Here is a 55651-nt window from a genome sequence, read left to right as displayed (position 1 = left end):
CGAACTCATCATCGCCGCGATCGTGTTATGGCTGCGCACCGGCTTACAGGACACGCCCTAGTAGACCGTCGGCCTACTAGTCGTAGATGCCCGTGACCCACCACCTCCCCTGCCTGCTGATCATCAGCATCGCCGCGGCGTCGTTGGTGAGCACCTGCAACCTGCTGCCGGCGGCATCGGCGCCCGGAGCCCACCACCGCTGCTGCAGTGGCCACGGTCCCGCCCATCCCGTGACGGTGCCGGGCTCACCGTCGTCGACCACCACCGACCGCGGGGGCGCGGACAGCAGGTCGGGCGCGGTGAGCCGCACCGGCTCGCCCGCTGCATCCAGCAACTGGGCAGGCAGCGGTTGCGGGGGCACCGTGGCCGGTGAGGGGGCCGGCAGCCGCCCCGGCCAGGGTGGCGGCGGCTCGTGATCCATGGCGGGGCGCGGCGACCGGCGCGGAGCCGGGACCCGGCGGCGCCGGTTGGTGGACGGCCCGCGACCCGGTGCCATCGGATCGGCGGCGGAGATGCGCCCGGTGGCCGCGAGCACGTCGTCGGGCCAGCCGGCAGGCGCGACGGGCTTGGTGGACACCAGCGCGACATCGGCCAGTGCGCCATCGGTGCCCTTCGCCGCCTTCACGACCCGTGGCCTGCGCACCGGGTTCGCTGCCGGTGCCACCTCCCGGTCACCCCGATCGTCGCCCCACGGCACCAGCCGCACCCTCTCGGCCGGATCGCGCCCGCCCACCAGCACCGCCGTGACCACCGACTCCGGCCCGAGCAGCGCCTGCACCCGCACCAGCGCCCGCCCGGCCCGCTCGTCGGCCTCCCCGATCTCGCCCCAGAGCCCGAGCTGCAGCGCGCCCGCGGCGACCGTCTCCTCCGGCACCAACCACAGCAGCGCCACCGCTCCCGGCCCGCCTGCGGTCGCCGTCGAGCGGGAGCGGGCCGTGAGCCAGGCGTCGAGCTGCCAGCGGACCCGGTCGACCGTGCCGGCCGGGGTGAGCGGCTCGGCGCAGCGCCAGATCCGGTACAGCACCTCGCCGGAGACGGTGCGGGCCCCGACACCGAGCCGGGTGCAGGACAGGCCGTGCCCGGCGAGCGTGCGGTGCAGCCGTTCGGCGAGACCGCGGGCGGCGAAGGCCGCGGCGTCGACTCGATCGACGGGTGGATCGAGCTCGACCTCGGCGGTGAGCTCCTCCGGCGGGTGGCGCCGCACCGGAGGCCGGGGGTCGAGGCCCCTTGCGAGCCGGTGGGCGAGCACGGCATCGGCCCCGAACCGGGACGCGACATCCTGCGCGTCGAGGCCACCGAACGCGCCCAGGCTGCGCAGCCCGAGCCTGCGCAGCAGCCCGATCAGCTCCGACCGGTCGACCCCTGGCTCGCGATCGAGCTCCTCCACCTCCAGCCCGGAGAGGAAGGCCCGCGTGTCGCCCGGCCCGACGGCCACTCCCCTGCGCGCCGCGATGACGGCCGCGAACAGCCCGTCGGCCACCCCGACCTGGCTCTCCGCGCCGGTGCGCGCGGCGACCTGGTCGACCAGCCGTTCGGCGGCCCGCAGCTCACCACCGAAGTAGCCCGCCGGGCCCCTGGCCGGCAGCGCGACCAGCCCCGGCCGGACCACCTCCACCCCGGGCGCCAGCTCCTCGACGGCCACCACCACCGGTTCGAACGCGCGAGCATCGCGATCGGCGTCGGGAGCGAGCACCGCGAGATCCGGGCAGCGAGCCTGCGCCTCCCGACGGCGCAGGCCGCGGCGCACCCCCTGGGCCCTGGCCACCGCCGAGCAGGCGAGCACCCGGTTGGCCCCGATGACCGCTGCGGGCTGCTCGGCGGGCACGTGTGCGGCCGCGGCGGCCGCTGTGACCGGCCAGTCGGGCAGCCACAACGCGAGCACCCGGACCGGACCGGCGCCGCTCGTGCCCTCGCTCATCCCCCCGCTCATCCTGCCGCCCGGATCGGCACCGGTCGAATCTCCCAGGGCTCGGCGACCGGCGCGACCCGGCCACCCGATGCGGGCAGGAGCATCCCGGCGCTGCGGGCCCGCGCGATCCCCCCGCGCCCGCGCACGAGCACCCGGGCCCGCCGGGCCCGCAACCTCCCCACCCCCGCGCCCAGCCCGCCCCACCGCGCATCGGTGCAGCTCAGCTCGGTGTCAGCGCCGGGCCACGGCCCGAGCGACACCAGCACCGCGCCGCGTTGCCGGGCGCGCGCGGCCAGCCGCTGCCGATCGGCGGCGCGCACCCCCGCGCGCACCGCATCGGCGACCACGACCACGTCCATCCCATCCAGCAGCGCGACGAGCACGGCGAGCAGATCGCGGCCGGGCTCCGGGACCAGCGCCAGCCGCTCCAACCGCACTCCCGCCTCGACGGCGGCGAGCAGCCCCAGCGCCGGACGGCCGACGACACCCGCCCACGCCCCGCCGGTGGACGCCTCGGCGAGCAGCGCGAACATCAGCGATGTGGCACCGACCGCATCGGGGAGCGCCACCGTGGATCCCCGCCGCAGCCCGCCCGACGGCAGCAAGGCGGCCAGCGGGGCCGCGACCGGGAGCACCTGGTCGTCGGAGGCCGCCACGGCGTCCTGCGGCCGGACGCCCGCGGCGCGGTCCTCCATGCCGCGCAGCAACCCGCGCGCCAGCTCCAACCTGCTGGCCGCATCCCCTCGAGGCACACGGTGGCCCGAGCGATCGGGAACCGGGCGATCGGGAACAGCGACATCGGCCACGGGCATGCCTCCCCGGCATTCGCGCCGCGGGGAAGTCGGCGAAGTCGAACGTGTGTTCGAACAATAGCGCGGGTCCCGAGGTGCTTCAAGCCCCACTTCGAGGGATCCGCCAGGATGGCCCCCATGCGCCGCGTCGGCTCCGTGATCCGCCTCCGCCCCGAACACGAGGACACCTACCGCCGCCTGCACGCCGCCGTCTGGCCGGACGTGCTGGCGCAGATCGCCAGCAGCAACATCGGCAACTACTCGATCTTCCTGCGCGACGGGCTGCTCTTCAGCTACTTCGAGTACACCGGCACCGACCTCGACGCCGACATGGCCGCCATGGCCGCGGATCCGCGCACCCGCGAATGGTGGGCGCTCACCGATCCCTGCCAACAGCCGGTGGACTCCGCGGCGCCCGGCGAATGGTGGGCATCACTCGAAGAGGTGTTCCACACCGAATGAGTGACGTCGCGTCACACTCGCTGTAGCGCACACCGCGCCGAAGAACAAGTCTGGGACTGGACCGTTCGGCCTATCAAAATGCGCCACATGGTCCAGCTCGGCACTGCCGTCACCGTGCTCGTCCCCGCGCATGACGAAGCGCAGGCGCTCCCCGCCGCCATCGCCTCGCTGCGCGCACAGACCCTGCCGCCGGATCGCCTGCTCGTGATCGCCGACAACTGCACCGACGCCACCGCCACCGTGGCCGCCCGGCTGGGTGCCGAGGTCGTCACGACCGTCGGCAACACCGCGCGCAAGGCGGGCGCGCTCAACCAGGTGCTCGACGTCGTGCTGCCCACCCTGCCGGCGGGCGACCTCGTGCTCGTGATGGACGCCGACTCCGCGATCGCACCCGACTTCCTCGCAGCCGCGGTCCGGACGCTGCGCGAACGCCCCGCCGCGGGAGCCGTCGGTGGCGTGTTCGAGGGCCGACCCGGCGGCGGGCTCGTCGGCGCGCTGCAGCGCAACGAGTACGCGCGTTACGGCCGCGAGGTGGCCCGCCGCAACGGCCGCGCGGTGGTGCTGACCGGCACGGCCACGCTGTTCCGGGCCGAGGTGCTGCGCGAGGTGGCCGCGGCGCGCGGAGCCCGGCTGCCCGGACGTCCCGGAACCGTCTACGACCTGGCAGCGCTCACCGAGGACAACGAGATCACGCTCGCGATCAAGACGCTGGGCTACGGGGCGGCATCGCCACGTGAGTGCCGCGTGATCACCGAGCTGATGCCGACGTGGCGGGCGCTGTGGCACCAGCGGCTGCGCTGGCAGCGCGGCGCGCTGGAGAACCTCCGTGCCTACGGCCTGACCCCCGTCACGCTCCCGTACATCGGCAAGCAGGTCGCGATGTACCTCGGCATCGCCGCCGTGGCGCTGTTCGTGCTCGCCACGCTCCTGTTCGCCACGCACGGCGAGCTCGGGGTGCCCCGCGGGTTCTGGCTCGCGATCACCGCGGTGTTCGTGCTGGAACGGGTGATCACCGTGCGCCGCAGCGGCTGGCGGGCGATGGCGCTGGCCGCACCGGTGGTCGTCGAGTTCGCCTACGACCTGTTCCAGCAGGCCGTCTTCCTCCGGGCCGCGTCCGACGCGCTCGCCGGGCGCAGCGAGCACTGGCACCACCACCCGGCGGCGCTGCTCACCGGACCGGGCTGAGGTGTACGGCAAGTGCGGATCCACCTCGCTCGCCGCCATGCCGGCCGGAGCGATCGCGTTCGGTGGCATGGACGTGCTCTGGTACGTCGTGGCCGGCTGCACCCTGCTGGCCGCCCTGCTGGCGGTGATCAGGCTGTGGCCGCGCCGGGAGCGGTAGCTCGCTTCGCCAGCCGGTGCTCCAGCCCCCTGCGCACCATCGGCCACTCGGTGGGCAGTACCGAGAAGACGACGGTGTCGCGCATCGACCCGTCCGGCATCCGCATGTGGTTGCGCAGCACGCCGTCCTGCTTGGCACCCAACCGGGCGATGGCCTCCCTGCTCTGGTGGTTCATCCAGTGCGTGCGGAACTCGACCGCCACGCAGCCGAGCACCTCGAACGCGTGCTCGAGCAGCAGCAGCTTGCTCTCGGGGTTGGTGCCGCTGCCGTGGGCGCTGCGCGCGTTCCAGGTGGAGCCGATCTCCACGCGCGGCAGCGTGGCGTCGATGTTCATGTACGTGGTCATGCCGATGATCGCTCCGGTGTCGGCCCGCCGCGTCGTGAACGGCAGCATCGAACCGGCGTCCTGCAGCCCGAGCCTGCGGTCGATGTCGGCCCGCATCCCGTCCGGCGTGGCGACGGTCGTGTACCAGAGGTTCCACATCTCACCGTCCCGCGCGGCGGCGACCAGGCCGTCGTGGTGGTCGTGGCGCAGCGGCTCCAGGATCACGTGGTGGCCGGTCAACGTCACCGGTTCGATCTTCGTCACGGGGCCCATCCTAGGAAACCGGTGACGGGGCCGGGCCGAATTTGCTGAAGGCGTGCGGGGCCCGGCGAGGGCCGTCGGGTGCGGTTCCCGGTAGGTCCCCGCTGGCAGGCTGCCTTCGCGCGGCGATGGCAGGAAAGCCACTTTGCTGCAACCTCGTTGCGGGAAAGTGGCTTTCCTGCAACGAGGCGGGGGCGGTGGGCAGCTCAGTGCGCGAAGTGCCGCGTGCCCGTCATGTACATCGGGATCCCGGCCGCCGCGGCAGCGGCGATGGTCTCCTTGTCGTTCACCGATCCACCGGGCTGGACCACCGCGACGACCCCGGCGTCGAGGAGCACCTGCAGGCCGTCGGGGAACGGGAAGAACGCATCCGACGCGGCCACCGCGCCGCGGACCCGCTCACCACCGCGCGTGACCGCCAGCCGCGCCGCGTCGACGCGGTTGACCTGTCCCATCCCGACACCGACGGCCGCCCCGCCGGCAGCGATCAGGATGGCGTTGGACTTCACCGCGCGGCACGCCCGCCACGCGAACGCGAGATCGGCGAGCACCTCCGCGGCGACCGGCTCGCCCGTGGCGAGCGTCCAGTTGGCGGGGTCGTCGCCGGGGGCGTCGATCGCGTCGCGCTGCTGCAGCAGCAGCCCGCCCGAGATCGGCCGCAGCTCCGCACCGCCACGCACGACGGGCCCGGCCAGGCGCAGCACCCGCACGTTCTTCTTGCGGGTGAGGACCTCGAGCGCACCGTCGGCGTAGGACGGGGCGAGCACGACCTCGGTGAACACGTCGGCGATCTGCTCCGCCATCGCGACGCTGACCTCGGCGTTGGCCGCGATCACGCCACCGAACGCGCTGACCGGGTCGGTGGCGTGCGCCTTGCGGTGGGCATCGGCGATGTCGGTGCCGACGGCGATGCCGCACGGGTTGGCGTGCTTGATGATCGCGACGGTCGGGACGTCGCCGTGGTCGTGGGCGGCGCGCCAGGCGGCGTCGGAGTCGACGTAGTTGTTGTACGACATGGCCTTGCCGTGCAGCTGCTCGGCAGCGGCGAGGCCACCGGCACCTGAGGCGTAGAGCGCCGCCGCCTGGTGCGGGTTCTCGCCGTAGCGCAGCACCGCGCTGCGGTCCCAGGACGCCCCGACCCACGACGGGAACGGGCTGTCGCCGGGCTCAGGTGCGAGAACGCTGCCCATCCAGGACGCGACGGCCACGTCGTAGGAGGCGGTGTGGCGGAACGCCGCCGCCGCGAGCAGCCTGCGGTCCTCGAGCGCGAACCCGCCGTTCTTCACCTGCTCGAGCACCCACTCGTAGCGAGCGGGGTCGACGACCACGGCCACGCTGTCGTGGTTCTTCGCCGATGCCCGCACCATCGCCGGGCCACCGATGTCGATCTGCTCGACGCACTCGTCGGGCGTGGCGCCCGACGCGACCGTGGCCGTGAACGGGTACAGGTTCGACACCAGCAGGTCGAACGCCGCGATGCCCAGCTCCTCGAGCTGCGCGAGGTGCTCGGGCTTGCGCGTGTCGGCCAGCAGGCCGGCGTGCACGCGCGGGTGCAGCGTCTTGACCCTGCCGTCGAGGCACTCCGGGAACCCGGTGAGCTGCTCGACGGGGGTGACGGGGACGCCCGCGTCGGCGATGCGCTGCGCGGTGGAACCGGTGGACACGATCTCCACACCCAGCGCGTGCAGCCCCGTGGCCAGATCCAGCAGCCCCGCCTTGTCGTAGACGCTGATCAGGGCCCGACGCACGGGTCGGCGCTGCTCGGCACTCACGGAATGGTCACCTCTCGTCCGGTCACGGTGGCCCCTTGCCGGGCCAGCGCGGCGACGGTGCCCACGAGCAACCGCCGCTCCTCGATCTTGATGCGTTCGTGCAGCGTGTCGACGGTGTCGCCGGGCTCGACCACGACGGCGCCCTGCGCCAGCACGGGACCGGTGTCGACACCTTCGTCCACGAGGTGGACGGTGGCGCCGGTGACCTTCACGCCGTAGGCCAGCGCGTCGGCGGGCCCGTGTGCGCCGGGGAACGACGGCAGCAGCGCCGGATGGGTGTTGATCACCGGACAGCCGACGCCCGCGAGGAAACCGGGCCCGAGGATCTTCATGAACCCCGCGCTCACCACCAGGTCAGGGCGGTGCTCCGCCACCGCCTTCGCGAGCGCGGCGTCCCAATCGGCACGGTCGGTGTGGTCGCGCACCCGCACGGTGAACGTCGGGACACCCGCCCGTTCGGCCCGGGCGAGGCCCTCGATGCCGATGCGGTCGGCGGCCACGGCCACGACGTGTGCGGGGTAGTCGCCCACTGCGGCGTCGAGCAGCGCCTGCAGCAGCGTGCCGGATCCGGAGACCATGACCACAACCCGCGCAGGAGCGGTGATCTCCACCCGGTAGGGCGGGCGCGACGGCGCGGACAAGCGGGCTCCTCGTCGAACGGGTGCGGGGACCCGCCCAGCGTAGGCGGCGGCCCAGGTCACACCACGTGCGGACCCCGCGCCACGACGTCAGGGCTGCTGCTCGGTGGGTTGCGGGTCGTCGGGCTGCGGGTCGTCGGGCTCCGCCGCTGCCGTTGCCGATTCCGCTGCCGCTTCCGCCTCCGCTGCCGCATCGGCCGCCGCGCGCTCCGCCTTCTCGCGCTCCCGCAGGGCCACCAGCTCGGCGACGGTGCGCGGCTTCGCGGGCAGGGGCTCCGGGGTGGGCTCGGGCTCCACCGTCGCCTCGACCTCGGCGTCCGGTGCATCCGGCTCGGCCACCGGCTGCACCTCCGCACCCCTCGCCGGAATCCGGACGGGCACGGCCCGCTTCGGCTCATCGACCTCGGGGACGGCCTCGGGGACGCCGGCTGCCGCCGCAGCGACGGCCTCCGGCGCGACCTCGGGCACCCGGTCCGGAACGGGATCGGGAGCAGGAACGGGCTCGACCTCCACCTCACCCCGCCGGGGGGTGGCGGCGACGACGAGCGCCGGGACCCCGACGAGCAGCAGCACGGCGGGCAGGAGCACCTCGGCGGGGATCCGGATCGGGTCGAACGGGCCCGCCGCCAACCGGCCACCCGCCAGCACGGCCAGCACCGCGACGGCCAGCGCGGTCAGCCCGATGGCGACGGCCGCTGCGGGGAACCGCGCCGGCCCCTCGACGGCCCGCCGGCACGTCAGCCCGCCCAGCACCCCGGCCGCGACGGGCAGCAGCAGCGTCGCGAGCGTCCACGTCGGTGGCACGGAGGTGGGGAGGGCGGCGAGCAGCGGGAAGTGGGACGGGGTGCCGGGGAAGGCGGCGAACGGCGAGGCCGTGGCCGCGCCGACCCCGACCCCGGGGCCCAGCGCCCAGCTCGCCCCCGCGACCAGCGCGTTGGGCAGGTAGGCCAGCGCCAGCAGCGTCACACCGAGGGCCGCTCCGAACCCGGGGGCGAGCTCCTTGTACGCGGCGGCGACGGTCGGGGCGCCCAGCACCAGCCCGGCGAGCAGCACCGCGGCGCCCGCGACCAGCAGGCCGAGCAGCGTCACCGCGGCCCCGCGCAACCCCGCGCGGAACCAGTCGGGGACACGAGCCGCGAGATCCGCGGGCAACCCGCACGTGCGCAGCACCCCGACACCCGCGGCGGCGCCTGCGACGAGCCCGCCACCGACCATCGCTGCCCACGGGGCGGCCGCGACCTCGGCGGCCCGCGGCAGCAGCGCGCTGCCCAGCACCGCGACGGCGGCGTGCGCACCGGCGTTGGTGGCGACCACGGCGCCCGCATCGGCGCGGAAGCGGCATCCCAGCCTGCGCACCGACCACCCGGTTCCGACGACGATCACGAGGAACATCAGGATCGTCGGCAGCAACGGCAGGACGCTGAGCGGCTGGCCCTGCAGCACCAGCGGGATCTGGTGCGCAGCGAGCCAGAGCGGGATCGCCGCGGCGAAGGAGCCGTCGACCGACAGCCCACCACCGGCGGAGGCGATCACGAGTGCTGCCACGGGCACGAGCGCCGCGTAGCTGACGATCACCGTGCCCATGGCGCCCGCGAGCAGGATGCGCAGCCGGTCGAGCCCCTCGGCCGGGCCCCTGCCCCGGTTGTTGGCCGCCGCGGCGTCGGCGTCGGGCGTCCCGGGGTCCGGCGCACCAGGATCCGGTGACGCAGGGTCTGGGGTGCCGTCCCCCGGCTCGGACTGGTCTCCGGGGTGGCCGTCGAGGGTTCGGGTCACCCGCCCAGGGTCGCAGTGCGGAGCCCGACAGCCGGGCAGGCACGCCGCGAGAGGTCAGTTCTGCTGGTGCTCGCCGGTGGCGAGGTACTGCGTGGGTGCGACATCGCCGGGAGGCTGCTCGTGGCGCCCCTCGTTGATGATCGGCTGGCCGACGGCAGGTGTCTCCGTGCCCTGCGCCACCCGGAAGTCGGCGGTCGGGCCGGACTCGTTCTGACCGGTCGGCACCGCGCTCGTGGGCTGGGCGTTGGTGGGCTGGTTCTGCTGCCCACCACCCTGCTGCCCAGGGTGGGGCGGTGCGACGTTCTGACCGGAGTGCTGCTGGCCGGTGTTCTGCTGGCCCGGGTTCTGCTGACCCGGGTTCTGGGGCGCCTGCCCGACGGCCGTCGGCGCGTTCTGCGGCATCGGAGTGCCGGGCGCGGCCGGGGTGTCGCCCGCGTACCAGGCCGCCGTCGGCGCCTGTGACGCGTCGATGCTCTGGCTCCAGGCGTGCTGCTGGGGCTGAACGTTCTGGGCCGCCGAGGCGCCCTGTGGGGCCTGCCCGTAGCTGGGCGCCGCACCGAACCCGCCACCCTGCGACGGTCCGAACTGCTGCTGCGGCTGGCCGCCGAACGGCGCGTGCTGCTGGCCGTAGCCGGGCTGGCCGGGGTAGCCCTGCTGGCCGTAGCCCGGCTGCTGGCCGTAGCCCTGCGGGAAGCCGCCGGGCTGGCCGTAGGCGGGCGGCCGGGCCGGACGCGGCGCGGGCGCGGTGATGACGCCCGCATCGAGCAGCAGGGCGCCGATGACCGCGATGGCCTCCAGCACCGCGAGAACCACCGCGATGATGCTGACGACCGATGTGCGGGAGCCGACGATCAACTGCACGAACAGCAGCGCCCCGGTGAGCACCAGCACGGCAGCCGGCCCGAGCACCTTGCCGGCCTTCGGCAGCAGTGCGAGCGCGGCGAGCAGCCCGCCGCCCACGAGTAGCGGTCCGGGCAGCAGCGCTGCGAGCCGGATCTCGGTGAAGAACCCGAGCAGGTAGACCACGAATCCGAGGCCTGCGGTGATCAGCACCAGCAGCCGGACCGGCCCGGGGTTCGGTTCCGGCTTCTCAGCGGCCGCTACGGCCGCCGGACCGGATGTGGATGGTTGCTGCGTCATCTTTTCAGGCTCCCTCCGGCACGAACTCCCGCGGTTCGTGCCAGCCGCTGCGAAACTAGCGCGCCGTTCCCCCCGGCGCCCCGTGGGCCCCGGGGGGAACGTGCGGCCGTCACTCAGCGTGCAGCGCTGATCAGAGTCCGGCGATGATCTCGCGCATGAGAGCGGCCGTCTCGCTCGGCGTCTTGCCGACCTTGACGCCCGCGGCCTCGAGGGCTTCCTTCTTGGCCTGCGCGGTGCCGGCCGATCCGGAGACGATGGCGCCGGCATGGCCCATCGTCTTGCCCTCGGGGGCGGTGAAGCCGGCGACGTAGCCGACGACCGGCTTCGTCACGTTCTCCTTGATGTAGGCCGCCGCCCGCTCCTCGGCGTCGCCACCGATCTCGCCGATCATGACGATCGCGGCGGTCTCGGGGTCGGCCTCGAAGGCCTCCAGCGCGTCGATGTGCGTGGTGCCGATGACGGGGTCGCCACCGATGCCGATCGCGGACGAGAAGCCGATCTCGCGCAGCTCGTACATCATCTGGTAGGTCAGCGTGCCCGACTTCGAGACGAGCCCGATCTTGCCGGGACCCGCGATGTCGGCCGGGATGATGCCGGCGTTCGACTTGCCGGGGCTGATGATGCCGGGGCAGTTCGGGCCGATGATGCGCGTCTTGTTGCCCTTGGCGACGGCGTGCGCCCAGAAGTAGGCGGAGTCGTGCACCGGGACGCCCTCGGTGATGATCACCAGCAGCGGGATCTCGGCGTCGATCGCCTCGATCACGGCGTCCTTGGTGAACTTCGGCGGGACGAACGCGACGCTGACGTCGGCGCCGGTCTCCTTGATGGCCTCCTCGACGGTGCCGAAGACCTTGATGTCCTTGCCGCCGATGGTGACGACGGTACCGGCCTTGCGCGCGTTGACGCCGCCGACGATGTTGGTGCCCGCCGCGAGCATCTTGGTGGCGTGCTTGGTGCCCTCGCCGCCGGTGATGCCCTGGACGATGACCTTGCTGTTCTCGGTGAGGAAGATTGCCATGGTTCAGGCCCCCGCGTGTGCGAGCTCGGCGGCCTTGTCGGCCGCGTTGTCCATCGTGTCCACCTGGGTGACGAGCGGGTGGTTCGCCTCGTCGAGGATCCGGCGGCCCTCGATCACGTTGTTGCCGTCGAGCCGCACGACCAGCGGCTTGGTGGCGGCGTCACCCAGGATCTTCAGCGCCTCGACGATGCCGGTGGCCACCGCGTCGCACGAGGTGATGCCGCCGAAGACGTTGACGAACACCGACTTGACGTCGGCGTCGCCCAGGATGACGTCCAGGCCGTCGGCCATGACCTGCGCCGAGGCGCCGCCGCCGATGTCGAGGAAGTTGGCGGGCTTGACGCCGCCGTGCTTCTCCCCCGCGTAGGCCACGACGTCGAGCGTGCTCATCACGAGGCCCGCGCCGTTGCCGATGATGCCGACCTGGCCGTCGTCGAGCTTGACGTAGTTGAGGCCCTTGGCCTTGGCCTTCGCCTCGAGCGGGTTCTCGGTGCGCTCGTCGACCAGCGCGGCGTGGTCGGGGTGGCGGAAGCCGGCGTTCTCGTCGAGGGTGACCTTGCCGTCGAGCGCGATGATCTTGTCCTGCGGGTCGCGCACCAGCGGGTTGACCTCGACCAGCGTGGCGTCCTCGGAGACGAAGGTCTCCCACAGCTTGACCACCACGTCGGCGGCCTCGTCGAGGATGACGGCCGGGAACTTCGCCTCGGTCACGATCTCGAGGGCCTTGGCCTTGTCGACGCCGATGATCGCGTCGACGGCCACGCGCGCCAGCGCCTCGGGACGCTCGACGGCGAGCTGCTCGATCTCCATGCCGCCCTCGGCCGAGGCCATGGCGAGGAAGGTCCGGTTGGACCGGTCGAGCAGGAAGGAGAAGTAGTACTCCTCCGCGATGTCGCTGGCCGTGGTGACCAGCACCCGGTGCACGATGTGGCCCTTGATGTCCAGGCCGAGGATGTCGGTGGCCTTCTCCTTGGCCTCGTCGGGCGTGTTGGCGAGCTTGACGCCACCCGCCTTGCCCCGGCCACCTGTCTTGACCTGCGCCTTGACGACGACGGCGGTGCCGAGCTCGGCAGCAGCTGCGGCTGCGTCCTCGGGCGTCTCGACGGTCTTGCCCGGCAGTACCGGCACTCCATGCGCGGCGAAGAGGTCCTTCGCCTGGTACTCGTAGAGGTCCACTCGGCTCTCCCTGCCCACTTCGCTGTGCCCGCGGCCGGCCCTGCGCACGTCGTGTGAAGGCTCCGCGGATCCGCTTCCCCAGGGACACTAGCGACGACGGCCGCACCGGCCCTGACCTGCCCCGGTGACCGCTGTCACCCCTGGTCCGACGGCCAGGTCGGCGGGCTCAGGAGAGGCGGGGATGTGAGGCATCACCTACCGTCTTTCCATGGCGCTGGTCCGCGCAGGGCTCGACCGTCTGGCCACGGTTGCCGGGGTGGTCGGCACCGTCGCGTCCGAGCTCGCCGGAGCCGGCGGTTACGCGGCCCGCACGTTCGGCTGCCCGGCCGGGATGCGCGGGCTCACCGTCGAGTGGGCGTGGCTCGCGGCGCACCTGGCCGTGTACCCGGCGGGATTGGTGCGCGAGCAGCTCACCGACTCCGGCGGCTACCGCACCGACCCGCTGCCGCCGGTGCGTCGCAGCCTCGTGGTCACCGACATGGACGCTGCCGGCACCCCGATCCTGCTGGTGCACGGGATCATGGACAACCGCTCGGTGTTCACCGTCTTCCGCAGGGCACTGCGGCGGCGCGGCTTCGGGGTGGTGCACGCGGTGAACTACAGCCTGTTCACCGGTGACGTCCGTGCCGCGGCCCACCAGCTGCGCGGCCACGTCGAGCGGCTGCGCGAGCAGACCGGCCACGACAAGGTCCACATCGTGGGCCACTCGCTCGGCGGGGTGATCGCGCGGTACTACGTGCAACGGATGGGCGGAGCGGCCGCTGTCGACACGCTCGTGACGCTCGGCAGCCCGCACGCCGGCACGTTGTCGGCGTACCTGATGCCCACCCCGCTCGCGCGCCAGCTGCGTCCGGGCTCGGACCTGATGGCGGAACTCGACCGGCCCGCCCCCGGCTGCACCACGCGGTTCCTCGTGGTGTGGAGCCGGATGGACCAGATGGTCGTACCCCAGCGCCGCGCCCGGTTGGACCGTTCGGACCTGGACGTGGAGCATCTGGAGCTACGTGATGTAGGTCACCTTTCGCTCCCGATCGATCCGCGCGTCGTGCGGTGGATCACGTCGGCACTGGCCCGTACGGCTCACGAGCGTCACCCGTTCCGAGCAGGCCATCGAGGAGATTCGGGCCACGCGGACACGCGCTGTAGCGAGTCGACGCCCGCATCCTGACCCGAACCACCCGACTGCCGACACGCCGTCGCCAGATTTGCCCCCTGCGGACGGCCACCGCTACCTTGCCGGGGTTCGTGTCACAACACAGTCACGGTAAGGCAGCGGGACCGGCCCCGATCGGTCCCGTGGTTCCCCAGACCAGCCCCCGCGAACGGGACACGAGCACCACGTCGAGAAGGGCAGGTCTTGGCGCTACACCGCTCCCCAAGCGGCGCCGAGACGGACCACTCCGAGGTCAGGACGACGTACCTCAACGTCGCCGCCGTCTCGGGGGTGCACCGTCTTCCGCCGCCACCCGCAGCGTCGCTGTGCGGCCGGGCCACCGTTGCCGCAGTAGCGGCGGGTGCCGTCGTCGCGGCGGCACAGACGCTGGTCACGCCGCTGATCGGCCACAGCCCGCAGGTGACGATCGGTGCCCTGCTGCCCGTGGCGAACACCACCGACGCCGCCACTGCGGCCGCAGGGGGTGGAACGCCTGCCGCGGCGGCCACGGGGATCGGCGGTGACCAGCCGCTGCCCGACACCCTCGCCGTCGGCGCGCTGGACCCGCTGGCGCAGCTCGACGTCAAGAGCCTCACCAAGGCCGTGGACATCGGCCAGGAGCTCGCCCGCCAGGCGCAGCTCATCCGGTCCGCGCTCGCCGGCGGCGCCTCCGAGGCGCACCCGTTCGGGGACACGATCTACGTCCGACCCACCAGCGGCACGCTCACCTCGGTCTTCGGCGCCCGCTGGGGCGTCCAGCACCTCGGCATCGACATCGCCAACAAGATCGGCACCCCGATCTACGCGCTGAGCGACGGCGTCGTCGAGGAGGCCGGCCCGGCGTCCGGCTTCGGCCTCTGGGTGGTGCTGCGGCACCCGGACGGCACGCGCAGCGTCTACGGGCACATCAACCGCATGTTCGTGAAGCTCGGCGACAAGGTGCAGGCAGGCGAGGAGATCGCCGAGATCGGCAACCGCGGCGAGTCCACCGGGCCGCACCTGCACCTCGAGATCTGGGACGCGGCAGGCAACAAGCTCAACCCGATCCCGTGGCTCGCCCGCCGCGGGATCAACTTCTAGCCGAGCGCTTCCCTACAGCTTCTGCATCGGCACGCCGCCGATGAGCATCAGGCGCACGGTGCCCGCGCTCCCGAAGTCGATGGTGACCGTGGCCCGCACGCCGGCACCGTCGGACGCCGTGACGGTGCCGAGGCCGTACTTGTCGTGATTGACGCGATCGCCGACGTCCAGGCTCAGCGTGGGCCCCATCGAGGCCTTCGGGACGTTCCAGTTGCCGCGGTCGGTGGCGGTGGCGCGGCGGCCGAAGCCGAAGCGGCCCACCGGCGCCGAGCGCTCCGGCTCGGAGCGGCGCCACTCGACGAGCTCGTCGGGCACCTCCGCCAGGAACCGGGATGCCGGGTTGGCGTTGGGCTGCCCGAACGACGAGCGGACCATCGCCCGGGACAGGTACATCCGCTGCTGGGCCCGCGTGATGCCGACGTAGGCCAGCCGCCGCTCCTCGGCCAGCTCGTTCGGATCGCCCATGGCCCGCATGTGCGGGAACACGCCGTCCTCCCAGCCGGTGAGGAACACGACGGGGAACTCCAGCCCCTTCGCCGTGTGCAGCGTCATCAGCGTGACCATGCCGGAGTCGTTGTCCGGGATCGAGTCGGCATCGGCCACCAGCGCGACCCGCTCCAGGAACGCCGCGAGCGAGCCCGGTGCGGGCGATCCGACCTCGACGTCGGAATCGTCGAGATCGGCGACGGCGACATCGCCCGCGAACTCGCGCGCCACCGTGACCAGCTCGGCGAGGTTCTCCAGCCGCGACCCGTCCTGGGGATCCTCGCTCGCCTCCAGCTCCGCCGTGTAACCGGTCTTGGCGTAGATCGCCTCGAGGATCTCGCAGGTCTCCTCGTCGCGCTCCACCATCTCGTTGAGCTCGTCGAGGATGCGCACGAAGCCTGCGATGTTGCGCTGCGAGCGCGTGACCAGACCGGGGAGGCGCTCCGGCTGCTCGGCCGCGACGCGCAGTGCCGCGTTGAACGACATCCGGTGGCGGTCGGCGAACGTGGCCACGACCTCCTCGGCACGATCGCCGATGCCGCGCTTGGGCACGTTGAGGATGCGACGCATGCTGACGGTGTCCTCGGGGTTGGACAGCACCCGCAGGTACGCCAGCGCGTCGCGCACCTCCTTCCGCTCGTAGAAGCGGACCCCGCCCACCACCTTGTACGGCAGCCCGACGCGCATGAAGACGTCCTCGAACACGCGTGACTGCGAGTTGGTGCGGTAGAAGATCGCGACGTCGGAGTTGCGGAACTCGCCGGAGTCGACCAGCCGGTCGATCTCACCCGCGACGAACCCGGCCTCGTCGTGCTCGTTGTCGGCGACGTAGCCGATGGCCTTCTCACCATCGCCCTGCTCGGACCACAGCCGCTTGTCGCGACGGCCGGTGTTGCGCGCGATCACGGCGTTGGCGGCCGACAGGATCGTCTGGGTGGAGCGGTAGTTCTGCTCCAGCAGGATGGTGCGGGCGTTGGGGAAATCCTGCTCGAACTCGGTGATGTTGCGGATGTTGGCACCGCGGAACGCGTAGATCGACTGATCGGAGTCGCCCACGACGCACAGCTCGCCGGGTTCGGAATCCGGCGTTGCCGGGGCCACCAGCTCGCGCACCAGCACGTACTGCGCGTGGTTGGTGTCCTGGTACTCGTCGACCATGACGTGGCGGAACCGGCGCCGGTAGTACTCCGCCACGGCAGGCAGCCGCTGCAGCAGCGACACCGTCTCCATGATCAGGTCGTCGAAGTCGAACGCGTTGGCCGTGTGCAGCCGCGCCTGGTAGACGGCGTAGACCTCGGCGACCTTGCGCTCGTACTCGTTGCTCGCGCGCTCGGCTGCGGCATCGGCGTCGAGCAGCTCGTTCTTGAGGTTGGAGATCTGCGCTGCCACCGCGCGGGGGGCGAACTTCTTGGGATCCAGCTCGAGATCGCGCCCCACCATCCCGACGAGCCGGCGCGTGTCATCGGCGTCGTAGACGGAGAAGGCGCTGCGCACCCCGAGGTGCTTGGCCTCGCGGCGCAGGATGCGCACGCACATCGAGTGGAACGTGGACACCCACATCGCGTTGGCCCGGCGGCCGACGAGCGTGTCGACGCGCTCCTTCATCTCCGCGGCGGCCTTGTTGGTGAACGTGATCGACATGATCTCGCCGGGGTGCACCCCCCGCTCGGCGAGCAGCCAGCCGATGCGGTGGGTGAGCACGCGCGTCTTGCCCGAGCCGGCTCCCGCGACGATCAGCAGCGGCGAGCCGGAGTGCACCACCGCCTCGCGCTGGCGTGGGTTCAGGCCTTCCAGCAGTGCCGCTCCACGTGCGGAGCGGGGCTTGGCGGAGGTCTCGATTGGCAGTTCGAACAAGGCGCTCATCGTGTTCGAAAGACTACCGCCGCCCCCCGACAGCCACTCTTGTGGCACACTGCTCGCGTGCCACTGATCAGCAGCCGATTCTTCTACGGGTACCGGACACCGGTTCCCGTGGCCTGCTGACCAGCCCCCACGACGCCCCGGAGTCCACGGACCCGGGGCGTTTCCGCGTTCAGGGGCCGGAACCTCCCCACGACCAGGAGGAGATCATGAGCATGACCACGGACGACGCCGCCGCCCGCGCGATCCCGGACGCCGACCGGATCCCGGACGCCACCGAGATCCCCGCGCTGCGCGTCGAGATCGACCGGCTCGACGCCGAGATCCTGCGGCTGATCCAGCGCCGCAGCGAGGTGTCGCAGCTGATCGGCCGGGCCCGGATGGCCTCGGGCGGTCCCCGCATCGTGTACAGCCGCGAGATGGCCGTGCTGGCCCGCTTCCAGGACCTCGGCGAGGCCGGGCGCGAGCTCGGGATGATCCTCCTGCGGCTCGGACGGGGCCGGCTGGGCGCGCGCTGACCACCCCCATCGACCGCGGACGTGGCACTCTGGTGTCATGGGTGCGGTTTTCGGGATCATTGCAGCGGTGGTGGCGCTGGTCGGCCTCATCGTCGCGCTGGGCCATGTCGGTTATCTGGCCATGTTGAACAGCGCCGCGAAGCGGCGCGGGATCGCCGGCGCCTCCACGGCCGACTACGTCAAGGGACGCTGGATGGTGGCGGGTGGCACCGCAGCGGCAGCCGCGGTCGGGCTGCTCATCACCACCGGCGACAGCGTCGTGGCCGACATCATCGGGATCCTGGTCGCCGGCGGGGCCGGGGTCGCCGCCAAGGGTGCTCTCGACTCCACGCGCTCACACTTCCGCGGCAACCCGTGAGCCGCCGCCCTCAGACGTAGTGTCGGCGGGGTGTCCACCACTCCCGACGAACCGGTCCGCCGCGCGCTCGTCGTCGTCGCCCATCCCGACGACGTCGACTTCGGCGCCGCCGCCACCGTGGCCTCCTGGGTCCAGGCCGGTATCGAGGTCTCGTACTGCCTCTGCACATCCGGCGACGCGGGCGGCCACGACGACACCCCGCGGTCGGAGATGGGCCCCCTGCGCGAGGCCGAGCAGCACGCCGCCGCAGCCGAGCTCGGCGTCACCGATCTCCGCTTCCTGCACCACCCGGACGGCAGGCTGACGTCGAGCATCGAGCTGCGGCGCGACATCAGCCGCGAGATCCGGCGGGTACGACCACAGCGCGTGCTGACGCAGTCACCCGAGATCTGGTGGGAGCGTCTCGGCGCCTCGCATCCCGATCACCGTGCCGTCGGAGAGGCCGCGGTGGCCGCGGTTTACCCCGATGCGCGTAATCCGTTCGCCCATCCGGAGCTACTCGCGGAGGAGGGTCTCGACGCATGGACAGTTCGCGAACTCTGGATGATGGGTGCGCCGAGCGAACGCGTGAACCACGTGGTGGATGTCACCGCAACAATTGACCGGAAAATCGCGGCCTTGCGGGCCCACAAGTCACAGACCGCTCACATGGACGACCTCGAAGGCCTGATCAGGACCATGAGCGGACAGCTGGCCAGGCGTTTCGAGCTGCCGGACGGCGCATTCGCCGAGATCTTCCAGACCGTTGAGCTGAGATGAGCGGTCGGTAATTCTCGGCGAACGGAAATAGACCGTTCGAGTGAACCACGACGAGTGGGCCGATGCCCCTTGGTGTGTTCGTTGAGCATCCGGTAGACATTTGCCAGTCCGTTCACTCCAAGGGAGGACTAGCAACAGTGGCTCAGATGGCGTCTCACGGTGGTCCGCGTTCGGCCATGGCCGGTGTGGTCACCGTCGCTGACCTCCTGAACCGCAACAGGCAGGTCCAGGCCAGGCCGGTTGCAGAGGGTGACGCCACCACGGTCGTCTCCGTCAACAGCCTGCTGCGCCGCGAGGGGCTCGTCCCCGAGCAGGCCGGCACCGCGACCGAGCAGGACGGCACCGCACGCGCCGGCAGCGGCCGCGTCGTGCGCCGGGGCGCAGTGGTCGCGGGCACGCTGCTCGCCGCGGGTTCCGTCTTCGGAGCCGCGGTCATCACCGACTCCGCGCACAACACGGCCGACAACGCGTTCGACGGCAGCTACCCCGGTCAGGGCCGGCTCGACGGTTCGGCTCCGCAGGGCGCGCTCGCGGGCGGTGTGCTCAACCAGAACACGCTCAACCACGCGCTCGACCCGGGCGCGGCAGCGCCGAAGTCGTGGGTCCCCGTCGCCTTCCCCAGCGCGCTCGGCGGTGTGCCCGCTGCGGGCGCCCAGGGCGACGCAGGCACGAGCGCCACCCCGAACGGCTCCCCGGGTGCCTCCACCCCGGGCGGCGGTGGCACCGGCGCCACGGGCGGCGGTACCAGCGGCACCGGCGGCGGCACCGACAACGGCGGCGGTACCGGCGGCAGCGATCCGTCCGTGCCCGTCGTGACGCCGCCCGCGCCCACCCAGCAGCAGCAGGACGAGCAGCGCAAGGCGCAGCAGGGGCCCGTCGGGAGCGTCGTCAACGACCTCGGCAACGGCGTCGGTGACGGCGTCCAGTCCGTTGGCGACGCGGTGCCCGGCCCGGTCGGCGGGGTCGTGGGCGGCCTCGGTCAGGCGGTCGGCGACGTCGGCACGGGGCTCGGCAACGCTGTCGGCTCCCTGACCAACCCGCTCACGTCGCTGCTGACCGGTGGTGGCAACCAGTCCGACCAGAAGACACAGTCGTCCGCTCCCCGGACCTCCAGCGCCGACTCCTCCGATTCGGGGAGTTCGGCGCAGGGCAGCAACACCGCGAAGCAGGAGTCGACGCCGCAGCAGTCCGGCGGCGGCGGACTGCTCGGCGGCCTCGGCCGCGCCGTGGGTGGGCTGCTCGGCGGCGGCTGACGCCGCCCCTCCCGTCCGGCCGGTGGCGGCTACACCAGCCGCCGGTCGGACGCCCACCTCGAGAGCTCGTAGCGGTTGGACATCTGCGTCTTGCGCAGCACGCTCGACACGTGGGTCTCCACCGTCTTCACCGAGATGAACAGCTCCCCCGCGATCTCCTTGTAGGCGTAGCCACGCGCCAGCAGCCGCAGCACGTCGCGCTCGCGGCGCGTGAGCAGATCGAGCTCCGGATCGCCGGGCGGCGCCGCACCGGGCCGCTCGGAGAACACGTCGAGCACGAAGCCCGCCAGCCGCGGCGAGAACACGGCGTCGCCGGTGTGCACGCGGCGCACGGCGTCACCCAGCTCGCGTCCCGAGATCGTCTTGGTGACGTAGCCGCGCGCCCCCGCCCGGATCACGGCGATGACGTCCTCGGCCGCGTCGGACACCGACAGCGCCAGGAACACCACGTCCGGCAGCTCGGGCCGCAGCTGGCGCAGTACCTCCGCGCCGCCCCCGTCGGGCATGTGGACGTCGAGCAGCACGACGTCGGGCCGCAGGTGCCGGATCGCGGCCACCGCCTCGTCGACAGAGCCCGCCTCGCCCACCACCGTGACGTCCTCGACGTTGCGGTCGAGCTCCGCACGCACGCCCGAGCGGAACAGCGCATGGTCGTCGACGAGGAAGACCTTCACGGGTGCTGCCACATCGCTGGTCGGTTCACTCATGAAGAAGCTGCCTCACTCGTCGACTCCTGCTTGGGGGTGCCGGAAGCGGCCACCGGCATCTGCAGATGCACCTCGGTGCCCTCGCCCGGGGTGCTGCGCAGCCGAACCTTCCCGCCGTGCCTCGTCATCCTGCCGTGCACCGAGTCGGCGAGCCCGTGACGGTCCTCCGGGACGGCCTCGGGATCGAAGCCCTTCCCGCGGTCCCGCACGAAGACGTGCACCTCGTCGGGTTCGGCCTCCACGTAGACGCTGACCTCGCCGACACCGGAGTGCTTGGCCGCGTTGACCATCGCCTCCCTGGCGGCGAGCACGAGCGCGCGCAGGCCGTCGTCGAGCTGGTGATCGCCCACCACCACCGGACGCACGTCGATGGCGTAGGTGTCCTCCACCTCGGCGGCGGCCGTGGTGATCGACTGGGCGAGCCCCTCGTCCAGCGCCGGATCGCTGCGGCGCGAGCCCGCGCGGCCGTACCCGGTGGGCCCGTAGAGCCAGTGGCGCAGCTCGCGCTCCTGGCCGCGGGCGAGCCGCAGCACCTCACGGGGCTGGTCGGACTGCCGTTGGATCAGTGCGAGCGTCTGCAGCACCGAGTCGTGCAGGTGCGCGGCGATCTCGGCGCGCTCGGACTCGACGATGCGCTCGCGGCGCTCCTCGCCGAGGTCGCGCACGAGCTTCAGCCACCACGGCACGGTGATCACCGCGACGCCACCGAGGGTGGCGAGCACGGCGAGCAGCGCGAACTGGACCTGGCCGAGCTGCAGGTTGCCGACCAGGAAGACCACGAGCCCGATCGTGACGAACGCGGCGCCCGCGATCACCCGCCACAGCCCGGAGCGACCGCCCGCCGCGATGCCCGACCGGGCCCCCGACGCCCACTTGCGGCGCTGCGCCTCGTCGGCCTCGCGCCACACCACGGCCGCGCCGACCGCGACCACGCCGAGCGGGCCGACCACCCAGCCAACGATGTTGTCGCCCAGCGCCGCCCCCGTGAGCGCGACGCCGATGCCGAGTGCGGCGAGCCCGTAGGCCTGCTGGCGCTCCGCCCGGCCCAGTGCCCGGGTGGCGTCTCGCTGCTCCTGACGCACGAAGATCCAGAGCAGCCCGTAGGCGAAGGCGCCTGCCATGTTGGTGGCCGACAGGATGACGAACGCCGCACGCACCCACAGCACGTTGACGCCGAGATGATCGGCCACCCCGCCCGCGACGCCCGCGACGACCCGGCCGGAACGGCGCCGGACGAGCGGGGGCGCAGGCGGACGGGCCGGCGCGAGGGATGGCGTACTCACCCCTCCATGGTCACACGCGACGCAACCCGCGACATCGGGGAAATCTCGGGGGTGACTCCGGGCCATCCCCCATGGCCGGGAGTCACCACGTCGAGCAGGCTGATGGCATGAACAGGATCGATGTGCCGAACACGCTGCGGGAGATGTGGGAGACCCGTCCCGCTCGACCGCGCGATGAGCGCATGATCGCCGGTGTGGCGTCGGGCATCGCCCGGCGCTACGACATCGACCCGGTGCTCGTGCGGGTCGGTTTCGTGGTCGCAGCGTTCTCCGGGATCGGCGCGGGCCTCTACATCGCGGGCTGGCTGCTGCTGCCCGACGAGCCGGTCGAGCCGGGTGCCCCGGTGCGGACCAAGGCCCCGCGCGGGGTGCTGGTGGTCGGTCTCGTGATCGCCGCCTTCTTCACGCTGGGCACGCTGTTCGGGGGCGGCAACAGGCTCGGCGACGCGATCGTCCCGCTGCTGGCGGTGGCAGCGCTGCTGTTCCTGCTGCATCACGTCCGCGGCGACCGGGTCATCCGGCCGGCAGCGGCCGTGCCACCGCCCGTTGCAGACCCGATGAGCGCGCCCACCGTTGCCACACCTACCGGTCCGTCGATGGTGAAGACCCCGGTGGGCACCGACCCGGCCGCCGCGCCGACCGTCGCGGTGGAGCCGGAGGCACCGACACCGCCCGCGTGGGATCCGCTCGGTGCGGCACCGTTTGCGTGGGACCTGCCCGAGCCCGGCCCGGCCGTCCCCGTGACGCCGCCGCTCCCGGCCCGGCGCCGCTGGCCGGTCACCTCGGTGACGCTCGGCCTCGCCCTGCTCGCCGGTGGTGGCACCGCGGTGATACTGCTGCTGCTGGGCGCGCTCACGCTCACCAAGGCCCCGCTGATCAGCGGTGTCGTGCTCGCGGTGCTGGGTGCGGGGCTCGTCGTCGGCGCGTTCGTCCGGTCCGGGCGGGGACTCATCCCGTTCGCCGTGCTGGGCAGCCTGCTGACCTGGGGGCTGCTCGCGGCGCCGCTGTCGACCTTCCAGGGTGGCGGTCTCGGTGACGTGAACGCCACGCCGATCACGGTGAGCCAGCTGCAGCCGAACTACCAGCTCTCGGCCGGGGACATCACGCTGGATCTGCGCAAGCTCGACCTGAGCGTGCCGGCAGGGGGCGACAACGCCCCGGTCCGGACCAGTGCCAGCGTCGGCGCGGGCACGGTCTCCGTGCTCGTCGGGCCCGACACGGACGTCACGCTGAACGCCTCGGCCGGCCTCGGCTCGGTGTCGTTCGGCGGCCGCGAGGCCAACGGGCCCGGCGCGGACATCCATGCAACGGAGGACCTCGGCGCCGACGGCGTCCGGGCGGGACGGCTGCTCGTCATCGACATCGAGGCGGGCGTCGGGGATGTGGAGGTGCGTCGTGGCTGATCACGGGGAGACGACAGGGACAGCGGCCGTGCGCCGGCGCGGCCCGGACCCGGTGGCGCTGCTCATCGGGCTGCTGACGCTCGGCATGGCACTGGCGGCCTTCACCGGCCACGTGCCGAACCTGTCGGGCTTCGACCCGCGCTGGCTGCTCGCAGGCGGGGCGGCGGTGCTGGGGTTGCTGCTGCTGCTCGGCAGCATCGGGCGGCGACGCCGCTGACAGGACGACCGGTGCGGGGTCGGGGAGCCACCGCGGCCGGGAGGGTCACGCTGGGGAGCGGGGACCCGAGGGGCGGTATCCGGGCCGACGGCCCGGGTACCGCCCTTTTCGATGTGATGCGGCTATGGAGGGACGCCGGCTATCCTCGACCGAGGTGATCGTCCAGGAGTTCACGAGGTCGTCATCTCCATTGCAGGTCGCTCCGCTCCGGAAATACCCACCGGCGGGCTCCCACGGTCCATTGACGATGTAGTTCGGCAACCACCAGCCCGGATCGCATTCGATGCGGACGTGAACCTGTCCCGAGCCGTAGTCACACCATGCTCCGGACTGCTGGGGTCTGATGTCCTTCCGGTCCACTCGATGACATCCCGACGGTGCAGCGGCAGCGCTCAGGGATGCCGACGGGACGGTCGGAGCGGCCGACCCGACAGGCGGCGCACCGATTTCCAGCATTGTCGAAACGAGCGTCAGTGAACGCCACGAATGATGCGATCGGACCGGGAGGTCGAGACCTCACCGGGCAGATGTTCGATCAATCGCATCCACGGATGATTTCCGGATCGCGACGTGTGGCTATTCCCATTCGATCGTGCCCGGCGGCTTGCTCGTGACGTCGAGGACCACGCGGTTGACCTCGGCCACCTCGTTGGTGATGCGGGTGGAGATGCGCTCGAGCACGTCGTAGGGCAGTCGCGTCCAGTCGGCGGTCATGGCGTCCTCGCTCGACACCGGCCGCAGCACGATCGGGTGCCCGTAGGTGCGCCCGTCGCCCTGCACGCCGACGCTGCGGACGTCGGCGAGCAGCACCACGGGGCACTGCCAGATGGTGTCGTCGAGGCCGGCGGCCGTGAGCTCGGCGCGAGCGATCGCATCGGCGGCGCGCAGCGTCTCCAGCCGCTCGGCCGTGACCTCACCGATGATCCGGATGCCCAGTCCAGGGCCGGGGAACGGCTGGCGCCCGACGATCTCCTTCGGCAGTCCCAGCTCGGCGCCGACCCGGCGCACCTCGTCCTTGAACAGCGCCCGCAGCGGCTCGACCAGCGCGAACTCGATGTCGTCCGGCAGGCCGCCGACGTTGTGGTGGCTCTTGATCACCGCGGTGCCGGTGCCGCCGCCGGACTCCACGACGTCGGGGTAGAGGGTGCCCTGGACCAGGAACCCCACGTGCTCGTCCTGGGCCACCTCGGCCGTCGCGGACTCGAAGACCCGGATGAACTCGCGACCGATGATCTTGCGCTTGGTCTCGGGGTCGGTGACGCCCGCCAGCGCGTCGAGGAACCGCTCCGCGGCGTCGGCGGTGTGCAGCTTCGCGCCGGTGGCGGCGACGAAGTCGCGCTCCACCTGCTCGCGCTCACCGGCACGCATCAGACCGTGGTCGACGAAGACGCAGGTCAGCTGATCGCCGATGGCGCGCTGGACGAGCGCGGCCGCCACGGCGGAGTCGACGCCACCCGAGAGCCCGCAGATCGCGCGGCCGTCACCGACCTGGGCGCGGATCGCGGCGACGGTGTCGTCGATGATCGAGGAGGTGGTCCAGCCCGGAGTGATGCCGGCGATGTCGTGGAGGAACCGGCGCAGCACCTCCTGGCCGTGCGGGGAGTGCCCGACCTCCGGGTGGTACTGGACGCCGGCGAGGCGACGTCCGGTGTCCTCGAACGCGGCGACGGCCGCGCGCTCCGATGCCGCCGTGACCGTGAAGCCGTCGGGGGCGCGCACCACGGAGTCGCCGTGGCTCATCCAGACGGGGTGCTGCGCGGGCAGGCCGTCGTGCAGCGTGCCGGGCGTGGGGCACACCGTCAGCTCGGTGCGCCCGTACTCGCTGGTGCCGTCGTGGGCGACGTCGCCGCCCAGCGCCAGCGCCATGGCCTGGAAGCCGTAGCAGAGCCCCAGCACGGGGATGCCGGCGGCGAAGAGCTCGGGGTCGAGGCGCGGCGCACCCTCGGCGTAGACGCTGGACGGCCCGCCGGACAGGATCAGCGCCGCCGGCTTGCGCGCCACGATCTCCTCGACGGACGTGCCGGCGGGCACGATCTCGGAGTAGACGTTGGCCTCACGCACCCGGCGGGCGATGAGCTGGGCGTACTGGGCGCCGTAGTCGACGACGAGGACGGTGGGAGGCTGCACCCCACCAGCCTAAACGGCGCCGCCGAGCGCCCGATGGTTCCCCCGAGCGCCCACTGGCTCATGATCGAACCGGAACCAGTGGGCGTTCGGCCCCGGACGGAACCTGGCGCGGCCCGCCGTCGTCCCACTTGCCATGCTGATTCCCACCGATCGACCCTTCCGCGGCTCCGCCGCGCTCGCAGCCGGTGCTCTCTCGAGCGCCGTGCTGTACGGCCCTCGCTACCGGCGGCTGTTTCCCGACGTGCACATCGCGGCCGGCGTGCAGCCCGACCTGATGACGTGGTCGCTGGCGGCGCACGAGCTCGTCGCGCCCTGCGGGGCCCTCGCGGGCTACTCGGCGGCGGAGGTGCACGGCGCCTCGTGCGCGCCGCAGGGCGCGCCGGCCGAGATCGTGTTGCGGTTCGGCTACCGGCGGAAGTCGGAACCGATGCTGGTGGTGCACCGCGACACGGTCGACGCCGCGGAGATCACCACCGTCGACGGCCTCCTCGTCACGACCCCGCAACGGACGGCCACGGATCTCGCCCGGTGGGCGCCGAGCCTGACGGAGGCCGTGGTGGCCGTCGACGCGCTGTGCCACGCCTGCGAGCTCGCCCCGGCCGAAGCCGTGCGCGCGCGGCCGGGCGCCCGCGGAGCGGCCCGGCTGCCCGAGGTGATCGCGCTCGCGGATCCGCTGGCCGAATCCCCGATGGAGACACGGATCCGCCTCGCGATCGTGCTGGCCGGCCTGCCCCGTCCGGTGCTCCAGCATCCGGTCGGGCCCTACCGACTCGACATGTCCTATCCGGAGCTCCGGCTGGGCATCGAATACGACGGGCGGGAGCACCTCACCCCGGAACGGGCCCTGCACGACCTCACCCGGCAGGCCTACCTCACCCGCGACGGCTGGCACCTGCTGCGCTTCCCGGCTGCCGAGGTGTTCCGCCCGGCCCAGCTCGCCGCGCGCGTGCGGGCCGAGCGTGCCGAGCGCCCACTGGTTCTCTCTCGATCATGAGCCAGTGGGCGTTCGGCGGATCGGGCCACGGCGAGCGCCCACTGGTTCCGGTCTGATCATGAGCCGGTGGGCGTTCGGCGTCAGCCGCGGACCGTCAGGCCCACGCGCTGGAACTCCTTCAGGTCGCTGTAGCCCGTCTTCGCCATCGCCCGGCGCAGCGCGCCGAACAGGTTGACGGCCTCGAAGGGGTTGCTGGACGGGCCGAACAGCACCGTCTCGAGGTCGTGCTCCACCTGCTCGCCGCCGGTGACCTCGGAGCGGGGCATGGACGGGTGGGCGGCCGACGAGGTCCAGTAGTGGCCCTGTCCCGGTGACTCGGACGAGTCGGCCAGCAGGTCGCCGAGCATGACGGCGTCGGCGCCGCAGGCGATCGCCTTGGCCATGTCGCCCGAACCGACCATGCCGCCGTCGGCGATGACGTGGACGTAGCGGCCGCCGGTCTCGTCGAGGTAATCGCGACGTGCCGCCGCGGCGTCGACGATCGCCGTGGCCATCGGGACGCCGATGCCCAGCACGTGGTCGGTGGCGGTGGCCGCCGCCTCCCCGTACCCGACGATGACGCCGGCCGCACCGGTGCGCATGAGGTGCATGGCGGTGCGGTAGTCGCCGCAGCCGCCCGCCACGACCGGGACGTCGAGGGAGTTGATGAACTCCTTGAGGTTGAGCGGCGCCCCCGGGGACACGTGCTCCGCCGAGATGATGGTGCCCTGCACCACGAGGATCTCGACGCCGGCGGCCAGCAGGACCGGGGTCAGCTCACGGGCGCGCTGCGGGCTCACCCGCGCCGCCACGGTGACGCCCGCCTCGCGCACGGTCTTGAGCGCGTCGGCGAGCAGCGCATCGTCGATGGGGGCGGCGTGCAGCTCCTGCAGTGCGCGTACCGCCGTGGCGGGGTCGCCGTCGGCAGCGGCGTCGATGACCCGCCCCAGCGCGCTGTCGGCGTCGGCGTGGCGCGCCCACAGGCCCTCGGCGTTGAGCACCGCGAGGCCGCCCAGCTGGCCGATCCGGATGGCGCTGGCCGGCGACACGATGGCGTCGGTGGGATGCGTCATCAAGGGGATCTCGAACCGGTAGGCGTCGAGCTGCCAGGCGGTGGAGACCTCCTTCGAGCTCCGCGTCCGCCGCGACGGCACGATCTCGACCTGGTTCAGGTCGTAGCTGCGACGGGCCTCTCGGCCCATCCCGATCTCCACGAGGTCACGCACGGGGGATCAGGGTAGTTCGCGGCCTACCGCGCTGCGTAGTTGGGCGCCTCGGCGGTCATCGTGATGTCGTGCGGGTGGCTCTCCTTCAGCCCCGCCGCGGTGATGCGGACCAGCTGGGCCTGCTGCAGGCGCTCGATCGTCTGCGCGCCCGCATAGCCCATGCCCGAGCGCAGCCCGCCCGTGAGCTGGTGGACCACCTGCGAGAGCGGCCCGCGGAACGGGATGCGCCCCTCGATGCCCTCCGGCACGAGCTTGTCCTCCGACAGCACGTCGTCCTGGGCGTAGCGGTCCTTGGAGTAGCTCTTGTTCTCCCCCCGCGACTGCATGGCGCCCAGCGACCCCATGCCGCGGTAGGTCTTGAACTGCTTGCCCCCGACGAAGATGACCTGGCCGGGCGACTCGGCCGTGCCCGCGAGCAGGCTGCCCAGCATCACCGTGGACGCGCCGGACGCGATGGCTTTGGCGATGTCTCCCGAGTACTGGATGCCGCCGTCGCCGATGACCGGGACGCCCGCGGCGGCGCATGCCTGCGCGGCCTCGTAGATCGCGGTGATCTGCGGGGCACCGACGCCGGCGACGACGCGGGTGGTGCAGATCGAGCCCGGCCCGACCCCGACCTTGACGGCATCGGCGCCCGCCTCGACGAGCGCGGCCGCACCGGCCCGCGTGGCGACGTTGCCGCCGACGACGTCGACGCTGTGGCCCACCTCGGCACGGAGCTTGGCGACGGTCTCCAGCACACGGCGCGAGTGGCCGTGCGCGGTGTCGACCATCAGGACGTCGACGCCGGCCTCGACCAGCTTCATCGCGCGCGAGTAGCCGTCCTCACCGACGCCCACCGCGGCCGCGACGACGAGCCGCCCGTCGGGGTCCTTGGTGGACAGCGGGTACTTCTCGGTCTTGTTGAAGTCCTTGATCGTGATGAGGCCGCGCAGGATGCCGTCGCCGTCGATGATCGGCAGCTTCTCCAGCTTGTGGCGGCGCAGCAGCCCGAGCGCGGCCTCCGCGCTGACGCCGACCCGCGCGGTGATCAGCGGCGCGTAGGTCATGACCTCGTGGACGGGGCGGCTGTGGTCCATCTCGAACCGCATGTCGCGGTTGGTGATGATGCCCACGAGCTTGCCGGCGGCGTCGGTGACGGGCACGCCGGAGATGCGGAACTTCGCACACAGCGCGTCGACGTCGGCGAGCGTGGCGTCGGGCGCGCACGTGACCGGGTCGGTGACCATCCCGGCCTCGGACCGCTTCACGATCTCGACCTGGGCGGCCTGCTCCTCGGGCGCGAGGTTGCGGTGCAACACGCCGAGACCACCGGCCCGGGCCATGGCGATGGCCATGCGCGACTCGGTGACGGTGTCCATGGGGGAGGACACGAGCGGCACCTTCAGCCGGACCCGGCGCGTGATCTGCGCACTGGTGTCGACGGAGCTGGGCACCACATCGGACTCCGCGGGGAGCAGGAGCACGTCGTCGAAGGTCAGGCCGAGCATCGCGAACTTCGGCGGGAATCCGGCGGTCTCGCTGGTCATTGATGCCTTCCCGTCTCACTGCTGTGGGCCGCGGGTGAGATCACGGCGGCGGCCGCCTTCCGTCCATCGTATCCGCGCGATCCCGTCACGCCACGGGGGTGACGCGAGTCTCCGGACACGCGCCACACACCGCCCGGGCCGTGACCACTCTCCGCTGACGGCCGACGGCGGCGGCCTGCCGCGATCGCCCAGGCGGCGGAGTATCGTTGACTGCGTGTCACCCGATGCGCTGCCGCCTGACCCGTTCGCCGGGGATCCGCAGGACCCCGCGCTCTCGCTCGACGGCCACGAGTCCGACGATCAGGATGAGCTGAGCGAGGACGAGCGCGACGAGGTCGTGGCCGATCTCGCCGATCTGGCCGTGTACCAGGCCCTGCTGGAGACCCGCGGCGTGCGCGGCATCGTCGTCGACTGCGGCGACTGCGGCGAGCAGCACTTCCACGAGTGGAGCCTGCTGCGCGCGAGCCTGCAGCAGCTGCTCGAGGAGGGCCAGATGCGCCCGCACGAGCCCGCCTTCGATCCGGACCCCACCAGCTACGTCACCTGGGAGTACTGCCGCGGGTACGCCGACGCGGTGCTGTCGGACTCCTGATCCCACCGACTGGTCTCCTACCGACGAGCAACGGCCCCCGGACGATGTCCGGGGGCCGTTGTCGTTCTCGATGCGGGATCAGCGCGGCGCGGTGGCCGAGCTCGATCCTGCGGTGGTGGTGCCGCCCTCGGCCCCGCCCGGCCCCATGCTGTGCGGCGTGGTGCTGCTCGGGCTGCCCTCCGACGTGGCCGTGGGCGTGGTGCTGCCGCTCGGCTCACCTTCCGGCGTGGGCGTCGGTGTCGGGGTGGGTGTCGGCGTGGTGGTGGCCGATGTGGCGGGACCGACCGTGCCGCCGGCACCACCGAGCGTGCGAGGATCCATCGTCGGCTTGGTGCCCGGCTTCGTGTCGGGCTCCGTGGTGGTGACGGATCCCGGGTCGGTGGTGGGATCGGTCGTGGGGGGCGGCGGCATCTTCGCGGCCTCGGCCGGAACGCGCTTGCGCGGGTTCTTGGCCAGCGGTGCCGCGATGTCGGCGGGCTTGCCCTGGGGCGTCTCGTCGGCCTTGGCCGCGAGGAAGTCCTGAACCTCCGACAGCGACTCCTTGCCCTCCTCGGGGCGCACCGCCGCGATGTCGGCCGCAGCCTTGTTGAGCTCCTCGGACGCGATGACCGGATCGCCGCTCAGCAGCGCGCGCTTCGCGTTGTCGATGAGCGTCTGCACGCGGGCAGCCGCCTCGACGGACTTGGCGCGATCGCTGTAGAGCACCTTGGACACGGCCCAGAGCGCATCGCCGGGCTGCGAGTTGTACGAGCCGACCGACAGGCCACCGATCGCGAGCACCACGACGGCTGCGGCGGCGGCGACGGGAGCGAGGTGCCGGACGCGCCCCACCCTCGGACGCGTTGCCGCGGCGATGGTGGCAGCCGCGAGTTCGACGTCGACGAGCTCCGGGATCGGGGTGGCGTCGACCTCCGCCTTCCACGCGGCGAGGATCGCGGTGATGTGGTCCTCGGCGTCGTAACCGCCGATACCGGGCGACGACACGGCCATGCCGGCCGCCAGCGCGTTGATCAGCTCGTCGTCGGCCTGCACCGCGACGAGGTCGATCGGACCCTCGGGGTCGGGCATCGCGACGGAGCGGGTGTGGAACCCCTTGGGATGGGTGCCGTTGCTGCCGTTGGACGGCGGCCGGGCCCCGAATCGGTCACCTGAGTTGTGCTGACCTCGACGGTTGTCGTCACGCACTCAGACCACCTCCTCCTCGGGCATCGACTTGCGGAGCCGGGCGAGTGCCCGGTGTTGTGCCACACGCACGGCGCCAGGAGTGGAACCGACGGCTTCCGCTGTCTCTTCGGCGGACAGGCCGACGACCACGCGCAGCACCAGGATCTCTCGTTGCTTATCGGGGAGCTTGTCGAGCAGTCGCCCCATCTCGCCGGAGAGTTCGACGCGGAGGGCTCGCTGCTCGGGACCGTCTGCGGCGGACACCGCATCCGGTACATCTGCGACCGGTTCGGACTTGTTACGGGTGGCCGCTCGATGGGCATCGATCACCTTGTGCGACGCGATCCCATAGACGAATGCCAGGAAGGGACGTCCCTGGACGCGGTACCCTGGCAAGGCCGTCAGCACGGCCAAACACACCTCCTGCGCAACATCGTCGGCGGAGACCGACGACCGGTCCACCCGACCGATGCGCGCACGGCAGTAGCGCACGACCATGGGCCGGATGATGGCGAGCACGTGCCCGATCGCGCTGTGGTCGCCTGCCATCGCAGCGGCCACCAGCTCGTCGGGAACGTCGTTCGTCTCACTCATCGCGCAGTGTTGTCCAGGCGTTACGGAACATGTTCGTCATCATCCGTTCGTGAGGCCGATCACGCAGAGCGCTCAACCGTGTCCTCAGTGCAGACAACGGTAGCGAAGCTGTCGAGCGGTCCGGGACGGGCTCCTCGTCTAGAGGAAGACGTACTGCTCAGCACCTACGTTGCACCCTCGATGCACTGCCACCCGATCGGGGCATTCCGCGTTCGGGCGCCGAACGCGGAAACGGCGCGACCACCCCGGGCGCACGAGGCGCCGGCGCGGTCACGCCGTCTACCGTTGCACCAGGCTACCGCGACCGCGGTGACCTGGCATGAAGAGCTGTACCCGGGCGGCGGACCGGCCGGGGCAGGACGAGGACGTGTCGGTCAGGAGACCAGGCCACGGCGGAAGCCGTGGGCCACCGCCTGGGCGCGGTCGCGCACACCGAGCTTGCGGAACAGCCGGCGGGCGTGGGTCTTGACCGTGTCCTCGGACAGGTAGAGCTCGCGCCCGATCTGGCCGTTGCTCTTGCCCTGGCTCATGCCACGCAGCACCTGGAGCTCACGCTCCGTCAGCTGCACGCCGGGGTCGGTGGGCGCCCGTGGTGTGGGCACCGCCGTGCTGGCGAGCGTGTGGGCGAGCGCGGCGACCAGCTCCGGACGGGACGCGTCCCACCGGAGGTAACCACGCGCGCCGCCTGCGATCGCTGCCGCGATGCTGCCCGCGTCGTCGGGGGCTCCGAACACGATGACGTTCGCCTGCGGGTGTGCGGCGACCAGGCGTCGCGTGGCCTCCACCCCGGTGGGCACCGCACGCTGGGTGCCGACCAGAACGACATCGACCGGCTGCCGGGAGAACCGGGCCAGCAACTCGTCCCCGTGCGCAACGCAATCGATTCGGTGCACCCCCGGCACCGCGGACATCACGCGGGTGAGGCCTTCGCGGACGCTGCGACGATCGTCGCAGATGAGTACCGTCGTCACGACGATTCCTTCCTGCAGCTTCCTGCAGCCGGGTGATGTGTCACCCCCCGCATCGGCGGGTGACAGGACCACCTTGACACGATCAGGGCGAATAGATGCCCTCCATTCGGGAGTGTTGCGCCAAGTGGCACTCGTCATGTGGGTGACGAGGGTCCGAATGGAGTAATTACATTACCTTGTGCCGTCAAGTTCGCCACAAGGAGTCCCCCATCAGGCTCCTCCCCCGTGGATCAACGAGCTGATAGATGACGCTCAACGTGGCGGCCGCGGCGTGTCGTCGGCGTGCCGCGTCCGTCGGCGTGTCACCTACCGATGGTTGCGCCGTTCGGGTCACCCGCTCGTTTGTCGTACCGCCGTCCGCCCCATCGAGCCGGTCCACCAGGTCGGCGGTGGCGAAGTGGCAGGGCCACAGGAGCGGGAGCAGACCGGACCGGACGCACGCGGCGGTGTCCTCGTCCAGCGCGGCCAGCGCCGCGACCGGATCGAGCGCGTCCGCCGCGGCAGCCGCCACCGTGTGGATGATCGACGACTTCACCCGGTGCCGGACCGCCCCTGCACCCGTGGCCAGTGCCAGCGCCGCGGCCGCGGGCTCCACGGCCTCCTCCGGCCGGCCGCGCAGCAGCGCCAGCTCCGCCCGCACCCAGCCGATCCGGACGCCAGTGCGCCAGGAGGGGTGGTCGGCGGCGATCGACCCGGCGGTGTCGAGCAGCCGCAGCGCGACGCCCGGCGCGGCCGTCCCGACGGCGTCGGCGGCCAGCCCGACCAGCGCGTCGATGCGGGCCGCCAGCGGGTCCGTGCCGAACTGGTCCGGCTCGGGGACCGGTCGCGGACCGCGCAGCGCGTCGATGGCCAGCCGCAGGCCCAGCGCGTCCGTGCCGCGGGCCACGGCGTGCCCGCCCAGCTGGCGGCGGTGCGACGCCAGCGTGACGGCGGCGTGGGCGGCCGTCCCGGCGGGGACGCTGCCGTCGGCCAGCAGCCCCTCCAGCAGCGTCGCTGCGGCGGCGTAGCGCCCCTGTCCCCCGAGCACGACGGCCGCGAGCCACCGGTCCCGTGGCGAGCCGCTCCTGCCCATCCGGACAGGTTCGTGCGGAGCGGCGCCGAACGCGGCCGCCAGCAGGTCCGCAGGCGCGCCTGCAGCAGGAACACCCGCAGGCGCAACCCGATCCGGCAGAGTCCGGCTCATCGGCCGTGCCTGCACTTGAGCAAAGGTGTGCCCGGTCCTACCGTGGGGCCCATCAGCACTCCCTGAGCTGCGCGTGACGTGAGCGGGTGAGGTCGTGGCGGATACTCGGAACCTTCCGGTGCCGGTCAGCGAGACCTACGACTGGCAATTGCACGGCGCCTGCCGCGGCATGGACAGCGCCTTCTTCTTCCATCCGGAGGGTGAGCGCGGCCTCGCCAGGGCGGGCCGGGAGGCCCGCGCCAAGCTGGTGTGCAGCGAGTGCCCCGTGCTGGAGCAGTGCCGGCACCACGCGCTCGCCGCCCACGAGCCCTACGGCGTGTGGGGCGGGCTCTCCGAGTCCGAGCGCGACCTGATCCTGCGCAAGCACGAGCGCAGCCTGCAGGTCGGGCAGCCCGATCGAACGTCCACGGGTGTCACGTCCAGGAGTGTCACCGAGGCGTAGGACCGCAGCAGCGACGCCGTCAACGCCCGAACGGGCCCCGCCAGGTGCACTGGCGGGGCCCGTTCGGGCGGAGCAGGTGGATCAGTGGCCGTGACCGTGGCCGTGACCGCCGGCGGCCGCGGGCGGCGCGTCCTCCGGCTTGTCGACGACAGCGCTCTCGGTGGTGAGCACCATGCGCGCGATCGACGCGGCGTTCACCACGGCGGACCGGGTGACCTTGACCGGGTCGATGACGCCGTCGGCCATCAGGTCGCCGTAGGTGAGGGTGGCGGCGTTGAAGCCCTGTCCCCACTCCATGTCGGCGACCTTGCCCACGACGACCGCGCCCTCGAGACCGCCGTTGGCGGCGATCCAGTAGAGCGGCGACGAGAGCGCCTTGCGGACGATGGACACGCCGGTGGCCTCGTCGCCGGTGAGCCCGAGGCTGTCCTCGAGCGCCTTGGCGGCCTGCACCAGCGCGGAACCGCCGCCGGGGACGATGCCCTCTTCGACCGCTGCCCGCGTGGCGGACACCGCGTCCTCGATGCGGTGCTTGCGCTCCTTGAGCGCGGTCTCGGTGGCAGCGCCGACCTTGATGACCGCGACGCCGCCGGCGAGCTTCGCCAGCCGCTCCTGCAGCTTCTCGCGGTCCCAGTCGGAGTCCGACGCCTCGATCTCGCGCTTGAGCTGCGCGACGCGACCGTCGGTGGCGTCCTTGGTGCCGCCACCCTCGACGAGGGTGGTGACGTCCTTGGTGATGACGGCGCGGCGGACCGAGCCCAGCAGGTCCAGCCCGGCCTCGGACAGCTTGAGTCCGACCTCCGGGTTGATGACCGTGCCGCCGGTGGCGATCGCGAGGTCGTCCATGAACGCCTTGCGGCGGTCACCGAAGAACGGCGACTTGACCGCGGCGACCTTGATGGTCTTGCGGATCGAGTTGACGACCAGCGTGGACAGGGCCTCGCCCTCGAGGTCCTCGGCCACGATCAGCAGCGGCTTGCCGTCGGCCAGCACCTTCTCCAGCAGCGGGAGGAGGTCGGCGATGGCGCCGATCTTGTCGCGGTGCAGCAGCACGTAGGCGTTCTCGAGGACCGCCTCCATCGACTCCGTGTCGGTGACGAAGTACGGGGAGAGGTAGCCCTTGTCGAACTGCAGGCCCTCGGTGATCTCCAGCTCGGTGGCGAGCGTGGAGCCCTCCTCGATGGTGATGACACCGTCCTTGCCGACGGTCTTGAGGGCCTCGCTGATCAGGTTGCCGATCTCGGCCTCGCGGGAGGCGATCGTGCCGACCTGAGCGATGTGCTCCTTGTCGTCGACCGGGATGGCCTTCTTGGCGAGCAGCTCGCAGACCGCGTCGGCGGCCTTGGAGATGCCGATGCCCAGCGCCATCGGGTTGGCACCCGCGGCGACGTTGCGCAGTCCGGCGGCGACCATCGCCTGTGCGAGCACGGTGGCGGTGGTGGTGCCGTCGCCCGCGACGTCGTTGGTCTTGGTGGCGACAGTCTTCGCAAGCTGTGCGCCGAGGTTCTCGAAGGGGTCCTCGAGGTCGATCTCACGCGCGATGGTGACACCGTCGTTGGTGACGGTGGGCCCACCGAACTTCTTGTCCAGCACGACGTGGCGGCCGCGCGGGCCGAGGGTGACCTTGACCGCGTCGGCGAGCTGGTTCACCCCACGCTCGAGCGCGCGGCGAGTCTCCTCGTCGAAGCTGATCTGCTTCGGCATCTGTGCCTCTCTCAAGGGGTACGTGCGACAAAAACCACCGCCCCGGCGGCCCGTTGGTCGACGGACCACCGGGGCGGCGGCTAAAGAGCGATGAAGCGAATCAGTTGACGACCGCGAGGACGTCACGAGCGGAGAGGATGAGGTACTCCTCGCCGTTGTACTTCACCTCGGTGCCGCCGTACTTCGAGTAGATGACGACGTCGCCGACCGCGACGTCCAGCGGAACGCGGTTGCCGTTGTCGTCGATGCGACCCGGGCCCACCGCCAGGACCTTGCCCTCCTGGGGCTTCTCCTTGGCGGTGTCCGGAATGACGATGCCCGACGCGGTGGTGGTCTCCGCCTCGCTTGCCTGGACGACGATCTTGTCCTCGAGCGGCTTGATGTTCGCCACTTGATGACCTCCCCTTCCTGGGGTACGTGCACGTGGAAATGACGTGTTCTCGGGGTCGACGACCCTTGGACGTCCCGTCGTCGCGGGTGCCGGAACGTCCTCGCAATGGCCGTGCAATTGGCACTCTACCCATGAGAGTGCCAACTGCTCAACGTCGGCCGCCCTCGACACGTCGAAGCAGCTGATCCAAAGGGTGGGGCGGGAGCCAGGTCGAGCACCGGACACCCCTGATCCGGTGACCCGGCGTGACAACGCCGCACGGGACCCCTTGACTGCCCACCATGTCGTCGCAGGTGTTCCCGGCGCTGCTCGCCGTGCTCGGCGGGACGCTGCTCGCGGGGCTGCTGTTCGTGCCCTTCGTCTTCCGCAGCTACCGCAGGCGCGGGGAGTTCGGGCTCGGTCCCGCGCTGCTCGCGTTCGGGTTCGTGGTCTACGGCCTCGCGATCGCCACGTACACCCTGCTGCCGCTGCCCCAGCTCGACGACGCCTGGTGCGCGGCGCACGCGGCGTTGCGCAGTCCCCAGCTCGACGTGCTGCAGTTCGTCGCCGACATCCGCAAGGAGCGCCAGTCCCCCGGCCTGCTCGGGCTGCTGACGAACGTCGCCGTGCAGCAGGTGGTCTTCAACGTCGCGCTGTTCGTGCCGCTCGGCGCCTACCTGCGCCACCAGTTCCACCGGGGCGTGGTGGCGACGGTCGCGATCGGGTTCGCCGTGTCGCTGCTCGTCGAGTGCACGCAGCTCACCGGCAACTGGTTCCTGTTCCCGTGCCCGTACCGCGTCTTCGACGTCGACGACCTGATCGCCAACACCCTCGGCGCGGCGGTGGGCGTGCTGCTCGCGCCGGTGCTCGGGCTGCTCGACGGCAGGCAACGGCGGGCCCCGGCCGATGCGCCGCGGCCGGTCACGACCGGGCGGCGCTGGCTGGGGATGCTGGTGGACCTCGTGTCCGTCGGCCTGCTGGGCGGGGTGCTCACCACCGGCACCGGTGGCATCGTCCTGCTGACCGGTGGCGCCACCCGCGGCGAGGACGCGCTCAGCCCGCTCGTGGCTGCCGTGCTGAGCTCGTGGCTGCCCGCCGTGCTGCTGCTCGCGCTGCCGCTGCTCGGCCGCGGCGACGCGACGCTGGGGCAGCGGGCGGTGCGGTTGCGCCGGGTCCGCCCCGACGGCGGCCGTCCCGGATGGCGCCGGGTGCCCGCGCTGCTCGGCGGCACCTTCGGCTACTTCCTGTTCAGCGGGCTGGGCACGTTCGCTCCCGCGCTCGCACCGCTGGCGGTGCTGATCCTCGTGGTCAGCCTGCCTGCGGCGTGGTGGTCGCGCTCGCACCGGGGGCTCTCGGGCATCGTGTCGGGCCTGACCGTCGTCGACTCCCGCCTCGACGCCGCCGCGCCTCCGCCCCGGGTGAGCTCCCGGACCTGACGGGGGCGCCGGTTACCCTCCGTACGGATCACCGATCACACGCCCCGGGGGGAGCGATGGAGCCACTGCACGCCGACGACCCCGCGGCGCTCGGGCCGTTCCGGCTGCTCGGGCGGCTCGGATCCGGCGGGATGGGGCAGGTCTACCTGGGTCGCAACCAGGCCGGGCGACCGGCCGCGATCAAGGTCATCCACAGCCACCTCGCCGCCGATCCGCAGCTGCGCGCCCGTTTCGAGCGCGAGATCAGCACCGCGGCGCGGGTGCGCGCCCCCTGGACCGCCGCGGTCGTCGACGCCGACCCGTTCGCCCCGCAACCGTGGCTGGCCACCGAGTTCGTGCCGGGCCCCGCACTCGACGACGCCGTCGGCCGCACGGGCCCGCTGCCGGAGCACACGCTGCACACGCTCGCGGCGCGGCTGGCCGAGGCGCTCGCGGCGCTGCACGCCACCCGGCTGGTGCACCGTGACCTGAAGCCGTCCAACGTGCTGCTCGCCGCCGACGGCCCGCGGCTGATCGACTTCGGCATCGCCCACGCCGTCGACGCCACCAAGATCACCCATACCGGGCACGTCATCGGCACCCCGGCGTACATGTCGCCGGAGCAGGCGCTCGGCGAGGCCACCGGGCCTGCCACCGACGTGTTCTCCCTGGCCGCCGTCCTCACCTACGCGGCCACCGGCGTCGGTCCGTTCGGCACCACCACCAACCCCGTGGTGATGCTGCGGCGCGTGAGCGTCGAGGCGCCGCAGCTGGCGGCGCTGCCGCCCGGCTTGCGCGCGGTCGTGGAGCCGTGCCTGGCGAAGGATCCCGCTGCACGTCCGTCGGCGGCGCAGGTCTCCGCGATGCTCGGCGCACCCGCCGCGGCGGGGCCGCAGTGGCTCCCGCCCGCGATCCGCACGCTCGTCGACGAGGCCGCCCTCGCGCGCCCCACCCGCAACCGGCGCGTGGTGGGCATCGCGATCGCCGCGGTCGTCGCGGTGCTGGCGCTGGCCGGGTTCGGCGGCTACCTCCTCGCCAACGCCGTGGTGCCACGCCCGCCGCTGGCCGCGCCCGCGGCCACCGCACCGGCAGCCACCCCGCCGCCACCGGTGAAGATCACGGCGACGCCGCCGCCCGCTGCCGCACCGGTGGCGCTGATCCCGAGCACCGTGCCGGGCTGGCTCGCCGCCGTGTCGAGCACCCGCAACGTCGGCTACGACGTGCCGCCGCCGTGGAAGCCCCAGTCACCCGGGCTCATCAAGGGCTTCGAGACCGACACCACGCGGGTCCTCATGAGCGGTGTGGCCATCAACGAGGCCGACCGGCCGCCACCGTGCCCCGGGTACGACAAGAAGTACGTGCTCGCCTGGAGCGGGGTCACCGGCAGCCCCACCACCGACCCCTCGGCCGCGGCGGGCGAGGTCGCGAGGCTGTGGAGCCACGCCTTCGACCCCGACACCGGGCCGCAGCCGACCGCGACGATCGGCGCCGCCGCCCTGGTCACGGTCGCCGGCAAGGTCGGCGGGCACGTCGTCGCCGACATCCAGATGCCCGCCGGCAGCTGCGGAGCGCCGCGCAAGGCCGTCCACGCCGTGGCGCTGCCGTCGAAGAACGGCCAGAACGTGGTGTGGGTGCTGCTCGCCGAGCGCGACGTCCCCGGTGCCGTCACCGATGCCGACATCAGCCAGATGATCACCACGCTGCGCCCGGCGGGTCTCGAGCAGAAGTGCGACCCGGCGGCCAAGACCGTCGGCTCCTGGTGCTGAGCGACCTCGCCGCAGGCGATCCCGCGCAGCTGGGCCCGTTCCGGCTGCTCGGGCGGCTCGGCGCGGGCGGGATGGGCCAGGTGTTCCTCGGCCGCACGGAGGCGGGACGGCTCGCCGCCGTCAAGGTCGTGCACCCGCACCTCGCAGGAGACCCGCAGTTCCGGGCCCGCTTCACGCGCGAGATCACCACGGCGGCGCGCGTGCGCGGGCCGGGCATCGCCGCCGTCGTCGGTGCCGACCCCGACGGCGCCCGGCCGTGGCTCGCCACCGAGTACGTCACCGGTGCACCGCTCGACGAGCTGGTCGAGGGCACCGGGCCGCTGCCCGAGCCCGCGGTGGTCGCGATCGCCGCCCGGCTCGCCGAGGCGCTGGCCGCACTGCACGCGGCAGGCGTGGTGCACCGCGACATCAAGCCGTCCAACGTGCTGCTCGCCGCCGACGGCCCGCGGCTGATCGACTTCGGCATCGCCCACGCCGTGGACGCCACCCGGATCACGCAGACCGGCCACGCCATCGGCACCCCCGCCTACATGTCCCCCGAACAGGCACTCGGCGACGTCACGGGTCCGGCGTCGGACGTGTTCTCGCTCGCCTCGGTGCTCACCTTCGCCGCCACCGGCAGCGGGCCGTTCGGCACCGCCACCAGCCCGGTCGTCATGCTGCTGCGCATCACCGACCAGCAGCCGAACCTCGCCCGCCTGCCCACCGGGCTGCGCACCCTGCTGGAGCCCTGCTTCGCCCGGCAGCCCGCCGCGCGGCCCAGCAGCCGCGACCTCGTCGGCCGGCTGGCCCCGCGACCCGGTGCCGAGGCGCCCACGATGCTGCTCTCCCCCGCCGCCCGTGCGCTGCTCACCGAGACCCGCGACCACGTCGCCGCGGTCGCGACGATGATCCCGCGCGGCGCGGCGGCAGCCGTCCCGGCCCCGGCCCCGCACCAGCCACGGCGGCGGCGGCCGTGGCTCGTGGTGGCCGCGGCGCTCGTCGCGGTGGCGGCCGTCGTCAGCGGCGTCGTGCTGATCACGCGACCGGGCGGCGGGCCCGGCACCCCCGGCCCGGCGGCCACGTCGAGCCCGGCGGCACCGGCCACTCCTGGCGAGCCCCACCAGGTGGCATCGCTGCAGGTCGGAAGCGGTCCGGCGGGCGTCGCGGTCGCACCGGACGGGGCCCGTGCCTACGTGCGCAACTACACGGGCCGCGACGTCTCGGTGATCGACACCGCCGGCCGTTCGGTCACCGCCACCATCGGCGTGCCCGGCAGCCCGTACGGCGTCGCGGTGTCACCGGACGGCGCGCGGCTCTACATCCTGCAGCTGTCCGGGTTCGTCTCCGTGCTCGACGCCGCCACGTCCGGCGTGCTCGCCACGGTGCCGGTCGGCGAGCAGCCGCAGGGCATCGTGCTGGCACCCGACGGCAGCCGCGCCTACGTCCCCAACAACCGCGGCAACAGCGTCACCGTGATCGACACCGCGAGCAACACCGTGGCTGCGACGGTGCCGGTCGGGGCCGGGCCGCAGGCCGCGGCCATCACGCCGGACGGTCGCTCGCTGTGGGTGTTCAGCTACGACGCCAAGCAGCTCGCGGTGCTCGACACGGCGAGCAACACGGTGCGCACCACCGTGGCGATGGAGCGGGCCGACCACATCGCCTTCACCCCCGACGGAGCCCGCGCCTACATCACGGGCGGGTACTCGGAGATCGTCACGGCCTACGACGTCGCCGGCGTCACCAAGCTCGGCGACATCGGCGGTCTCGACGCCAGGCCCGTCGACATCGCGTCGACGCCCAGCGGCCGCTACGCGCTGGTGCTCACCGCGGGCACCACCGCGGGCGACAACGCCGTGCGGGTGGTCGACACCACGAGCCACTTCGTGCTGAAGGTCGTGGCGCTGGACACCCGGCCCGATGCCATGGCGCTGTCGCGCGACGGCCGCACGCTCTACATTGCCTGCACGCAGGACAACGTGGCGCTGGTCGTCGACACTGCGGGCTACGTCTGACGCCTGCCGTTCACCATCCCGTGCCGGTACATCCACGCACCGCTCGAACGAGTGATCAAGGCTGCGGCTGTGACCAGTGACGCGTCCACCACCACGCACAGCAGGCGCACCGTGCTGCGCACCGGCCTCACCGCGGCCGCCGTCATCGCGATCCCGGGCACCATCGCGGCCACCGGCGTCGGGAAGGCGGGCGCCGCCGCGGCGCCGCGGGGCAACCCGTTCGCGCTCGGCGTCGCGTCCGGCGAGCCGACGCCCGAGGGGATGGTGCTCTGGACGCGGCTGGCCACCGACCCGCTCGCCGAGGACGGGCTGGGCGGCATCGGCAATCGGGTCACCGAGGTCGAGTGGGAACTGGCAGGCGACGAGGGATTCCGGCAGATCCTGCGCAGCGGCACCGAGCGCACCGGCCCCGAGCTGGGCCACAGCGTCCACGTCGAGACGGCGGGCCTCGCGCCGGGCCACGACTACTTCTACCGGTTCCGGGTCGGCTCCGAGATCTCCCCGGCCGGCCGGACCCGCACGGCGCCACCGCCGCAGCAGCTGCAGCCGCTCACGATGTGCTTCACGTCCTGCTCGCAGTACGAGCACGGCTTCTTCACCGCCTACGCGCGCCTCGCGGAGGAGGAACCCGACCTGGTGCTGCACCTGGGCGACTACCAGTACGAGTACGCGAAGGGGAGGTACGAGGCACCCGGCGGCAACGTCCGTGACCATGCCGGGCCCGAGACGGTCACGCTCGCGAACTACCGGCAGCGCTACGCGCAGTACAAGTCCGACGCCGACCTGCAGGCCGCCCATGCGGTGGCCCCGTGGCTGGTCGTCTTCGACGACCACGAGGTGGAGAACAACTGGGCGGGCAACGTGCGCGAGCTGCCGGAGGACCCGCCGGGCCCGCTCGCGCCGCGGCGCGCGGCCGCGTTCCAGGCGTACTGGGAGAACATGCCGCTGCGGGCGGCGCAGCGGCCCCGCGGCGACGCGATGCAGCTCCACCGGCGGGTGAACTGGGGCGCCACGGCCACCTTCCACATGCTCGACACCCGCCAGTACCGCAGCGACCAGCCCTGCGGCGACAGGTTCGGCACCGACTGCGCGGCCCGTACCGACCCGGCCGCGTCGCTGCCCGGCTCGGCGCAGGAGCGCTGGATCGCCGACGGCTTCCGGTCCTCGACGGCCCGCTGGGACGTGCTCGGCCAGCAGGTCTTCTTCTCGCAGGTCGACTTCACCCCCGGCGCGGGACGCGGCTTCAACCCCGACGCCTGGGACGGCACGCCCGCCTCCCGGGACCGCGTGGTCGACTCCTGGGTGGACGCACGCAACCGCAACACGCTGGTGCTCACCGGCGACGTCCACGCGCACTGGGGCGCCGACATCAAGCAGCGCTTCGACGATCCCGCGTCGCCCGTTGTGGGTACCGAGCTGATCTCCAGCTCGATCACCTCCGGCGGCGACGGCTCCGAGTCGCAGTCGACGACGGCCGCGATCCTCGCCGACAACCCGCACCTCCGCTTCTACAACAACCGCCGCGGCTACGTGCGCACCACGTTCGGCCCGACCGAGGTGCGGGCCGACTTCCGCGTGGTGCCCTACGTGCAGCGGCCGGGGGCACCCGCCGAGACCCGCGGTGCGTTCGTCATCGAGGACCGGAAGTCGGGGCTGCAGGCGGTGTGACGGTGGACCGGCCGCCCGGTGCCGGCGGTGCAGCCGTCGTAGGCTTTCCGCATGGCGAAGATCGGACCAGACCTCGACGTCTCGCGCCTGTGCCTGGGCGGCAACGTGTTCGGCTGGACGGCGGACCGGGACACCTCGTTCGCCGTGCTGGACGCCTACGCGGCCGCGGGTGGCAACTTCATCGACACCGCCGACTCCTACATGTGGCGGATCCTGGGCAACTCCGGCGGCGAGTCCGAGACGATCATCGGTGACTGGATGGCGGAGCGCGGCAACCGCGACCGGATGGTGATCGCCACCAAGGTGGGCTCGCTGCCGACCCGGCCGGGCCTCTCTGGCGCCAACATCGCGGCGGCGGCCGAGGACTCGCTGCGCCGGCTGCGCACCGACCACATCGACCTGTACTACGCCCACAAGGACGACCCGGACACCGCGCAGGAGGAGACGCTCGACGCGTTCGACACGCTCGTGCAGGCCGGCAAGGTGCGCACGATCGGCGCGTCCAACTTCTCCGCCGACCGGCTGCGCTCGGCGCTGGAGATCTCCGCCCGCGACGACCTCGCGGCCTACGTCGCGCTGCAGCCGCACTACAACCTGCTCGAGCGCACCGCGTTCGAGAGCGAGCTGGCACCGGTGCTGGAGCGCACCGGGCTGGCCTGCCTGCCGTACTACGGGCTGGCGCGCGGCTTCCTCACCGGCAAGTACCGGCCCGGCACCACGATCGACAGTGTGCGGGCCGAGGGCGCGAGCGCCTACCTCGACGACCGCGGGCTGCGGGTGCTGGCCGTGCTCGACGAGATCGCCGCAGGCCACGAGGTGCCCGTGGCAGCCGTCGCGCTGGCGTGGCTGGCCGACCAGCCGACCGTCGCGGCCCCGATCGCGAGCGCCCGCACCGTCGAGCAGCTCGAGGGCCTGCTGCCGTTGCTGACGCTGCAACTCACGTCGGACGAGCTGCGATTGCTGTCGCACGTGAGCTGACGGCCGAGACCGCAGCCGGGCGAGCCGAGCGGTTCAGCAGCAGGACCCCGCCGAGGGTGATCAGGAGCCCGATCACGGTCTGGATCTCGAGCGGCTGCCCCAGCACGGGCACCGCCAGCAGCGCGGTGACCGGCGGCACGAGGTAGAGCAAGCCGCTGGTCGCCGAGCTGGTGCCCCGGCGCAGCAGCACGAACAGCAGCACGAAGCCGCCCACCGAGTTGACCACGGCGAGCCAGGCCAGCGAGCCGATGCCCGCCGCGGACGTGGAGACGGCGAGCCCGCCGCCCACCAGCAGTGCCAGCGGGGCCAGCACGACCGCGGCCGCGAACATCTGCACGGCCGTTCCCGTGCGCAGGTCCATCGTCGCGCCCACGCGCTTCTGGTAGAGCGTGCCCGCGGCGAACCCCGCGAGGCCGAGCACGAGGAACCCGAGGCCCGCCCCGCCGCCCCCGGACCCGAGGTGGTCGACGCCCGCGACCAGCGCGCCCAGAACGGCGAGGCCGGACCCCCACCAGCCGAGCCTGCCCAGCCGCTCCCCGAGCACCGGCCCGGCGAAGACCGCGACCAGCACCGGGCACAGGCACAGCACGAGTGCCGCGAGCCCGGCAGGCACACCCATCGAGATCGCCGTGTACGCGGCACCGAACTGCACGCCCTGCAGCAGGACGCCGGTGATGACCAGGTCTCGCCACTGCCGACGGCCGCGCGGCCATGGCGCCCTGGTGAGGACGGCCAGCGCGGTGAGCAGCACGGCGGCGATCAGGAGTCGCCACGTCGTGAGTGCCAAGGGGGTCGTCTCGCGCGTGCCGATCGCCCCCACGAGGAAGCCGGAGCTCCACAGCACGATGAAGCCCGGTCCCAGCAGTCGTCGCACGACGGCCTCCTCAGCTCGTAACAGTTCGACTCGTTACATGGTGAGCGTGGCCTCGTAACCTGTCAACCTGTTACATTGAACGGGTGCCTGCGCTCGGTGAACGTCTGGAAGCCGACGGCGCGCTGCGCTTCGACGCCGGCCCGCCGTGGCTCGACCTGCTGGCCACCGTCGGCAGCGCCTACGGACCGGCGCCGGTGGAACGCCTGCGCGGGCTCCCCGAGCTCACCACCTGGCTGGAGCGCGAAGGCCTCACCCCGGCGCGGGCGCCCGTCGCGGACGACGTCCGGAATGCCTGGGCGTTGCGCGAGGCGCTGCGCCCGATCGTGCTCGCGGTGCTGGCGGCCGAGCCGGTGACCGCGGCGCAGGCCGCGGCGCTGCAGCCATGGCTCGATCACGACCTGCCCACGCGGGTCGTCGTGCGCGACGGCCGCCCGGCGCCGGACCGGCCACCCACCGTCGCCGCGGCGCTGGGACGCGTGTGCCGCCAGGCCGTCGAGCAGCTGGGCGGGCCCGACAGCGCGCACCTGGGTGCCTGCGCCGACCACGACTGCGGGATGGCGTTCCTGGATCCGGGCGGGCGGCGGCGGTGGTGCGCGGCGGACCGCTGCGGGGTGCGGGCCCGGGTACGGGCGCATCGCGCGCGGGCGAAGACGGGCTGAGCCCGCTCGCACACACCGCAACGCCACCGCACACACCGTGCACGGTGTGTGCGGGCACCCGCAGGTGTGTGCGAGCTGATCTACGCCGGGTGCGGCACGGCGTCGCGGCGCATGGTGTGGGCGTCGGCGAGGCTGGGCCAGTAGTAGCGCTTGCGTACCCCCACCACGGTGAACCCCTCCGACTCGTAGAGGGTGCGGGCCGGGTCGTTGTCCGTGCGGACCTCGAGGAACACGGTGGCCGCCGCCGCGTCGGCCACGGCGAGCAGCTCGCGCAGCAGCGTCCGGCCGATGCCGCGGCCCTGGTGCGCCGGGTCGACGCCGATCGTGTGCACCTCGGCCTCGGCCTGCGGGGGCAGCGCGACGAACGCGATGCCGGCGTACCCGACCAGCACGCCACCCACGCGGGCGGCGAAGTAGGCGTGCCCGGCGCGCAGCTCCTCGCGGAACGCGCTCGCGCGCCACGGGTCGTCGCCGGGGAACAGCAGGCGCTCCAGCTCGGCGCAGCGCGCGGCGTCCGACTCGTGCAGCGGCCCGACCTCCACCGTGGCCGGCTCCGGCCGGCTCACCCGGTGGTCACGCGCTTGCGCGCGCTCATCTCCTGCGCGTCGGGGCGGCGCAGGTAGAGCGGCTCCAGCAGGCCGGGGTCGGCGCCCGTGCGCAGCGCGTCAGCAGCCACCGCGACGAGCCCCTCCGGGGTTGCCGACGACGGCTCCAGCACGGGCAGGCCGACCGTGTCCGCGAGCGCACCGGCCGCGGCGACCACCCCCAGCTCGGCGACCCGGGCGGCGAGGACGGCCGGCGCGTCGACGGCAGGCCCGTGTGTCCGGCCGGTGCCGTTGTAGGCGGCCCAGTAGACCTCGCGGCGACGCGCGTCGGTGACGACCAGGAACGGGCCTGCGGCCACCACCTCGGCGGCGATCGCGTCGTGCGAGCACACCCCGTGCACCGGGACGCCCAGCGCGTCGCCCAGCGACGCCGCGGTGACCATCCCGACCCGCAGGCCGGTGAACGGGCCCGGCCCGATGCCGGTGACCACGGCCTCGATGTCCTGCAGCGTGATCCCGGCCTCGGCACACGCCGCGAGCACGCCGGGGATCAGCAGCTCACCGTGCTTGCGCGGATCGTGCGCGATCGACGCGCCGCGAGTACGGAGTCCGTCAGCGGTCAGCTCGACGACACCCGCGGTGACGGCGGGGGTTGCGGTGTCCAGAGCCAGCACGAGCACGCCGTCGAGCCTACGAGCGTGGCTGCGGGCCGATGTGGAGGGGCCCCCGGGAGAGCCTTGCTGCCATCCGGAGCCGCCCGGTGCCGGCGCTGGGACCGGTGATCGTTACCGAGCCATGACACGCACCGGGCGCAACCATGACACGGCGCCGCGACGCTCGGGGTCGTGGGTGATCATGGGAGTCGGCCCGACCGGACGCGACGGGGTCGCCGCCGTCGAGGGGCGACTGGCCGGGCAGCCTGCCGATCTACGGGCCGCGATGGTCGCCGTCGGCCCCACCTCCGGCGGGCTTCTCCGCGCGGGTGGCAGGCATCGTCACGGAATCGATGCTCGGGGTGGCCGCCACGAGGGACTCAAGCTGCCGGGCTCGGAGCCGGTGGCGGTGCGGACGGGCACCGTGGCGTCGCGGTTCGAGGGGGAGAACAACGACGCGTGGACGGCGGGCTTCACCCCGGCCGTCGCCGCCGCGGTGTGGATGGGCACCGACCGCAACACCCCGATCCGCACCGCGGCGGGCACCCCCATCGACGGCGCCTCGTTCCCCGGGCGGATCTGGCCGGAGTTCATGGCCCTGACCAGCGTCGATACGCGTCCGGCAGCGTTCCCGTACGTGCGCTCGATCGGCCTGCCGCCGGGTCCGGACATCCCACCGGGCCCTGAGCCGCGCCGAGCTGTCCCCAGGTGCATCGACCTGTGGACAACTCCGGATCACCAGTCGGCGATGACGTCCGGAAGCTCCGAAAGGCGCTGGATCACGGCATCGGGCTGCACGTCCACGGGAACGAGCTGCCCCGCCGGGATGTCGGAGTGCGGCACCAGCACTGCGCGCATGCCCACTGCCTTGGCGCCGCTGACGTCGTCGTAGAGGCGATCCCCCACGTAGACGCAGCGGGCCGGGTCCGTGGCGCCCACCGCGTCCATCGCCGCGCGGAACGCCGTGGGATGGGGCTTCGTGTAGGGCAGGTCGCTGCTCCACACGCAGGCGTCGAACGCGTCGAGGATGCCGTCGCGGCGCAGCCAGTCCTCGTGCCACTCGGCGGGCCACAGCGTGGACGACAGCACGCCCAGGCGCATGCCCCGCTCGCGCAGCGTGGCCAGCATCGGTGCGGCCTCGGGATCGGTCAGCGTGCCCTGCTCCCAGAACGTGCGGTAGGCGGCGACGGCGGCCTCGTCGTGCCGGGCGACGGCGTCGGCCAGCACGTCGGCGAGGGTGAAGGCGTGGTGGCCCTCACGTACGCGGGCCCAGCGTGCATCGTCGGCGGCCAGCAGCGTCGCCGCCAGCTCCGCGGCCGCGGCCTCGTCGTCGGCGTGCGTGGCGCCCGCGAACGCGCGCCACCCGTCGTGGGAGTCGAGCGTCACCCAGGGCACGAGCGTGCCGCCCCAGTCGAAGATCACGGTGTCGATCATCCGCGGGCCTGCCACGTGACCGTCGCCACGCGGACGTCGTCCGGGCGACGCGCGAGCCGCACCAGCAGGTAGCGCTCGGCCAGCCGTTCGGCCACGCCCTCGCCCCACTCCACCGCCACCACCGCGGCATCGAGGTCGGTGTCGAGATCCAGGTCGTCGAGCTCGGCGGCCACGTCGACGGATCCGCCGCCGAGCCGGTAGGCGTCCACATGCACCAGCGGCACCCCGGTGCCACCGGGCAGCGGCGCGTGCTCCCTGGCGATCACGAACGTCGGCGACGTCACGGCGCCGCTCACCCCCAGCCCGCGGGCCAGGCCGCGCACGAACACCGTCTTGCCCGCACCCAGCGGCCCGGAGAGCACGACGAGGTCACCGGCGCCCAGCTCCGCGGCCACGCGCACGCCCAGCGCCTCGGTGTCGGCGGGTTCGGGCAGCTCCAGCTCCGTGTCGAGCGACAAGCCCGTGCCGAGCGACGTTTCCGGTGGCACCGCGGTCCGACCTCCTGCGTTCTGTCCTCGGGTCATGCACGCCGCCGGAACCGGCCCGGCCCCGTGCGTCCGGCCTTGCGCGCGTCGGCCGCCTGCTGCTCGGCCCGCACCGCGCTGCGACGCAGCAGCTCCGTGAGCGCCTCGTCCATCGCGACGGGGCGCTCGAGCATCGGCAGGTGCCCGACACCGGGGAATAGTACGAGTGTGGCGTCGGGCAGCTCGGCGGCGATCACCTCGCTGTGGCTGAACGGGATCACCCGGTCGGCGTCGCCCGCCGCCACCAGCACCTCGCAGCTCGCGAGCGCGGGCAGCGCCGCCACGCGGTCGTGGCTGCCCACGGTGTCGACGAAGTCGGTGAGGGCGTCCACGGCGTTGGCGCTGATCATCGAGTCGACGAGGTCGACCAGCCAGGGCGCGACGTCGTGGTCGCCGTAGGCGAAGTTGCGGGTGATGGCCCAGATGATGTCTCCCGCCGCCCGGCGCACGCCTTCCACCAGGTTCGGCTGGAGCCGGGCGAGCAGGCCGACGCCGCGGGTGAGCGGGTTGCGCCGCGACAGCAGTGCGCCCGGGATCCCGGCGGAGCCCACCTCACCGGCCGATGTGGCCAGCAGCGCGACGCCCGCCACGCGCTCGGTGAACAGCTCAGGGTTCTGCTCGGCCAGCGCCATGATCGTCATGCCGCCCATGGAGTGGCCCATGAGCACCAGCGGTCCCTCCGGCGCGAGCGCGCGGATCACCGAGTCCAGGTCGCGGCCCAGCTGCTCGATCGTGCAGCTGGCCCGCGGAGCGCGCTCGGAGCGGCCGTGGCTGCGCAGGTCGTAGAGCACCAGCCGCACCCTCGGGTCGGTGAGCGCCGAGAACGCGCGCCGCTCGAAGTGCCAGGTGCGCCGGTCCAGCGCGAAGCCGTGCACCAGCACGACCGTCAGCACTGCCGCCCCGGCGGCCGGCTCGATCTCCTCGCAGGAGAGCCGGACGCCGTCGTCGGCCGTGACCGAAGAGGGCTCACCCGGCGGGAACGTGCCCGGCTCGGTCTCCCCCTCGGACAGGGTGGTGGCCAGGCGGCGGCGCTCCGCCCCGATCTGGTTGCGCTTGCGGGCGGCGGCACCGACGGCCACCCCGGTGACGGCGGCGCCCGCGGCGCCGGCGACGGCACCCCAGAGCAGCCCGGGCCTCACCACGACGGGCTCCCGCCGGAGTCGATCACCGTGTGGGCCACGCGGCGGCCGCGCATTCCCGTCAGCACCTCGTAGTGGATGGTGTCGAGCTCGTCGGCCCAGTCCTGGGCCGTGGACTCCCCGCGGTCGCCGGGACCGAACAGCACGGCGTGGTCACCCTCGCGCACCGCGACGTCACCGCAGTCCACCACCACCTGGTCCATGCACACCTTCCCGACCACCGGCCGGAGCTCGCCACCGAGCAGCACCTGCATCCGCCCGTTGCGACCGAGGCGGCGCGGCACCCCGTCGGCGTACCCGATCGGCAGCAGCGCGAGCGTGGTGGCGGCCGGCGTGGTCCATTCGTGCCCGTAGGACACGCCCTCACCGGCCGGCACCCGCTTGACCAGCGCCACCCGCGCCTGCAGCGTCATCGCCGGGCGCAGCGGCGACTCGTCGACCGGGCGCCACAGCGGGTCGAGGCCGAACACGGCGCACCCCGGCCGGACGAGGTCGAAGTGCAGGTCCGGGCGCGTCATCGTGGCCGCCGAGTTGGCCAGGTGCCGGATCGGGCTCAGGCCGCGGTCGCGGGCCTGCTGCCAGGCGGCGGTGAGCCGGGCGGCCTGGCGGTCCAGCATCGGGTGCTCGGGCTCGTCGGCGTGGGCGAGGTGCGACCACACGGCCACCACCTCGGCAAGGCCGTCGGCCACCGCCTTCGCGGCCGCGTCGAGCAGGTCGGGCCACTCCGACTGCGGGGCACCTCCCCGCGTCATCCCGGTGTCGATCTTCAGGTGCAGCCGCACCTGCCGCCCGGCCCGCCCGGCCGCGGCGAGCACCTCGTCGAGGCGCGCGCGGGTGGCCACCGACAGATCGACGCCGGCGGCGACGGCGGCGGTGAAGTCCTCACCGGGCACGTGCAGCCAGGACAGCAGCGGTGCGGTGATGCCGGCGGCGCGCAGCTCGAGCGCCTCGTCGAGCGAGCAGACCCCGAGCCAGGTGGCGCCCGCCTCCAGCGCGGCCCGTGCCACCGGAACGGCACCGTGGGCGTACCCGTCGGACTTGACCACCGCCATCACGGCCGCGGTGGGCGCCAGCCCGGCGAGTACGGCGACGTTGTGGCGGACCGCGGCGAGGTCCACCACCGCTTCGGCTCGGGCCGTACCGGGTTCTGCCACGCTCCGCATCCTCTCATCCCGCGGCGGACGGCCCGGGTGCCGAGCGCACCGCGCGGATCGCCTCGGGGATCGCCGCCTGCAGCGCCGACGCGGGTGCCGGGGCGCCCGCGGCGGCCAGCTCGGCCGCCGCGGCGTGCACGAACGCGGCGCAGCCCGCTGCCCACCACGGCTCCAGACCGGCCGCCAGCAGCGCTCCGATCAGGCCGGACAGGACGTCGCCCGACCCTGCGGTGGCCGCCCACGAGCCGCTCGCCGGGTGCACCAGCGCCCGCCCGTCGGGATCCGCGACGACCGTGGCGTTGCCCTTGAGCAGCACCGTGACGCCCAGCTCGACCGCTGCGTGGCGCGCCGCAGCCACCCGATCGGTCCCCACCTCCCCGGCGATCCGGGCGAACTCACCGGCGTGCGGGGTGATCACGACCGGCCGCCCGTGCACGGCCGCGCGCAGCCCGGGGTGCTGTGCCAGCAGCGTGATGGCGTCGGCGTCGAGGCACAGCGGAACGTCGCGCTGCAGTGCCGCCTCGAGGACCTCCCGGCCGGCGTCGTCGGTGCCGATCCCGGGGCCGACCGTCCACGCCTGCGTCCGGCCGGCCGCGTCGACGGTGTCGGTGGCCACCACCTCGGGCCAGCGCTCGCCCACCGTGGCCCGTGCGGTGCCCGCGAACCGGACCATGCCGCTCGTGGCCAGCACCGCGGCCCCGGTGGCCAGCACGGCGGCACCCGGATAGGTGGCCGAGCCGGCAGCGACGCCGACGACGCCCTGGCTGTACTTGTCGTCGGTGGGGCCCGGCACCGGCCACCGGGCGCCGACGTCGGCGGCGTCGAGCACGTGGGCGTGCGGCGCCGGGAGCAGCGGGCCGAGCCCGATGTCCACCATGTGCACCGGGCCGCACCGGGCCGCCGCCAGCACGTGCACGGGCTTGAGCGCGCCGAAGGTGACGGTGGCCGTGGCCGTGACGGCGGCACCGTCGACGGCGCCGGTGTCGGCATCCACCCCGCTGGGCAGGTCGACCGCCAGCACCGGGACCCCGGCCGCGGCCTCGACCAGCGCTGCGGCACCGGCGCGCAAGCCGCCCTTGCCGGAGATGCCGACGATGCCGTCGAGCACCAGGTCCGCCGTCGCGACGAGCCCGGCGCCGACTGTGGCTTCGGTGGCGTCGACCACCCGCCCACCGCTGCGCCGCAGCGCCGCGAGGCCGGTGGCGTGGGCGCGAGCCGGATCCAGCAGCACGGCGGTGACGCCGGCACCGCGGCGACACAGCTGCACCCCGGCCCACAGCGCGTCACCGCCGTTGTTACCGGCGCCGACGAGCAGCACGACACGTGACCCGGCCACACCGCGGGCCGCCAGCATCCGGCACGCGTGCACGGCGAGCCCGAACGCGGCCCGGCGCATCAACGCGTCGTCGGCGGTGCGGGCGAGCAGCACCGCCTCGGCGTCGCGGATCTGCTGGGCCGTCCAGATTCCTCTCACGGTCGCTGACGCTACTGCGGCCCTCCGAGCTCGGCTCGGTAGCACGAACGGGCCTGCCCACGGGCACAGAACGCTCACAACGGCCCTGTCTGCACTACGTTCTCCCTGTGGCGAGGACCAAGTCTGTGATGTCTGCGATGAGGACGAACCCGGCGTTGCGACCGCCCGCGGTCCGCAACGGCAAGGACGCGGTCGGTCACCTCTCCGCGCCCGGCCCGCACCGGGTGCTGCGGGGCGATCTCGGCATGGTCGGCATCCCCGGCATCGTCTTCGCGCCGGAGGAGGGCCTCGGGCTGCCCGTCGTCGTGTTCGCCCACGACTGGCTCCAGCCCGCCGACCGCTACGCCGACCTGCTGCGCCACCTCGCATCGTGGGGCTTCGTCACGGCCGCGCCGTCGAACCACCGCGGCATCCTGCCCAGCCACCCGGCCTTCGCCGCCGACCTGCGCACCACGCTCGACGTCTGCGCTGGCGTCCGGCTCGGCGACGGCCGGATCAGCGTGGACGGGCGCCGCAGCGCGCTCGTCGGACACGGGATCGGCGCCGGCGCGGCGCTGATCGCCGCCAACGGGCGAGCGCGGCTCGCGGCGCTCGTGACGATCGCGGCCGCCCAGACCCACCCCGACGTGATCGACTCGGCGCGCGCGCTCACCGTGCCCGCGCTGCACATCGCCGCCGGCAAGGACACGGTGGCACCGGCCGCGGGCCACGCCGACCAGATCGCCGCCACCACCAGCGGCCCCACCTGGCTGCGCACGCTGCCCAAGGCGTCGCACTCCGGGTTCCTCGACGGCTCGCACTGGAGCGACCTCGTGCTCGCCGGCGGGCCCGAGGCGAAGACGCGGCGGATCACCCGCGCGCTGGTCACGGGCTTCCTGCTGCGCCACCTCTGCGACGAGGACCGCGTGGACGTGCTGGTGGACGGCAAGGTGCCGGGCACGGTGCTGGCCGACCGGGTCTGATCAGGGCCGAACGCCTACTGGTTCATGATCGAACCGGAACCAGTGGGCGCTCGGCGGTGGTCTCAGTGCGTTTCCGTGCTCCCCGGCAGCTCGGCGATCCGCATCCCGCGGTCGGGGTCGGCCCGGGTGCCGTCGGTGCCGGCCAGCCGCGCTCCGCGGTTGTGGGCGGCGGCGAGCAGTGCCCCGACGAGGTCGACCGGCGGCGGTGGCGCAGCCGCCACCGGATCGGCGTGTTCGCGGGTCAGCTCGGCACCCAGCTGCGACGCGTCGGCCGCCTGCCGATCGAGCTCACGGTGCAGCAGCCCCGCGCGCTCGAGCCACGGTGAGCCGTGCGCGTCCGGCCAGTCCTGGACGAGCCGCCCGACGAGGTCACCGACCTGCTCGGCCGTATCGGCCAGCACGTCGGCCAGGCGCGTGCACCACAGCGCGGACAGGATCGGCTCCGTCATGGGGTGCCGGGTTCGGCCGCGCGCCGCAGCACGTCGGCGATCTCGCTGTCGGCCGGCCCGAGCGCGGCAGCGGCGGCCAACGCGGCCGCCAGCTCGGCCAGCTCCCGCACGGCCCGCTGCACGGCGGTGTCGAGGCGCTCCAGATCGGCCGTGCGACCGGGTGCGAACACCGCGGGCCGATCCGGGGCATGAAGGGCGGCCGCCAGCACGTCGGCCAGCTCGTGCGTGCGCGCGGCGTGCCCACGCAGGCGGACCGGATCCCGATGCACGTCCGAGGGCATGCGTCGATGGTGCCGCATGCACCGTCCGGTTCGGGGCCGAACGGAAGAACTGGTCTGGAGCGGGTCGACGGAGGCACCTCGCACACCGCCTCCCGACTTCGCACACCGTGACCCGTGCTCGCAGGAGTTGGAACGTGTGCGAGGACTGGCGACGGCGTGCGAAGTCGGCGTACCGACCGGTCCTAGCCCACAGCGGCGACGGCTTCCGCGAGCCGGACGGCCGTGGCTCGCGCCAGTTCTGCCGTGGGAGCCTCGACCATCACCCGCACGAGCTGCTCGGTGCCCGACGGGCGCAGCAGCACCCGCCCGGTGCCGCCCAGCTCCACCCGCGCGGCCTCGACGGCATCACGGACCGACGCCGCATCGGCGACGGCGTCCTTGTCGGCCACCGCCACGTTGTGCAGCACCTGCGGCAGCGGGTTGACCACCGACGCGAGCTCCGCCAGCGACGAGCCGGTGGTGGCCATCCGCGCCATCAGCAGCAGCGCGGACAGCAGGCCGTCGCCGGTGGTGGCGTGGCGCGGCAGCACGAAGTGGCCGGACTGCTCACCGCCGAGGGTGAACCCGCCCGTGCGCAGCTCCTCCAGCACGTACCGGTCGCCGACCTGGGTGGTGCGCACCGCGATCCCGGCGGCCTGCATCGCCAGGTGCAGGGCGAGGTTGCTCATGACGGTGGTGACGAGCGTGTCTTCGACGAGCTCACCGGCATCACGCAGCGCGAGCGCCAGCACGGCCATGATCTGGTCGCCGTCCACGACGGCACCGGTGGCGTCGACGGCGAGGCAGCGGTCGGCGTCGCCGTCGTGGGCGATGCCCAGGGCCGCACCGTGTGCGCGCACGGCCTCCTGGAGCGGACCCAGGTGGGTGGAGCCGACCCCGTCGTTGATGTTGAGACCGTCCGGTGCCGCGTTCATCGCGATCACCTCGGCACCCGCCCGCCGGTAGGTCTCGGGTGCGACACCCGACGCCGCACCGTGCGCGCAGTCGACAACCAGGCGCAGGCCGCCCAGCGCTGCCGGCGTGGCGGCGAGCAGGTGCTCGACGTAGCGCTCGGCGGCGTCCGGGAGATCCCGGACACGGCCGATGGCGGCACCGGTGGGCCGCGTGACGGCCTGGCCGA

54 protein-coding genes (1 of these 54 only partly in view) are annotated in these 55651 nt (G+C 73.0%); 21 read left to right on the top strand and 33 right to left on the bottom strand.

What is annotated here, in order from left to right; genetic code table 11:
- Positions 1-76: 76 nt before the first annotated feature.
- Together ACFPFQ_RS04895 and ACFPFQ_RS04890 are read right to left on the bottom strand one after the other, a co-directional pair.
- Complete coding sequence (locus ACFPFQ_RS04895) at positions 77-1918, bottom strand: DNA polymerase Y family protein (protein WP_379615171.1); 1842 nt, start codon at positions 1916-1918, stop codon at positions 77-79.
- An 8-nt stretch (positions 1919-1926) separates the two neighbouring features.
- Positions 1927-2661 (bottom strand): hypothetical protein, encoded by a 735-nt coding sequence (locus ACFPFQ_RS04890; protein ID WP_379615169.1) that lies wholly within the window; start codon positions 2659-2661, stop codon positions 1927-1929.
- 168 nt (positions 2662-2829) lie between these two features.
- Between ACFPFQ_RS04890 and ACFPFQ_RS04885 the strand changes: the two genes are divergently transcribed.
- The 3 genes from ACFPFQ_RS04885 to ACFPFQ_RS04875 all read left to right on the top strand — a co-directional run bounded on the left by ACFPFQ_RS04885 (position 2830) and on the right by ACFPFQ_RS04875 (position 4504).
- Positions 2830-3162 carry an L-rhamnose mutarotase gene (locus ACFPFQ_RS04885; RefSeq protein ID WP_379615167.1) on the top strand — a complete coding sequence of 111 codons (333 nt, stop codon included), beginning with the start codon at positions 2830-2832 and terminating at the stop codon, positions 3160-3162.
- Positions 3163-3249: 87 nt separating this feature from the next.
- Positions 3250-4347: a glycosyltransferase family 2 protein gene (locus ACFPFQ_RS04880; RefSeq protein WP_379615165.1), complete on the top strand. Its 1098-nt coding sequence runs from the start codon at positions 3250-3252 to the stop codon at positions 4345-4347.
- 1 nt (position 4348) lies between these two features.
- Positions 4349-4504, top strand: a complete 156-nt coding sequence (locus tag ACFPFQ_RS04875; RefSeq protein ID WP_379615163.1) for a hypothetical protein — start codon at positions 4349-4351, stop codon at positions 4502-4504.
- Here the strand turns inward: ACFPFQ_RS04875 and ACFPFQ_RS04870 are convergent.
- The 7 genes from ACFPFQ_RS04870 to sucC all read right to left on the bottom strand — a co-directional run bounded on the left by ACFPFQ_RS04870 (position 4476) and on the right by sucC (position 12607).
- A complete protein-coding gene (locus ACFPFQ_RS04870) occupies positions 4476-5093 on the bottom strand; it encodes a GNAT family N-acetyltransferase (protein ID WP_379615161.1) in 618 nt (205 codons plus the stop codon). The two genes, ACFPFQ_RS04875 and ACFPFQ_RS04870, sit on opposite strands and share 29 nt — an antisense overlap.
- 203 nt (positions 5094-5296) lie before the next feature.
- Positions 5297-6862 (bottom strand): bifunctional phosphoribosylaminoimidazolecarboxamide formyltransferase/IMP cyclohydrolase, encoded by a 1566-nt coding sequence (gene purH, locus ACFPFQ_RS04865; RefSeq protein WP_379615159.1) that lies wholly within the window; start codon positions 6860-6862, stop codon positions 5297-5299.
- Positions 6859-7440, bottom strand: coding sequence for a phosphoribosylglycinamide formyltransferase (gene purN / locus ACFPFQ_RS04860; protein ID WP_379615187.1), 582 nt, complete (start codon positions 7438-7440; stop codon positions 6859-6861). The genes purH and purN overlap by 4 nt, the downstream gene beginning before the upstream one ends.
- A gap of 150 nt (positions 7441-7590) precedes the next feature.
- Positions 7591-9273 carry a DUF6350 family protein gene (locus tag ACFPFQ_RS04855; protein ID WP_379615157.1) on the bottom strand — a complete coding sequence of 561 codons (1683 nt, stop codon included), beginning with the start codon at positions 9271-9273 and terminating at the stop codon, positions 7591-7593.
- A gap of 54 nt (positions 9274-9327) precedes the next feature.
- The gene (locus ACFPFQ_RS04850; protein WP_379615155.1) at positions 9328-10413 is read right to left on the bottom strand and encodes a DUF5336 domain-containing protein; all 1086 of its coding nucleotides are present in this window, start codon (positions 10411-10413) and stop codon (positions 9328-9330) included.
- 130 nt (positions 10414-10543) lie between these two features.
- Entirely contained in the window at positions 10544-11431 is an 888-nt protein-coding gene (gene sucD, locus ACFPFQ_RS04845) for a succinate--CoA ligase subunit alpha (protein WP_379615153.1), read from the bottom strand.
- A gap of 3 nt (positions 11432-11434) precedes the next feature.
- Positions 11435-12607: an ADP-forming succinate--CoA ligase subunit beta gene (sucC, locus tag ACFPFQ_RS04840; RefSeq protein ID WP_379615151.1), complete on the bottom strand. Its 1173-nt coding sequence runs from the start codon at positions 12605-12607 to the stop codon at positions 11435-11437.
- 208 nt (positions 12608-12815) lie between these two features.
- Here sucC and ACFPFQ_RS04835 point away from each other — a divergent pair, with 208 nt between their 5' ends.
- A complete protein-coding gene (locus tag ACFPFQ_RS04835) occupies positions 12816-13775 on the top strand; it encodes an esterase/lipase family protein (RefSeq protein WP_379615149.1) in 960 nt (319 codons plus the stop codon).
- Between the two features lie 189 nt (positions 13776-13964).
- Positions 13965-14840 carry a M23 family metallopeptidase gene (locus ACFPFQ_RS04830; RefSeq protein ID WP_379615147.1) on the top strand — a complete coding sequence of 292 codons (876 nt, stop codon included), beginning with the start codon at positions 13965-13967 and terminating at the stop codon, positions 14838-14840.
- A gap of 12 nt (positions 14841-14852) precedes the next feature.
- On the opposite strand, the gene pcrA is transcribed toward ACFPFQ_RS04830, so the two are convergent.
- A complete protein-coding gene (gene pcrA / locus ACFPFQ_RS04825; protein WP_379615145.1) occupies positions 14853-17189 on the bottom strand; it encodes a DNA helicase PcrA in 2337 nt (778 codons plus the stop codon).
- Between the two features lie 212 nt (positions 17190-17401).
- On the opposite strand from pcrA, the gene ACFPFQ_RS04820 reads away from it, so the two are divergent.
- From ACFPFQ_RS04820 to ACFPFQ_RS04805, 4 genes are all read left to right on the top strand, one after another.
- Positions 17402-17704, top strand: a complete 303-nt coding sequence (locus ACFPFQ_RS04820) for a chorismate mutase (RefSeq protein WP_379615185.1) — start codon at positions 17402-17404, stop codon at positions 17702-17704.
- A gap of 37 nt (positions 17705-17741) precedes the next feature.
- Positions 17742-18062, top strand: a complete 321-nt coding sequence (locus tag ACFPFQ_RS04815; RefSeq protein WP_379615143.1) for a hypothetical protein — start codon at positions 17742-17744, stop codon at positions 18060-18062.
- 30 nt (positions 18063-18092) lie between these two features.
- Positions 18093-18821 (top strand): PIG-L deacetylase family protein, encoded by a 729-nt coding sequence (locus ACFPFQ_RS04810; RefSeq protein ID WP_379615141.1) that lies wholly within the window; start codon positions 18093-18095, stop codon positions 18819-18821.
- 176 nt (positions 18822-18997) lie between these two features.
- On the top strand, positions 18998-20074 hold the full coding sequence (locus tag ACFPFQ_RS04805; RefSeq protein ID WP_379615139.1) for a hypothetical protein: 1077 nt from the start codon (positions 18998-19000) through the stop codon (positions 20072-20074).
- A gap of 29 nt (positions 20075-20103) precedes the next feature.
- On the opposite strand, the gene ACFPFQ_RS04800 is transcribed toward ACFPFQ_RS04805, so the two are convergent.
- Positions 20104-20781: a response regulator gene (locus tag ACFPFQ_RS04800; protein ID WP_379615137.1), complete on the bottom strand. Its 678-nt coding sequence runs from the start codon at positions 20779-20781 to the stop codon at positions 20104-20106.
- Entirely contained in the window at positions 20778-22130 is a 1353-nt protein-coding gene (locus ACFPFQ_RS04795; protein WP_379615135.1) for a PspC domain-containing protein, read from the bottom strand. The genes ACFPFQ_RS04800 and ACFPFQ_RS04795 overlap by 4 nt, the downstream gene beginning before the upstream one ends.
- A 41-nt stretch (positions 22131-22171) precedes the next feature.
- Here ACFPFQ_RS04795 and ACFPFQ_RS04790 point away from each other — a divergent pair, with 41 nt between their 5' ends.
- Together ACFPFQ_RS04790 and ACFPFQ_RS04785 are read left to right on the top strand one after the other, a co-directional pair.
- A complete protein-coding gene (locus ACFPFQ_RS04790) occupies positions 22172-23467 on the top strand; it encodes a PspC domain-containing protein (RefSeq protein ID WP_379615133.1) in 1296 nt (431 codons plus the stop codon).
- Positions 23460-23684 (top strand): hypothetical protein, encoded by a 225-nt coding sequence (locus tag ACFPFQ_RS04785; RefSeq protein ID WP_379615131.1) that lies wholly within the window; start codon positions 23460-23462, stop codon positions 23682-23684. The genes ACFPFQ_RS04790 and ACFPFQ_RS04785 overlap by 8 nt, the downstream gene beginning before the upstream one ends.
- 576 nt (positions 23685-24260) lie before the next feature.
- On the opposite strand, the gene guaA is transcribed toward ACFPFQ_RS04785, so the two are convergent.
- Positions 24261-25811, bottom strand: a complete 1551-nt coding sequence (guaA, locus tag ACFPFQ_RS04780; protein WP_379615129.1) for a glutamine-hydrolyzing GMP synthase — start codon at positions 25809-25811, stop codon at positions 24261-24263.
- 133 nt (positions 25812-25944) lie between these two features.
- Between guaA and ACFPFQ_RS04775 the strand changes: the two genes are divergently transcribed.
- Complete coding sequence (locus tag ACFPFQ_RS04775) at positions 25945-26805, top strand: endonuclease domain-containing protein (protein WP_379615127.1); 861 nt, start codon at positions 25945-25947, stop codon at positions 26803-26805.
- An 80-nt stretch (positions 26806-26885) separates the two neighbouring features.
- On the opposite strand, the gene ACFPFQ_RS04770 is transcribed toward ACFPFQ_RS04775, so the two are convergent.
- Entirely contained in the window at positions 26886-28010 is a 1125-nt protein-coding gene (locus tag ACFPFQ_RS04770) for a GuaB3 family IMP dehydrogenase-related protein (protein WP_379615125.1), read from the bottom strand.
- Between the two features lie 23 nt (positions 28011-28033).
- Positions 28034-29539, bottom strand: a complete 1506-nt coding sequence (guaB, locus tag ACFPFQ_RS04765; protein ID WP_379615124.1) for an IMP dehydrogenase — start codon at positions 29537-29539, stop codon at positions 28034-28036.
- A gap of 214 nt (positions 29540-29753) precedes the next feature.
- Here guaB and ACFPFQ_RS04760 point away from each other — a divergent pair, with 214 nt between their 5' ends.
- Positions 29754-30131, top strand: a complete 378-nt coding sequence (locus ACFPFQ_RS04760; RefSeq protein WP_379615122.1) for a DUF5319 domain-containing protein — start codon at positions 29754-29756, stop codon at positions 30129-30131.
- 78 nt (positions 30132-30209) lie between these two features.
- Here the strand turns inward: ACFPFQ_RS04760 and ACFPFQ_RS04755 are convergent, their stop codons facing one another.
- The 4 genes from ACFPFQ_RS04755 to ACFPFQ_RS04740 form a co-directional block, all read right to left on the bottom strand.
- Entirely contained in the window at positions 30210-31316 is a 1107-nt protein-coding gene (locus ACFPFQ_RS04755) for an anti-sigma-D factor RsdA (protein WP_379615120.1), read from the bottom strand.
- Positions 31317-31889: a sigma-70 family RNA polymerase sigma factor gene (locus ACFPFQ_RS04750; RefSeq protein WP_379615118.1), complete on the bottom strand. Its 573-nt coding sequence runs from the start codon at positions 31887-31889 to the stop codon at positions 31317-31319.
- 374 nt (positions 31890-32263) lie between these two features.
- A complete protein-coding gene (locus ACFPFQ_RS04745; RefSeq protein WP_075942692.1) occupies positions 32264-32860 on the bottom strand; it encodes a response regulator transcription factor in 597 nt (198 codons plus the stop codon).
- A gap of 184 nt (positions 32861-33044) precedes the next feature.
- Positions 33045-34043, bottom strand: coding sequence for a hypothetical protein (locus tag ACFPFQ_RS04740; RefSeq protein ID WP_379615116.1), 999 nt, complete (start codon positions 34041-34043; stop codon positions 33045-33047).
- 94 nt (positions 34044-34137) lie between these two features.
- Here ACFPFQ_RS04740 and ACFPFQ_RS04735 point away from each other — a divergent pair, with 94 nt between their 5' ends.
- Positions 34138-34485, top strand: coding sequence for a WhiB family transcriptional regulator (locus ACFPFQ_RS04735; protein ID WP_379615114.1), 348 nt, complete (start codon positions 34138-34140; stop codon positions 34483-34485).
- A gap of 81 nt (positions 34486-34566) precedes the next feature.
- Here ACFPFQ_RS04735 and groL read toward each other — a convergent pair whose 3' ends face one another.
- Together groL and groES are read right to left on the bottom strand one after the other, a co-directional pair.
- Positions 34567-36189 carry a chaperonin GroEL gene (gene groL / locus ACFPFQ_RS04730; protein WP_379615112.1) on the bottom strand — a complete coding sequence of 541 codons (1623 nt, stop codon included), beginning with the start codon at positions 36187-36189 and terminating at the stop codon, positions 34567-34569.
- A 100-nt stretch (positions 36190-36289) separates the two neighbouring features.
- Entirely contained in the window at positions 36290-36580 is a 291-nt protein-coding gene (gene groES, locus ACFPFQ_RS04725) for a co-chaperone GroES (protein ID WP_013677399.1), read from the bottom strand.
- Between the two features lie 281 nt (positions 36581-36861).
- Between groES and ACFPFQ_RS04720 the strand changes: the two genes are divergently transcribed.
- The 5 genes from ACFPFQ_RS04720 to ACFPFQ_RS04700 all read left to right on the top strand — a co-directional run bounded on the left by ACFPFQ_RS04720 (position 36862) and on the right by ACFPFQ_RS04700 (position 44383).
- Entirely contained in the window at positions 36862-37995 is a 1134-nt protein-coding gene (locus ACFPFQ_RS04720) for a VanZ family protein (protein WP_379615110.1), read from the top strand.
- A gap of 56 nt (positions 37996-38051) precedes the next feature.
- On the top strand, positions 38052-39740 hold the full coding sequence (locus tag ACFPFQ_RS04715) for a serine/threonine-protein kinase (RefSeq protein ID WP_379615109.1): 1689 nt from the start codon (positions 38052-38054) through the stop codon (positions 39738-39740).
- Positions 39734-41737, top strand: coding sequence for a protein kinase domain-containing protein (locus tag ACFPFQ_RS04710; RefSeq protein ID WP_379615107.1), 2004 nt, complete (start codon positions 39734-39736; stop codon positions 41735-41737). Before ACFPFQ_RS04715 ends, ACFPFQ_RS04710 begins: the two co-directional genes overlap by 7 nt.
- Before the next feature lie 69 nt (positions 41738-41806).
- Positions 41807-43405: an alkaline phosphatase D family protein gene (locus ACFPFQ_RS04705; protein ID WP_379615105.1), complete on the top strand. Its 1599-nt coding sequence runs from the start codon at positions 41807-41809 to the stop codon at positions 43403-43405.
- A 51-nt stretch (positions 43406-43456) separates the two neighbouring features.
- Entirely contained in the window at positions 43457-44383 is a 927-nt protein-coding gene (locus ACFPFQ_RS04700) for an aldo/keto reductase (protein ID WP_379615103.1), read from the top strand.
- Here ACFPFQ_RS04700 and ACFPFQ_RS04695 read toward each other — a convergent pair.
- Positions 44343-45257, bottom strand: coding sequence for a DMT family transporter (locus ACFPFQ_RS04695; protein ID WP_379615101.1), 915 nt, complete (start codon positions 45255-45257; stop codon positions 44343-44345). The two genes, ACFPFQ_RS04700 and ACFPFQ_RS04695, sit on opposite strands and share 41 nt — an antisense overlap.
- Positions 45258-45340: 83 nt before the next feature.
- On the opposite strand from ACFPFQ_RS04695, the gene ACFPFQ_RS04690 reads away from it, so the two are divergent.
- On the top strand, positions 45341-45916 hold the full coding sequence (locus tag ACFPFQ_RS04690; RefSeq protein WP_379615099.1) for a CGNR zinc finger domain-containing protein: 576 nt from the start codon (positions 45341-45343) through the stop codon (positions 45914-45916).
- A gap of 80 nt (positions 45917-45996) precedes the next feature.
- Here ACFPFQ_RS04690 and rimI read toward each other — a convergent pair whose 3' ends face one another.
- The 8 genes from rimI to ACFPFQ_RS04650 all read right to left on the bottom strand — a co-directional run bounded on the left by rimI (position 45997) and on the right by ACFPFQ_RS04650 (position 52839).
- Positions 45997-46482: a ribosomal protein S18-alanine N-acetyltransferase gene (gene rimI, locus ACFPFQ_RS04685; protein WP_379615097.1), complete on the bottom strand. Its 486-nt coding sequence runs from the start codon at positions 46480-46482 to the stop codon at positions 45997-45999.
- Complete coding sequence (gene tsaB, locus ACFPFQ_RS04680) at positions 46479-47141, bottom strand: tRNA (adenosine(37)-N6)-threonylcarbamoyltransferase complex dimerization subunit type 1 TsaB (protein ID WP_379615096.1); 663 nt, start codon at positions 47139-47141, stop codon at positions 46479-46481. Before tsaB ends, rimI begins: the two co-directional genes overlap by 4 nt.
- A gap of 315 nt (positions 47142-47456) precedes the next feature.
- Positions 47457-47708, bottom strand: a complete 252-nt coding sequence (locus tag ACFPFQ_RS04675; protein ID WP_379615095.1) for a hypothetical protein — start codon at positions 47706-47708, stop codon at positions 47457-47459.
- Positions 47709-47849: 141 nt separating this feature from the next.
- Entirely contained in the window at positions 47850-48548 is a 699-nt protein-coding gene (locus ACFPFQ_RS04670; RefSeq protein ID WP_379615094.1) for an HAD family hydrolase, read from the bottom strand.
- Positions 48545-49036 carry a tRNA (adenosine(37)-N6)-threonylcarbamoyltransferase complex ATPase subunit type 1 TsaE gene (gene tsaE, locus ACFPFQ_RS04665; protein ID WP_379615092.1) on the bottom strand — a complete coding sequence of 164 codons (492 nt, stop codon included), beginning with the start codon at positions 49034-49036 and terminating at the stop codon, positions 48545-48547. Before tsaE ends, ACFPFQ_RS04670 begins: the two co-directional genes overlap by 4 nt.
- 32 nt (positions 49037-49068) lie before the next feature.
- The gene (locus ACFPFQ_RS04660) at positions 49069-50214 is read right to left on the bottom strand and encodes an alpha/beta fold hydrolase (RefSeq protein WP_379615090.1); all 1146 of its coding nucleotides are present in this window, start codon (positions 50212-50214) and stop codon (positions 49069-49071) included.
- Positions 50208-51374: an alanine racemase gene (alr, locus tag ACFPFQ_RS04655; RefSeq protein WP_379615088.1), complete on the bottom strand. Its 1167-nt coding sequence runs from the start codon at positions 51372-51374 to the stop codon at positions 50208-50210. Before alr ends, ACFPFQ_RS04660 begins: the two co-directional genes overlap by 7 nt.
- A gap of 4 nt (positions 51375-51378) precedes the next feature.
- The gene (locus ACFPFQ_RS04650; protein WP_379615085.1) at positions 51379-52839 is read right to left on the bottom strand and encodes an NAD(P)H-hydrate dehydratase; all 1461 of its coding nucleotides are present in this window, start codon (positions 52837-52839) and stop codon (positions 51379-51381) included.
- A gap of 137 nt (positions 52840-52976) precedes the next feature.
- On the opposite strand from ACFPFQ_RS04650, the gene ACFPFQ_RS04645 reads away from it, so the two are divergent.
- Positions 52977-53801, top strand: a complete 825-nt coding sequence (locus ACFPFQ_RS04645) for a dienelactone hydrolase family protein (RefSeq protein ID WP_379615083.1) — start codon at positions 52977-52979, stop codon at positions 53799-53801.
- 62 nt (positions 53802-53863) lie between these two features.
- Here the strand turns inward: ACFPFQ_RS04645 and ACFPFQ_RS04640 are convergent, their stop codons facing one another.
- From ACFPFQ_RS04640 to glmM, 3 genes are all read right to left on the bottom strand, one after another.
- Positions 53864-54250: a hypothetical protein gene (locus ACFPFQ_RS04640; RefSeq protein ID WP_379615081.1), complete on the bottom strand. Its 387-nt coding sequence runs from the start codon at positions 54248-54250 to the stop codon at positions 53864-53866.
- Positions 54247-54531, bottom strand: a complete 285-nt coding sequence (locus ACFPFQ_RS04635) for a hypothetical protein (protein ID WP_379615079.1) — start codon at positions 54529-54531, stop codon at positions 54247-54249. Before ACFPFQ_RS04635 ends, ACFPFQ_RS04640 begins: the two co-directional genes overlap by 4 nt.
- A gap of 182 nt (positions 54532-54713) precedes the next feature.
- A protein-coding gene (gene glmM / locus ACFPFQ_RS04630) for a phosphoglucosamine mutase (RefSeq protein ID WP_379615077.1) crosses the window boundary here: on the bottom strand, positions 54714-55651 show its 3' portion. The gene runs 406 nt beyond the window's last position; only the last 938 of its 1344 coding nucleotides appear in the window; its start codon lies off the right edge, out of view; it ends in the stop codon at positions 54714-54716.

This window comes from Pseudonocardia sp. GCM10023141, assembly GCF_042653605.1.
The sequence above is the reverse complement of the archived record's forward strand: the minus strand, read 5'-3'. Positions and strand labels throughout refer to the sequence as shown.

What these genes read in the sequence shown, in the direction of transcription:
- ACFPFQ_RS04790 (WP_379615133.1), top strand. Translation starts at nt 22,172, where the DNA reads ATGAACAGGATCGATGTGCCGAACACGCTGCGGGAGATGTGGGAGACC.
- alr (WP_379615088.1), bottom strand. Translation starts at nt 51,374, where the DNA reads ATGCGGAGCGTGGCAGAACCCGGTACGGCCCGAGCCGAAGCGGTGGTG.
- ACFPFQ_RS04800 (WP_379615137.1), bottom strand. Translation starts at nt 20,781, where the DNA reads ATGAGTGAACCGACCAGCGATGTGGCAGCACCCGTGAAGGTCTTCCTC.
- ACFPFQ_RS04675 (WP_379615095.1), bottom strand. Translation starts at nt 47,708, where the DNA reads ATGAACTCCGGCCAGATCCGCCCGGGGAACGAGGCGCCGTCGATGGGG.
- ACFPFQ_RS04820 (WP_379615185.1), top strand. Translation starts at nt 17,402, where the DNA reads ATGACCACGGACGACGCCGCCGCCCGCGCGATCCCGGACGCCGACCGG.
- ACFPFQ_RS04715 (WP_379615109.1), top strand. Translation starts at nt 38,052, where the DNA reads ATGGAGCCACTGCACGCCGACGACCCCGCGGCGCTCGGGCCGTTCCGG.
- sucD (WP_379615153.1), bottom strand. Translation starts at nt 11,431, where the DNA reads ATGGCAATCTTCCTCACCGAGAACAGCAAGGTCATCGTCCAGGGCATC.
- ACFPFQ_RS04700 (WP_379615103.1), top strand. Translation starts at nt 43,457, where the DNA reads ATGGCGAAGATCGGACCAGACCTCGACGTCTCGCGCCTGTGCCTGGGC.
- ACFPFQ_RS04880 (WP_379615165.1), top strand. Translation starts at nt 3,250, where the DNA reads ATGGTCCAGCTCGGCACTGCCGTCACCGTGCTCGTCCCCGCGCATGAC.
- guaB (WP_379615124.1), bottom strand. Translation starts at nt 29,539, where the DNA reads ATGACCAGCGAGACCGCCGGATTCCCGCCGAAGTTCGCGATGCTCGGC.
- groL (WP_379615112.1), bottom strand. Translation starts at nt 36,189, where the DNA reads ATGCCGAAGCAGATCAGCTTCGACGAGGAGACTCGCCGCGCGCTCGAG.
- ACFPFQ_RS04775 (WP_379615127.1), top strand. Translation starts at nt 25,945, where the DNA reads ATGCTGATTCCCACCGATCGACCCTTCCGCGGCTCCGCCGCGCTCGCA.
- purN (WP_379615187.1), bottom strand. Translation starts at nt 7,440, where the DNA reads ATGGTCTCCGGATCCGGCACGCTGCTGCAGGCGCTGCTCGACGCCGCA.
- ACFPFQ_RS04885 (WP_379615167.1), top strand. Translation starts at nt 2,830, where the DNA reads ATGGCCCCCATGCGCCGCGTCGGCTCCGTGATCCGCCTCCGCCCCGAA.
- ACFPFQ_RS04740 (WP_379615116.1), bottom strand. Translation starts at nt 34,043, where the DNA reads ATGAGCCGGACTCTGCCGGATCGGGTTGCGCCTGCGGGTGTTCCTGCT.
- ACFPFQ_RS04835 (WP_379615149.1), top strand. Translation starts at nt 12,816, where the DNA reads ATGGCGCTGGTCCGCGCAGGGCTCGACCGTCTGGCCACGGTTGCCGGG.
- ACFPFQ_RS04635 (WP_379615079.1), bottom strand. Translation starts at nt 54,531, where the DNA reads ATGCCCTCGGACGTGCATCGGGATCCGGTCCGCCTGCGTGGGCACGCC.
- ACFPFQ_RS04850 (WP_379615155.1), bottom strand. Translation starts at nt 10,413, where the DNA reads ATGACGCAGCAACCATCCACATCCGGTCCGGCGGCCGTAGCGGCCGCT.
- ACFPFQ_RS04805 (WP_379615139.1), top strand. Translation starts at nt 18,998, where the DNA reads ATGGCCGGTGTGGTCACCGTCGCTGACCTCCTGAACCGCAACAGGCAG.
- ACFPFQ_RS04815 (WP_379615143.1), top strand. Translation starts at nt 17,742, where the DNA reads ATGGGTGCGGTTTTCGGGATCATTGCAGCGGTGGTGGCGCTGGTCGGC.
- ACFPFQ_RS04895 (WP_379615171.1), bottom strand. Translation starts at nt 1,918, where the DNA reads ATGAGCGAGGGCACGAGCGGCGCCGGTCCGGTCCGGGTGCTCGCGTTG.
- ACFPFQ_RS04645 (WP_379615083.1), top strand. Translation starts at nt 52,977, where the DNA reads ATGAGGACGAACCCGGCGTTGCGACCGCCCGCGGTCCGCAACGGCAAG.
- ACFPFQ_RS04670 (WP_379615094.1), bottom strand. Translation starts at nt 48,548, where the DNA reads ATGATCGACACCGTGATCTTCGACTGGGGCGGCACGCTCGTGCCCTGG.
- ACFPFQ_RS04640 (WP_379615081.1), bottom strand. Translation starts at nt 54,250, where the DNA reads ATGACGGAGCCGATCCTGTCCGCGCTGTGGTGCACGCGCCTGGCCGAC.
- pcrA (WP_379615145.1), bottom strand. Translation starts at nt 17,189, where the DNA reads ATGAGCGCCTTGTTCGAACTGCCAATCGAGACCTCCGCCAAGCCCCGC.
- ACFPFQ_RS04795 (WP_379615135.1), bottom strand. Translation starts at nt 22,130, where the DNA reads ATGGCCCGGAGTCACCCCCGAGATTTCCCCGATGTCGCGGGTTGCGTC.
- ACFPFQ_RS04750 (WP_379615118.1), bottom strand. Translation starts at nt 31,889, where the DNA reads ATGAGTGAGACGAACGACGTTCCCGACGAGCTGGTGGCCGCTGCGATG.
- ACFPFQ_RS04720 (WP_379615110.1), top strand. Translation starts at nt 36,862, where the DNA reads ATGTCGTCGCAGGTGTTCCCGGCGCTGCTCGCCGTGCTCGGCGGGACG.